This window comes from Dactylosporangium sp. NPDC048998 (assembly GCF_043197855.1).
GTDB lineage: Bacteria > Actinomycetota > Actinomycetes > Mycobacteriales > Micromonosporaceae > Dactylosporangium.
This window is the reverse complement of sequence record NZ_JBICTV010000015.1, coordinates 1-57,671: the sequence shown is the minus strand read 5'-3', so window position 1 is coordinate 57,671 and position 57,671 is coordinate 1. Positions and strand designations below refer to the sequence as shown.

50 protein-coding genes (1 of these 50 running past the window's edge) are annotated in these 57,671 nt (G+C 69.8%); 33 read left to right on the top strand and 17 right to left on the bottom strand.

Annotated features, from left to right (window positions below):
* The 6 genes in view from pglX to ACGFI8_RS29175 are tightly spaced (at most 39 nt apart) and all read left to right on the top strand, a layout consistent with a single transcriptional unit that may run on beyond the window.
* Positions 1 to 2,471: the 3' portion of a BREX-2 system adenine-specific DNA-methyltransferase PglX gene (pglX, locus tag ACGFI8_RS29200; RefSeq protein WP_392809725.1), read on the top strand. The gene continues 1,036 nt to the left of window position 1, outside the view; 2,471 of the gene's 3,507 nt are visible here — the last part of the coding sequence; its start codon lies beyond the left edge, outside the window; the stop codon is at positions 2,469 to 2,471.
* Positions 2,468 to 6,142 (top strand): phage resistance protein, encoded by a 3,675-nt coding sequence (locus ACGFI8_RS29195; protein WP_392809723.1) that lies wholly within the window; start codon positions 2,468 to 2,470, stop codon positions 6,140 to 6,142. Before pglX ends, ACGFI8_RS29195 begins: the two co-directional genes overlap by 4 nt.
* Positions 6,139 to 8,838, top strand: coding sequence for a BREX-2 system phosphatase PglZ (pglZ, locus tag ACGFI8_RS29190; RefSeq protein ID WP_392809721.1), 2,700 nt, complete (start codon positions 6,139 to 6,141; stop codon positions 8,836 to 8,838). Before ACGFI8_RS29195 ends, pglZ begins: the two co-directional genes overlap by 4 nt.
* Positions 8,835 to 10,136, top strand: coding sequence for a BREX system ATP-binding protein BrxD (gene brxD, locus ACGFI8_RS29185; protein WP_392809719.1), 1,302 nt, complete (start codon positions 8,835 to 8,837; stop codon positions 10,134 to 10,136). The genes pglZ and brxD overlap by 4 nt, the downstream gene beginning before the upstream one ends.
* A complete protein-coding gene (locus ACGFI8_RS29180) occupies positions 10,133 to 12,256 on the top strand; it encodes a DEAD/DEAH box helicase (RefSeq protein ID WP_392809717.1) in 2,124 nt (707 codons plus the stop codon). Before brxD ends, ACGFI8_RS29180 begins: the two co-directional genes overlap by 4 nt.
* Before the next feature lie 39 nt (positions 12,257 to 12,295).
* Positions 12,296 to 12,670, top strand: coding sequence for a hypothetical protein (locus ACGFI8_RS29175; RefSeq protein ID WP_392809715.1), 375 nt, complete (start codon positions 12,296 to 12,298; stop codon positions 12,668 to 12,670).
* Between the two features lie 174 nt (positions 12,671 to 12,844).
* Here ACGFI8_RS29175 and ACGFI8_RS29170 read toward each other — a convergent pair whose 3' ends face one another.
* Positions 12,845 to 13,276, bottom strand: a complete 432-nt coding sequence (locus ACGFI8_RS29170; RefSeq protein ID WP_392809713.1) for a winged helix-turn-helix domain-containing protein — start codon at positions 13,274 to 13,276, stop codon at positions 12,845 to 12,847.
* A gap of 1,669 nt (positions 13,277 to 14,945) precedes the next feature.
* On the opposite strand from ACGFI8_RS29170, the gene ACGFI8_RS29165 reads away from it, so the two are divergent.
* The 5 genes from ACGFI8_RS29165 to ACGFI8_RS29145 all read left to right on the top strand — a co-directional run bounded on the left by ACGFI8_RS29165 (position 14,946) and on the right by ACGFI8_RS29145 (position 19,849).
* Positions 14,946 to 15,293, top strand: a complete 348-nt coding sequence (locus ACGFI8_RS29165; RefSeq protein ID WP_392809711.1) for a hypothetical protein — start codon at positions 14,946 to 14,948, stop codon at positions 15,291 to 15,293.
* A gap of 71 nt (positions 15,294 to 15,364) precedes the next feature.
* A complete protein-coding gene (locus tag ACGFI8_RS29160) occupies positions 15,365 to 16,300 on the top strand; it encodes a phosphotransferase (RefSeq protein WP_392809709.1) in 936 nt (311 codons plus the stop codon).
* A 112-nt stretch (positions 16,301 to 16,412) separates the two neighbouring features.
* Complete coding sequence (locus ACGFI8_RS29155; RefSeq protein WP_392809934.1) at positions 16,413 to 17,132, top strand: MFS transporter; 720 nt, start codon at positions 16,413 to 16,415, stop codon at positions 17,130 to 17,132.
* Positions 17,133 to 17,311: 179 nt separating this feature from the next.
* On the top strand, positions 17,312 to 19,351 hold the full coding sequence (locus tag ACGFI8_RS29150) for an ATP-binding protein (protein WP_392809707.1): 2,040 nt from the start codon (positions 17,312 to 17,314) through the stop codon (positions 19,349 to 19,351).
* Positions 19,352 to 19,480: 129 nt separating this feature from the next.
* Positions 19,481 to 19,849 (top strand): hypothetical protein, encoded by a 369-nt coding sequence (locus tag ACGFI8_RS29145; RefSeq protein ID WP_392809706.1) that lies wholly within the window; start codon positions 19,481 to 19,483, stop codon positions 19,847 to 19,849.
* Positions 19,850 to 19,986: 137 nt separating this feature from the next.
* Here the strand turns inward: ACGFI8_RS29145 and ACGFI8_RS29140 are convergent, their stop codons facing one another.
* From ACGFI8_RS29140 to fxlM (ACGFI8_RS29090), 11 genes are all read right to left on the bottom strand, one after another.
* A complete protein-coding gene (locus tag ACGFI8_RS29140) occupies positions 19,987 to 20,526 on the bottom strand; it encodes a topology modulation protein (RefSeq protein WP_392809704.1) in 540 nt (179 codons plus the stop codon).
* 1 nt (position 20,527) lies between these two features.
* Entirely contained in the window at positions 20,528 to 21,052 is a 525-nt protein-coding gene (locus tag ACGFI8_RS29135; protein WP_392809703.1) for an NUDIX domain-containing protein, read from the bottom strand.
* The gene (locus ACGFI8_RS29130; RefSeq protein ID WP_392809702.1) at positions 21,039 to 21,884 is read right to left on the bottom strand and encodes an NUDIX domain-containing protein; all 846 of its coding nucleotides are present in this window, start codon (positions 21,882 to 21,884) and stop codon (positions 21,039 to 21,041) included. The genes ACGFI8_RS29135 and ACGFI8_RS29130 overlap by 14 nt, the downstream gene beginning before the upstream one ends.
* Entirely contained in the window at positions 21,881 to 22,825 is a 945-nt protein-coding gene (fxlM, locus tag ACGFI8_RS29125; RefSeq protein WP_392809700.1) for a methyltransferase, FxLD system, read from the bottom strand. Before fxlM (ACGFI8_RS29125) ends, ACGFI8_RS29130 begins: the two co-directional genes overlap by 4 nt.
* A gap of 280 nt (positions 22,826 to 23,105) precedes the next feature.
* Positions 23,106 to 23,507: a VOC family protein gene (locus tag ACGFI8_RS29120; protein ID WP_392809699.1), complete on the bottom strand. Its 402-nt coding sequence runs from the start codon at positions 23,505 to 23,507 to the stop codon at positions 23,106 to 23,108.
* A gap of 293 nt (positions 23,508 to 23,800) precedes the next feature.
* Positions 23,801 to 24,913 (bottom strand): hypothetical protein, encoded by a 1,113-nt coding sequence (locus ACGFI8_RS29115; RefSeq protein WP_392809697.1) that lies wholly within the window; start codon positions 24,911 to 24,913, stop codon positions 23,801 to 23,803.
* 2 nt (positions 24,914 to 24,915) lie between these two features.
* Entirely contained in the window at positions 24,916 to 25,872 is a 957-nt protein-coding gene (locus ACGFI8_RS29110; protein ID WP_392809695.1) for a thiopeptide-type bacteriocin biosynthesis protein, read from the bottom strand.
* Entirely contained in the window at positions 25,854 to 27,056 is a 1,203-nt protein-coding gene (locus tag ACGFI8_RS29105) for a lanthionine synthetase C family protein (RefSeq protein WP_392809693.1), read from the bottom strand. The genes ACGFI8_RS29110 and ACGFI8_RS29105 overlap by 19 nt, the downstream gene beginning before the upstream one ends.
* Positions 27,053 to 30,130: a lantibiotic dehydratase gene (locus ACGFI8_RS29100; RefSeq protein ID WP_392809691.1), complete on the bottom strand. Its 3,078-nt coding sequence runs from the start codon at positions 30,128 to 30,130 to the stop codon at positions 27,053 to 27,055. The genes ACGFI8_RS29105 and ACGFI8_RS29100 overlap by 4 nt, the downstream gene beginning before the upstream one ends.
* Before the next feature lie 132 nt (positions 30,131 to 30,262).
* Positions 30,263 to 30,547, bottom strand: coding sequence for an FxLD family lanthipeptide (fxlA, locus tag ACGFI8_RS29095; RefSeq protein WP_392809689.1), 285 nt, complete (start codon positions 30,545 to 30,547; stop codon positions 30,263 to 30,265).
* A gap of 59 nt (positions 30,548 to 30,606) precedes the next feature.
* Entirely contained in the window at positions 30,607 to 31,878 is a 1,272-nt protein-coding gene (fxlM, locus tag ACGFI8_RS29090; RefSeq protein ID WP_392809687.1) for a methyltransferase, FxLD system, read from the bottom strand.
* 489 nt (positions 31,879 to 32,367) lie between these two features.
* On the opposite strand from fxlM (ACGFI8_RS29090), the gene ACGFI8_RS29085 reads away from it, so the two are divergent.
* Positions 32,368 to 33,399: an NAD-dependent epimerase/dehydratase family protein gene (locus tag ACGFI8_RS29085; RefSeq protein WP_392809686.1), complete on the top strand. Its 1,032-nt coding sequence runs from the start codon at positions 32,368 to 32,370 to the stop codon at positions 33,397 to 33,399.
* Here the strand turns inward: ACGFI8_RS29085 and ACGFI8_RS29080 are convergent.
* The 5 genes from ACGFI8_RS29080 to ACGFI8_RS29060 form a co-directional block, all read right to left on the bottom strand.
* Complete coding sequence (locus ACGFI8_RS29080) at positions 33,396 to 34,739, bottom strand: XRE family transcriptional regulator (RefSeq protein ID WP_392809684.1); 1,344 nt, start codon at positions 34,737 to 34,739, stop codon at positions 33,396 to 33,398. The genes ACGFI8_RS29085 and ACGFI8_RS29080 overlap by 4 nt on opposite strands.
* A gap of 235 nt (positions 34,740 to 34,974) precedes the next feature.
* Positions 34,975 to 35,688: a creatininase family protein gene (locus ACGFI8_RS29075; protein WP_392809683.1), complete on the bottom strand. Its 714-nt coding sequence runs from the start codon at positions 35,686 to 35,688 to the stop codon at positions 34,975 to 34,977.
* A 4-nt stretch (positions 35,689 to 35,692) separates the two neighbouring features.
* Positions 35,693 to 36,868, bottom strand: coding sequence for a hypothetical protein (locus ACGFI8_RS29070; RefSeq protein ID WP_392809682.1), 1,176 nt, complete (start codon positions 36,866 to 36,868; stop codon positions 35,693 to 35,695).
* Positions 36,869 to 37,100: 232 nt separating this feature from the next.
* Entirely contained in the window at positions 37,101 to 37,298 is a 198-nt protein-coding gene (locus tag ACGFI8_RS29065) for a DUF397 domain-containing protein (RefSeq protein WP_392809681.1), read from the bottom strand.
* Positions 37,295 to 38,182, bottom strand: coding sequence for a helix-turn-helix domain-containing protein (locus ACGFI8_RS29060; RefSeq protein ID WP_392809679.1), 888 nt, complete (start codon positions 38,180 to 38,182; stop codon positions 37,295 to 37,297). The genes ACGFI8_RS29065 and ACGFI8_RS29060 overlap by 4 nt, the downstream gene beginning before the upstream one ends.
* 272 nt (positions 38,183 to 38,454) lie before the next feature.
* On the opposite strand from ACGFI8_RS29060, the gene ACGFI8_RS29055 reads away from it, so the two are divergent.
* From ACGFI8_RS29055 to ACGFI8_RS28955, 21 genes are all read left to right on the top strand, one after another.
* Positions 38,455 to 38,853: a hypothetical protein gene (locus ACGFI8_RS29055; protein WP_392809678.1), complete on the top strand. Its 399-nt coding sequence runs from the start codon at positions 38,455 to 38,457 to the stop codon at positions 38,851 to 38,853.
* A 242-nt stretch (positions 38,854 to 39,095) separates the two neighbouring features.
* Positions 39,096 to 40,436, top strand: a complete 1,341-nt coding sequence (locus ACGFI8_RS29050) for an APC family permease (protein ID WP_392809676.1) — start codon at positions 39,096 to 39,098, stop codon at positions 40,434 to 40,436.
* Positions 40,433 to 41,428: an acetamidase/formamidase family protein gene (locus ACGFI8_RS29045; protein WP_392809675.1), complete on the top strand. Its 996-nt coding sequence runs from the start codon at positions 40,433 to 40,435 to the stop codon at positions 41,426 to 41,428. Before ACGFI8_RS29050 ends, ACGFI8_RS29045 begins: the two co-directional genes overlap by 4 nt.
* Positions 41,429 to 41,434: 6 nt before the next feature.
* On the top strand, positions 41,435 to 42,145 hold the full coding sequence (locus tag ACGFI8_RS29040) for a GPP34 family phosphoprotein (protein WP_392809674.1): 711 nt from the start codon (positions 41,435 to 41,437) through the stop codon (positions 42,143 to 42,145).
* Between the two features lie 352 nt (positions 42,146 to 42,497).
* Positions 42,498 to 42,731, top strand: a complete 234-nt coding sequence (locus tag ACGFI8_RS29035) for a hypothetical protein (protein WP_392809672.1) — start codon at positions 42,498 to 42,500, stop codon at positions 42,729 to 42,731.
* A gap of 62 nt (positions 42,732 to 42,793) precedes the next feature.
* Positions 42,794 to 44,239 (top strand): APC family permease, encoded by a 1,446-nt coding sequence (locus tag ACGFI8_RS29030; protein WP_392809671.1) that lies wholly within the window; start codon positions 42,794 to 42,796, stop codon positions 44,237 to 44,239.
* A gap of 139 nt (positions 44,240 to 44,378) precedes the next feature.
* A complete protein-coding gene (locus ACGFI8_RS29025) occupies positions 44,379 to 45,254 on the top strand; it encodes a hypothetical protein (RefSeq protein ID WP_392809669.1) in 876 nt (291 codons plus the stop codon).
* Positions 45,251 to 46,531, top strand: coding sequence for a pyridoxal-dependent decarboxylase (locus tag ACGFI8_RS29020; protein WP_392809667.1), 1,281 nt, complete (start codon positions 45,251 to 45,253; stop codon positions 46,529 to 46,531). Before ACGFI8_RS29025 ends, ACGFI8_RS29020 begins: the two co-directional genes overlap by 4 nt.
* Positions 46,525 to 47,088, top strand: coding sequence for a hypothetical protein (locus ACGFI8_RS29015; RefSeq protein ID WP_392809666.1), 564 nt, complete (start codon positions 46,525 to 46,527; stop codon positions 47,086 to 47,088). Before ACGFI8_RS29020 ends, ACGFI8_RS29015 begins: the two co-directional genes overlap by 7 nt.
* Before the next feature lie 29 nt (positions 47,089 to 47,117).
* Positions 47,118 to 48,041 (top strand): hypothetical protein, encoded by a 924-nt coding sequence (locus ACGFI8_RS29010; protein WP_392809665.1) that lies wholly within the window; start codon positions 47,118 to 47,120, stop codon positions 48,039 to 48,041.
* Positions 48,038 to 48,784, top strand: a complete 747-nt coding sequence (locus ACGFI8_RS29005; protein ID WP_392809663.1) for a GNAT family N-acetyltransferase — start codon at positions 48,038 to 48,040, stop codon at positions 48,782 to 48,784. The genes ACGFI8_RS29010 and ACGFI8_RS29005 overlap by 4 nt, the downstream gene beginning before the upstream one ends.
* A gap of 415 nt (positions 48,785 to 49,199) precedes the next feature.
* The gene (locus ACGFI8_RS29000) at positions 49,200 to 50,015 is read left to right on the top strand and encodes a hypothetical protein (protein ID WP_392809661.1); all 816 of its coding nucleotides are present in this window, start codon (positions 49,200 to 49,202) and stop codon (positions 50,013 to 50,015) included.
* Positions 50,012 to 51,274, top strand: coding sequence for a fibronectin type III domain-containing protein (locus ACGFI8_RS28995; RefSeq protein ID WP_392809658.1), 1,263 nt, complete (start codon positions 50,012 to 50,014; stop codon positions 51,272 to 51,274). The genes ACGFI8_RS29000 and ACGFI8_RS28995 overlap by 4 nt, the downstream gene beginning before the upstream one ends.
* Positions 51,271 to 51,567 (top strand): hypothetical protein, encoded by a 297-nt coding sequence (locus tag ACGFI8_RS28990; RefSeq protein ID WP_392809657.1) that lies wholly within the window; start codon positions 51,271 to 51,273, stop codon positions 51,565 to 51,567. Before ACGFI8_RS28995 ends, ACGFI8_RS28990 begins: the two co-directional genes overlap by 4 nt.
* Positions 51,564 to 52,517 carry an aminoglycoside phosphotransferase family protein gene (locus ACGFI8_RS28985; protein ID WP_392809656.1) on the top strand — a complete coding sequence of 318 codons (954 nt, stop codon included), beginning with the start codon at positions 51,564 to 51,566 and terminating at the stop codon, positions 52,515 to 52,517. Before ACGFI8_RS28990 ends, ACGFI8_RS28985 begins: the two co-directional genes overlap by 4 nt.
* 254 nt (positions 52,518 to 52,771) lie before the next feature.
* A complete protein-coding gene (locus tag ACGFI8_RS28980; RefSeq protein ID WP_392809654.1) occupies positions 52,772 to 53,734 on the top strand; it encodes an SAM-dependent methyltransferase in 963 nt (320 codons plus the stop codon).
* A 67-nt stretch (positions 53,735 to 53,801) separates the two neighbouring features.
* Complete coding sequence (locus ACGFI8_RS28975; RefSeq protein ID WP_392809652.1) at positions 53,802 to 54,983, top strand: hypothetical protein; 1,182 nt, start codon at positions 53,802 to 53,804, stop codon at positions 54,981 to 54,983.
* Between the two features lie 17 nt (positions 54,984 to 55,000).
* Complete coding sequence (locus ACGFI8_RS28970) at positions 55,001 to 55,963, top strand: hypothetical protein (RefSeq protein WP_392809650.1); 963 nt, start codon at positions 55,001 to 55,003, stop codon at positions 55,961 to 55,963.
* 163 nt (positions 55,964 to 56,126) lie between these two features.
* Positions 56,127 to 56,519, top strand: a complete 393-nt coding sequence (locus ACGFI8_RS28965; protein ID WP_392809648.1) for a hypothetical protein — start codon at positions 56,127 to 56,129, stop codon at positions 56,517 to 56,519.
* 273 nt (positions 56,520 to 56,792) lie between these two features.
* Complete coding sequence (locus tag ACGFI8_RS28960; protein WP_392809646.1) at positions 56,793 to 57,269, top strand: GNAT family N-acetyltransferase; 477 nt, start codon at positions 56,793 to 56,795, stop codon at positions 57,267 to 57,269.
* 182 nt (positions 57,270 to 57,451) lie between these two features.
* Positions 57,452 to 57,671, top strand: a 220-nt coding sequence (locus ACGFI8_RS28955) for a hypothetical protein (RefSeq protein WP_392809645.1), incomplete at its 3' end; no start/stop codon positions are given.

The following is a 57,671-nucleotide window of genomic DNA, read 5'->3' as shown; positions in this document are numbered from 1 at the left end:
TGACTCCTGGGCAGTACACGGTCGTGGTCGGTAACCCGCCTTACATCACGGTCAAGGACAAGACTCTCAACGAGCGCTACCGCGGCATGTACTCGGCTTGCTCCGGTACATATGCGCTAACAGTCCCGTTCGCGCAGCGCTTTTTCGAACTGGCCAAACGGGGCGACGCCGACGGGGACGGCACCGGCTTCGTCGGACAGATCACGTCGAACTCGTTCATGAAGCGTGAGTTCGGCAAGAAGCTAATCAACGATTTCTTCGCCGCGCATGTGGATTTGGCAGAGGTGATCGACGCGTCCGGTGCATACATTCCTGGCCACGGCACGCCCACTATTATCCTCGTCGGCAGAAATCGCCTCGTAAGCCCGCGCTACAGTGGTCCTGTCCGCACCGTACTCGGAATTCGTGGTGAACCGGGACAGCTGCGTATCGCCGCGGATGGTGCAGTATGGAATGCAATTGTTCGACAGGTCGACGACGCTGACTCGGAGTCTGAATGGGTTAGCACAGCAGACCTGCCTCGGAGTCATTTTGCTCGGCATCCGTGGAGCCTCAGTGGTGGCGGCGCCGCCGATGTGATGCGACTTCTCACGTTTGATGATCGACGCATGCTGAAGGACGCGGTGCTGCTCATCGGGCGGACTGCACACACTGGTTCAGACGATGCCTACTTAGCAGCAATTGGCACATGGCGGCGCTATGGCGTGCTCCCTAGCTCTGTAATTCCACTCGTGACTGGTGAGACGGTCAGAGACTGGTCCATTTCAGTCGAAACCGAATCGCTTTTTCCATACGACAGCAAGCTCCAAGCGTCCCTTGACGACACGTCGATAGCGCGGATACTTTGGCTTTCCAAGTCGATCTTGTCTCGTAGGCGGGAGCTAGGTGGGACCCATGAAGAGGTCGGGCTTACTTGGTACGAATGGAGCCGATGGCATCCGGAAAGATTCGTCCAGCCGCTTGGCATTGCATGGGGAGAGGTTGCGACACATAACCATTTCGTGCTGGACCGGGGCGGTAAGGTCTTCAAGCAGACCTCTCCGGTAATCAAGCTGCCTCCAGATGCAAGCGAAGACGACCACCTGAGGCTGCTCGGCGTACTTAACAGTTCGGCCGCATCTTTCTGGCTCAAGCAGGTTAGCCATAACAAAGCAGGTAAAGACAACACAAGCGGAGGCGGAAACCGCTGGGCTCCGGAGCCATGGTATGAGTTCTACCAGTTCAATTCTACGAAGTTGCTGGCGTTCCCATTGCCTACCGAGCAGCCGTTGGTGTTGAGTCGTATGTTGGACGAGTTGGCACAGCAGCTTGCGGGGATCAGCCCGGGGGGTGTGGTCGCTTCTGGTGTGCCGACCCGGGACCGGTTGAAGGCTGGGCAGGTCGAGTGGGCGTCGGCGCGGCGACGGATGATCGCGATGCAGGAAGAACTGGACTGGCAGGTATACCAGGCGTACGGGTTGCTCGACGAGGACTTGGCGACGAACGACCCGCCCGAGCTGGCACTAGGCGAGCGGGCGTTCGAGATCGTCCTTGCCCGTAGTGGTGCAAAGACCGAGTGGTTCACACGGCATGGATCCACGCCGGTCACCGACCTGCCTGATCATTGGTCGTCTGAGTACCGGGCGCTGGTCGAGCGGCGGATCGCGGTCATCGAGTCGGACCGGAACATCGCCCTCATCGAGCGGCCCGAACACAAGCGCCGGTGGGCCAGCAAAGGCTGGGATGCCTTGCAGACCGAGGCGTTGCAGAACTGGCTGCTGGAACGGCTGGAAGCCCCGGAGCTGTGGGGAGGTGCGCCGAAGCCGCAGTCGGTCGCGCAGCTCGCTGACCGTGTTCGCCACGATGAAGAGTTCCGAGCGGTACTGGACCTGTGGGTGGGTTCCGACGCCCACGACCTCGTCAAGACGCTCGGCAGGCTCGTCGCTGACGAGCACATGCCGTTTCTGCCGGTCGATCGGTACAAGCCTGCTGGCCTGCGCAAGCGCGTCCAATGGGAGCGCACGTGGGCATTGCAGCGGCGTGAGGACGCCGGGGAGACGATCAAGGACATTCCGGTGCCGCCGAAGTATGCCTCCGCCGACTTTCTCAAAGGCTCCTACTGGGGTAACCGCGGGAAGCTTGATGTCCCCAAGGAGCGTTTCATCTCGTATCCCCGGGCTGCTCTCTCCGGTGATGCTGGGGAGCTGCTTGGTTGGGCGGGCTGGGATCACCTGCAGCAGGCACAGGCCCTTGCAGCGCTGTATCTCGATCGCAAGACGCAGGCCGCCTGGTCCGCGGAGCGGCTGCTGCCGATCCTTGCTGGTATCGCCGAGCTCGAGCCGTGGTTACATCAGTGGTACGCCGAGTCCCGCCCCGGCTATCCGGGCACGCCAGCGGAGTTCTTCTCCGGCCTGGTCGACACCGAGCTCAATGCGCTCGGCGCCGACCGGGCGACCCTTACGAAGCTGCGTGGCCTTGAGGAGTTGTCGTGACGTTGCTGCGAGACCTCATCGACATTCCGACGTCGGTCGGGGACGCGGACTTTGTGGTCCGAGCCTCGGAGGGTGCCGACCTGCGCCGGTACGTCGTGACGGACGATCTGCGGCGTAACTTCGACGAGGCGTTGTCGATGGTTGGGCATGCGATCACGTCGGGCCGGTCGCAGGCGAAGTTTCTGCATGGTTCGTTCGGTTCCGGCAAGTCGCATTTCATGGCGGTGCTGCGGGAGATCCTGCAGCACAATCCGGAGGCACGGGCGGTACGCGGGTTGGCCGAGCCGGTCGCCAAGGCGGACGAGGCGTGGCTGCGCGGCAAGAAGATCCTCAACTTGACCTTCCACATGCTCGACGCGCAGTCGGTGGAGCAGGCGGTGCTGGAGGGATATTTACGGCAGGTCACCGCGCTGCACCCGGAGGCGCCAGCGCCGGCGGTGCACCTCTCCGCCGCGTTGCTCGCCGACGCGGCGCGGCTGCGTGAGGATCTCGGCGACGAGCGGTTCTTCGCCCGGCTGGGTGGTTCGGGACTCACCCCGGGTACCGGCGGTGGCAGCCTGTCCGCGCAGGTCGCCCAGAAAGCGGGGTGGACTGCGAAGACTTATGGGGCCGCTGCCGCTCAGCCGCCGGGCACCGCGGAGCGGGACCAACTGGTCAGCGCGCTGACCGCGACGTTCTTCACGGGTGCGGTGCGCAGCGGCCGTTACCTGGACCTCGACACGGGTCTGGCGGTCATCACGCGGCACGCCAAGGATCTCGGGTACGACGGGATGGTCTTCTTCCTCGACGAGATGATTCTGTGGCTGTCGACGAAGATTGCGGATCACACGTTTGTGCAGACCGAGGGCGCGAAGCTCAACAAGCTCGTGGAGTCCTCCGACGCGGCCCGGCCGCTGCCGATCGCGTCGTTCGTGGCGCGGCAGCGCAACCTGGAGGAGTTCCTCGGTCCGCAGGTCGGCGGCACCGAGCGGGAGGCCCTCGCTCACGTCATGCGCAGCGTGCAGGGCCGGCTGGGCAGCGACATTGTGCTGGCCGACACCAACCTGCCGGAGATCACCGAGAAGCGGCTGCTGAAGCCGAAGGACGAGGCCGCGCGGCACACCATCGACCAGGCGTTCGCCGCGGTCCGCGGCAACCGGGATGTCTGGGACACGCTGCTGCTCGGCGCGCAGTACGGCGATGCCGGGATCGGTTCGGACGCCGCGGCGTTTCGCAGCCTGTACCCGTTCTCGCCGGCGCTGGTCGCCACGCTGGTCGCGCTGTCGCAGGCGTTGCAGCGGCAGCGCACCGCGCTCAAGGTGATGACCGAACTGCTGGCCGCCCGCCGGGACACGTTGCAGGTCAACGACCTCATCGGGGTGTCGGCGCTGTTCGACCCGCTTGTCCTGCACGGCGAACTGCCCGACCGGCCGCAGCTCAAGCAGCTGTTCCAGGCGGCCCGCGAAACGTATCTGCACAAACTGCGCCCGTTGATGCGCGCCGCGCACGGCATCGAGGAGGAGCAGACCGCCGGGCACGAACTGTTCCTGCTCGACGACCGGCTGATCAAGACGCTGATGCTGGGCGCGCTGGTGCAGGAGGTGCCGGCCCTGCACAACCTCACGGCGGCGAAGCTGCACGCGTTGAACTTCGGCTCGATCGCCTCGCCGATCCCCGGGTATGAGAACCAGATCGTTCTGGACCGGCTGCGGCGCCTCAACAACGACGCGGGCGAACTGCACCTCACCGAGGGCCCGGACCCGGTCGTGTCGATCAAGCTGTCGTCGGTCGACTACGACAAGCTCCTCGACCTGGTCCGGGAGAATGAGACCGCCAGTGGCGTGCTGCAGCAGATGGTCCGTGAGCTGGTCGGCGAGGAATTCGGCCTGGCCAGCGCCGAGGGGACGCTCGGCGAGCTGCAGCATCCTCGCGACTGGCGCGGCCGCCGGCACTATGTCCAGGTGCGGTTCGGCAACGTCCGCGACAAGGACACGCTGCCAGAGTCGGCGCTGATCGCCAGTGGCGAGACGTGGCGGCTGGTGATCGACTACCCGTTCGACCCGGGCCACCGGCGCAATGAGGACTTCGCCCGGATCGAGACGTTGCCGCGCGGGTCGCGGACCGTGTTCTGGATGCCGCTGTTCCTCACCGATGAGGTCATGGGCCGGGTACGGCAGCTGGCGAAGGTCAACTACCTGCTCGGCAACACCGGCAGCGGCGACCGGCTGCAGACCCTCGCCGCGGACTGGTCGCTCGCCGACCGGCAGCAGGGCAAGATCTACCTCCAGCAGCGCCAGCAGCAGCTCCGCGCGGCTCTGCTGAACACGTTGAAGCAGGCGTACGGTGCGGCGAAGCCCCAACCGTCCGATGTGGAGGACGACAGCATCGGCGTGCTGCACACCCTCGCGGACGGGCTGCACATCGGCGACCCGCGGGGCGGCACGCTCAAGGCCGCGTTCGAGAACCTGACGGGTGAGTTGCTCGCGTGGGCGTATCCGGGCCGGCCGGCGCTTCCGGACGATGAGAAGCCGGTCACCCGCAGCGAGTTGGGCAAGGTCCTCAAGTACGCGAAGCTGGCGTCCGCCGACCCGACCAAGGGGGCGGCGGTCGAGCAGCTCGACCGTAAGACGATCCAGCGGGTCTGCAACCAGCTGCGGCTCGGCGAGCTGATCGATCACCGGTACGTGCTGACGACGAGCACGTGCTGGTGGAGCCAGCATCTGCTGCAGGGGGCAGCCCAGCAGGGCTACAAGGACCACTTCCCGGTGCATGTCCTGCGGGACCTGCTCGACAAGCCGGACGCCCGGGGCTTCGACCGGGAGCTGCAGAATCTCATCATCGCCGTGTTTGCGCTCGATCAGCAGCTCGCCTGGTACCAGGGCAACGTCAAGGTGATGGTTGACGCCGTGCAGGTGAACATCGACCAGTACGAGCTGCGGCACCCGCCGATGCCTGGCGAGGACGACTGGACCAGGGCGGTCGAGCGTGGTGGCGCGCTCTTCGGCGAGCCGCTGCCGAAGTGGCGCAGCCCGGCAAACCTCGGCGAGCTGGCCGGCACGCTGCGCCGGGCCGCGCAGCAGCACACGAAGACCGCGGCGGACCTGGTGACCGAGCTGCACACCAGGGCGAGCGCGCTCGGCCTCGACGAGCACGCGACGGCGGGCCGGCTGGCCACCGCGCGCCGGGTCGCGAGGCTGCTGACCGGCCTGGCCGCCGAGCAGGACGACGTGGCGCTGGTCGAGTCGGTCGCCCACGCGGACGTCGGTGACATCGACGACCGGACCGCATCGGCGGCGTTCGTGCAGGCGAGGCCGGTGCTCGCCGAGTTGCGGTCCACGCAGTGGCAGTTGCTCGACGCGATCCGAACGGCGGCCGTAACGAACCCCGATACGCAGGCCGTCATCGACGACCTGCGCATCGCCGCGAACCACGAGCAGCTCGCGGCGGACCTCGTCCCAGCGCTGCGCACGGCGGCAGGCCGCTCGGCCGCCCTGCTCGCCAAGGTCTCCAAGCCGGTCGGACCGATCGTCGTCGATCCACTCCCGAACCCCGGCGGCAAGAACCCGGGCGGCACCCCGGCAGCCACTTCACGGATCGTCACCGGGACCGGTGAGCTGGCCGAGGTCGAACGGGAGATCCGCTCGGCCGTCGAGGGTGGCAGCCGGGTGCGGATCACGTGGGAGGTGCTGTGACGCCGGTGCAGCCGGCGGCGATCCGGCGCAAGGTCGAGGCCTGGCTCGCCGAGCCGGACGGCGTCCCCGCCATCGCGCTGCGCGTCACTCCGCAGTGGACGGCGGAACCGGTGCTGTCCGTCGACGGCACGGCGGTCCGGGTCGTCGCGTGTCCGACCCCGCTGGCGGCCCGCGCGGCGCTGCGGGACCGCGCCGAGGGCGAGTGGCTGGTGCTGCTCACCGAGCTGACCCCGGACGAGCTTGGCGACGGGGTGCTCGCGCACCTGAGCCTGCAGACTGTGCGCAGCGTGGACCCGTGGGACCTGGTCCGCCAGATGTTCGGTGGGGTCAACCTCGACGCGCGGCTGGTCCGGGACGGCCGCTGGGCCGCCGAGGCGCTGACCGACCACCGGCCGGCGGGCGGGTGGCCGGCACCGTCCGGCACCGTGCTCACCCGTGAACACGCGCTGCGGTCCTTGGCCGGTGAGCTGCTCGGTCTCGACCCGAAGCAGATCGACAGCGCCGGTCTGCTGCAGTGGAGCACGGATGCCCTGGCGGTGCAGCGGGTCGCCCATCTGCCCGTAGCGGTCGCCGATGGGCTTACGAGTTTCCTCGTTGAGATCGCCGGGCAGTCCGCGCGGCCGATCATGGCCGCGGTCCGTGCCGGGCACGGCGTCGACGCGATATCCCTGGGTCTGTTGACGGGTGCGCTGTGGGCGCCCGCGTTCGGCGCCACGGTCCCGGTCGAGGTCGCGGTGGCCCGGACGAGACTGGAGCCCCGGTTCGGCGGCGATCGGCTGAGCGACGCTTCCGCTGCGGCGTTCCGGGAGGCGGCCGAGGCGTGGCTGGACCGCGCGGTGGATGCCGGGCACCTGGATGAAGACGCGAAACCCATGCTGCGCCGGGCGGAGGCCATCGCCGCCGAGATCGATGCCATGCCGCTGCTGGCGGAGAGCGCGGTCCTGCCGACGGGCTTCACCCAGCGGATGCGCACCTTCGCCGACGCCCTGCGGCTTGCCGTGCCGGCCGGCGGACAGGCCGACCCGACCGCGGTCGTCAAGGCGCAGCAACTGCTGGCCCGGTCCGAGGAACACCGCGCCGCCGACCCAGCGGTCCTGGAGACGGCGCGGATGGCGGTACGACTCCTGCGATGGCTCGCCGAGCCGGACAATGGCGCCCCGTCGACCCTCGCCGAGGCGCTCCACCGCCACGTCCGCGAGGACGGCTGGGTCGACCGGGCCCGGCTCGACATCTTCGCCGGCGACGTCGACCCACAGCTCGCCGAGGCGTATCAACTGCTCCATCAGGCCGTTCAGGCCCGCCGGTCCCGGCACGACGACCAGTTCGCCGGCCAGCTCGCCCACGCGACCACGGCCGAGTCGGACCCAGGCACGATGCTGCGCGTCGAGGATGTGCTCGACCGGGTGGTGCAGCCGATCCTGGACCACGGGCAGCGGGTGCTGCTGCTGGTGATGGACGGGATGAGCGTCGCCGCAGCGACCGAGCTCGCCGAGTCGATCACGAGGTCCGGTTCGTGGCTGGAACTGACGCCGGGCGGGGGCGCCCGGACCGGCGTGCTCGCCGCGCTGCCGACCGTGACCGAGGTCAGCCGGTGCAGCCTGCTCAGCGGCCGGATCGCGGTCGGGCAGCAGGCGGAGGAACGCAAGGCGTTCGAGGCGCGGTACCCGTCCGGTGTCCTGCTCCACAAGGGCAACCTCCGCGCCGGTGCGGGTGCGGCGTTCGCACCGGACGTCGTCGCCGCACTGCAGTCGCCGGAGCGGACGCTGGTCGCGGCCGTCGTCAACACCATCGACGACGCCCTCGACCGCAGCGACCCCGGGACGATCATCTGGGGGCAGGAGACCATCCGCGCCGTCCGGGACCTGCTCGCCCTGGCCCAGGACCGCGTGGTCGTGGTCCTCTCCGACCACGGCCACGTCGTCGACCGGGGCCCGGAAGCGGTGCTACGGCCGAGTCCGAGCAGCGAGAACCGCTGGCGTCCCGCCACCACACCGGCGGGCGACGGCGAGAGGCTCTTCAAGGGCAGCCGGGTGGCGAAGGCTGGTGGCACAGTGGTCCTGCCGTGGCGGGAGGAGCTGCGGTACGGTCCCCGCAAGGCCGGCTATCACGGCGGCGCGGCACCCGCCGAAGCGGTGATACCGCTGCTGGTGTTCAGCGCCGGCAACGACCACGCCGTGCCCGGCTGGTCCGGCGCCCCGGTCGCCAGCCCTGAGTGGTGGCGGGAGTCGCTGCAGCAGTCCGGTTCCGCTGTCCAGACCCCTCGCCCGGTCAAACGCAACGGATCGCGCCGTGCCTCGCCAGCGCCGCAGTTCGAAGGCGCGTTGTTCGAGGTGGCCGAGCCGCCGGCTCAGTCACCTGCCGCACCGGCCGCACCTTCCCCCCAGTCTCCGGCGCTCGTCGACGCGCTGCTGGCCAGTGAGGTGTACGCGCAGCGCCGCGGCACCCGGGCACCGCTGCCCGACGAACGGGTCCGGTCGATGCTCACCGCCCTGCTCACGAACAACGACCGGGTGGCGCGCGACACGCTCGCGGCCCTCGCCGGCATCCCCGAGCATCGGACCGGCCCCACCATCACCGCACTGCAGAAGCTCCTGCAGGTGGAGGGGTACCCGGTGCTCGAGATCGACGCGGACGGCCGGACCGTCGTGCTCAACCGGGCGCTGCTGATCGAGCAGTTCCACCTGGAGCCGTCGTGACGCCAGACATCTCCGCCCGGCGACGTCGTGACGTCATCGACGCGCTGCGCCGTGGCGCGGTACCGATGAACGGTCTGGACGTCCTCGCGGTCGGCCTGGACAGGTTCACGGCCGCGACCGACGACGACCTCGACCGGGTCGTCGGTGGTGGCAGCGTCTTCAAAGCTGTCCGCGGGGAGTACGGGGCGGGCAAGACGTTCTTCACCCGCTGGCTCGCCGAACGTGCCAAACGGCGCGGTCTCGCCGCATCCGAGGTGCAAGTCTCCGAGACGGAGACGCCGCTGCACCGCATGGAGACCGTGTACCGGCGGCTGGTCGAGCGTCTCGGCACCGAACAGTTCGTGCCCAGCGCGATCCGGCCGATCCTCGACGGCTGGATCTTCACCCTGGAAGAAGATGTCCTCGGCGCCGGTGAGGTCACCGAAGACGACGCCGAAGCGCTCGACCGGGCCGTGGGCGCGTTGATGGAGCGCCGCCTGTCGGAGATCTCCCGCAGCGCACCCGGTTTCTCCGCCGCACTGCGCGCCTACCGGACCAGCGCGGCTACCGGCGACCACGCGACCGCGGAGGGGCTCGCCGCCTGGATCGGCGGGCAACCACACGTGGCCGCGGCGGTCCGGCGGGTCGCCGGGGTCAAAGGCGACCTCGACCACTTCCAGGCGCTCAACTTCCTGCAGGGCCTGCTCACTGTCCTGCGCGACAGCGGCCATCCCGGCCTTCTGCTGGTGCTCGACGAGGTCGAGACCCTGCAACGGGTCCGCTCCGACGCCCGGGACAAGGCCCTCAACGCCCTGCGGCAACTCGTCGACGAGGTCCACGCCGGACGCTTCCCCGGCCTGTACCTCGTCATCACCGGCACCCCCGCCTTCTTCGACGGGCCGCAGGGCGTGCAACGCCTGGCACCCCTCGCGCAGCGGCTAGCAACCGACTTCGGATCCGACGCACGATGGGACAACCCCCGCGCTGTGCAGGTCCGCCTGCCCGGATTCACCATCGACACGTTGACCGAGCTGGGCATCAAGGTCCGGGACCTGTACGGCAGCAGCCAGGTCTCAGCGCGGGTCGACGACGCGTACATCGGTGAACTGGCCCGTGCCGTCACCGGACGGCTCGGCGGACAAGTCGGTGTCGCACCACGCATCTACCTCAAGAAACTCATCGCCGACGTGTTCGACCGGGTCGACCAGTACCCTGACTTCGACCCTCGGCTGCACTACGGGCTCACGTTCCAAATGGGTGAGCTCACCGAAGTCGAGCACAACGCCGCCTTCGCGGACGACATCGACCTACCGCTGTGAGTACCGAAGCCGGTCTCGACCCGATCGTGGTCCACCACATCGTCAACACCCTGGGGTGGCGTGACCTCCGCCCCCTGCAGCGAGCGGCCGCAGAGCCGCTCCTCGCCGGGCACGACGCGCTCCTGCTGGCCCCGACCGCCGGCGGCAAGACCGAGGCGGCGATGTTCCCCATGCTGTCCCGGATGGCGACGGAGGACTGGTCCGGCACGTCGGTGCTCTACCTGTGCCCGCTCAAGGCGTTGCTCAACAACCTCCACCCGCGGCTGGAGCGCTACGCCTCGTGGCTCGGCCGGCGCGTCGCGCTGTGGCACGGCGACGTCGGCCCGAGCCAGCGCCGAAACGTGCTCTGGCAGCGGCCGGATGTCCTGCTCACCACGCCGGAGTCCCTCGAAGCCATGCTGGTCAGCGTCAACGTCGACCACCGCCAGTTCTTCGCCGGGCTACGCGCGGTCGTCGTGGACGAGGTACACGCCTTCGCCGGCGACGACCGCGGCTGGCACCTGCTCGCCGTCCTGGAACGGCTCACCACCATCGTGGGCCGGCCCCTGCAGAGGGTCGGCCTCTCGGCCACCGTCGGAAACCCGGACCAGCTCCTCCGGTGGCTCCAAGGATCGTCAGCCGGCCAACGGCAGGCAAATGTCGTGGCGCCGGACCTCACCTCGGCCGTCACGACGGAACAGGCTGCTGGGCCGCCTCCTGGCGAGATCGAACTGGACTACGTCGGCTCGATCGCCAACGCCGCAACCGTCGTCGCCGCGCTGCACGCCGGCGAGAAACGGCTGGTGTTCTGCGAGTCACGGCAGACCGTCGAGGAACTCGGCGCGCTGCTGCGGGGCAAGGGCGTGACGACATTCCTCTCGCACGCGTCGCTGTCGGTCGACGAACGACGCCGCGCCGAGCAGGCGTTCGCCGAGGCCCGCGACTGCGTCATCGTGTCGACCAGCACGCTCGAACTCGGCATCGACGTCGGCGATCTCGACCGGGTCATCCAGATCGAGAGCCCCGCCACGGTCGCGTCATTCCTCCAGCGGCTCGGGCGGACGGGACGACGCGCCGAAACCGTGCGTAACTGTCTCTTCCTGACCACCCGCGGCGAATCGTTGTTGTCCGCGGCGGCCCTGCTGCACCTCTGGGGACAGCACTGGGTGGAGCCGATCATCTCCCCGCCCGAGCCCCGCCACATCGTCGCCCAGCAGATCCTCGCCCTGTGCCTGCAAGAGGGCCGGATCGGCGACCAGACGTGGCCGCAGTGGTGGAACGGCCTGGACCCATTCCGAGCCGGCGGCGACGTCATCGTGCGGCACCTCGTCCAACACGGCTACCTCGAACGCGACGGTGGCATGCTCTTTATCGGCCCCGAAGCGGAGAAGCGTTTCGGGCGGCGTCACTTCATGGACCTGACCGCCGTCTTCACCGGCCCGCCCGAGTTCACCGTGCTGACCGGGCGCACCGAGCTGGGCCGGATCGACCCGAGCCTGCTGACCGAAGAGGTGCCTGGTGAACGACGGCTCCTGCTGAGCGGGCGCAGCTGGCGCGTCACCTACGTCGACTGGCGGCGCCGGCGGTGCTTCGTCGAACCGGCCGATGGAGGCGGGCGGGCCCGCTGGCTCAACCAGGGCTGGGCCGGACAAAGTTTCGAACTGACCCGCGCCACACGGGAAGTCCTGCTCGGAACCGACCCCCCGGTGAAACTGACCCGACGCGCGGTGGACCGTCTCGCCCAGGAACGTGACGAACGAAGCAGCCTGATCCACCCTGGCGGAAACACCATCGTCCGCGATGAGCAGGGCGATCTGCGGTGGTGGACCTGGGCCGGATTCCGGGCGAACGCCACACTCGCCGCCACCCTCAGCGAGGTCACCGACCCGATGCACCGCTTCGACGACTACCAGATCAGGCTCCGCGAAGACCTCACACCGGCAACATGGAAGGAGCTGACCGCGGACGCCGCGACACGGCTGTGTCTGCCTGAGCCGAGCGAGAAGGCGTTGCGAGGGCTGAAGTTCAGCGACGCGTTGCCGCCGCGACTGGCAACGGCGACGCTCGCGGCCCGGATCGCTGACCTGCGGGGAGCCGCCACGGTGATCGACGACAACGTCCGGTTTGTGTCCGTGGCGTAGCGGTCCTTCCGTATGCGTGACAAACAGCCGTGACCGGGGATGCGCACGTCGAGGCTGGCGGCGTGGGCGGGGTGGCGGGCGGACCTGCGCCGGCTGTGGGTCGCGTATGCGGTCGGCGAGTTCGGCAGCGCGGTCGGCGCCGGTGCCCTGCCGTTGCTGGCGGTGCTGGTCCCGCACGTGTCGGATCTGCGGGTTCCGTTGCTTGCGGCAGCCTCGGGCGTGGCCAGTGCGGTCGCGGCGGTGCCGCTGGCGCCGTGGATAGAGCATCGCCGGAAACGCCCGGTGATGATCGCCGCAGACCTCGTCCGGTTCGGTGCGCTGGGCAGCGTGCCCGTCGCCGCCGTGTTCGGGGTGCTGTCCTACTGGCAGCTCCGAGCTGGCCCTGTAGATCATCGACCGCATCGTGGTGGGTGAACAGAGAAGACCGGCATCCACGGGGGAAGATGCCGGTCTCGCGCAACAGAATAGCCACGTGGACCGCGCCCCGCCAGGGGCGGCCGTTCCGCAGTTGAGCAGGGAACGCCGTGCGCCGGCGGTGTGCGACGCACCTGGCAGCGGCTCGCCAGCGTGACCGGCCGCGTGGATTGATCAGCTAGCATCGCCGGCGGCTGCCGCCGGGGGCGCGATCAGCTCGACCTGGTCGGCAAGATGGCAGACGGTAGTGCCATCGGCCCCCGCCACGATGAGCACCGGCATCTCGGGCCGGCCGCCGAGCTTCGCCGATTCCGGCCGCATGGGCATCCACGCGGTCACCCGATCGCCCGGCGCCAGTGAGACGGTCGCCCGGTCGGGCGGCGCGCAGACCAGGGAGCGGTAGCCGCGACGCGTGGTAATGAGCAGCTCACGGCGGAGCACCCCGAGCGCGTCCCGGACGGCGTCCAGGCCGCAGCCGACGACGTGGCACAGGTCCTTCTCCGACGGCAGTTGGCTGCCCGGCGGGTACTCGCCGCGGAGGATCTTCGTGCGCAATAGATCGGCGGCGGCCACATAGCCGACCTGTTGGGACGGGGAGGAATCCATGACCCCCATGTTAGGGCCATGTGGCAATAATTTGGAGTAACCTGGGTCGGCCTTCGAGACGGTCGCCTGCTGATCGCCGGGAGCGCTGCATGCCGCCGCTCGAATCGCGGCCACCCGGCTTCAGCTGAAACTGGGTGTCCCGTGACAGGCATGTCGGCCCGGCTATGCGCCCCTGACTTGGGCGGGCTTTCTTCGATGGCAAACGATCAAGCGGCTGATTGTCATCGAAGTCGGCCCGCAATCTTGTTGGACGGGGACGGTGCCGATCATTCCGGCAGCGACGGCGGCACTGATCGGCTGGTCACGACGCGTGATGTTCAGGAATTGGGCCGACTCTGCTGGCACGGTCGCCAAACGGGCCGTATTGGCTGTCAACGGGCCGACCTGCGTGTCACGGGACACTGGTGTCCTATGCCAGCGAACCGTCCTCGGAGCGGGTGCCCTGACCTGGGGTGAGGAATCTTGAGTGGCGAACTGGTCTCGGGTCAAGGCCGCTGCTCGTCGGTAACCCAAGGGACTTCGCCAATGGATCTTGCTCAGGATCGGCTCGCGTGCCTGGGGTGGTCAGGACGGTCTGCCTGGCCAAACGCGTTGGGTAGGCCGCCGACCTGCACAACGAACATGCATCGAGCAACCCGTAGTGGCAGAAACCCAAGGTCGAGCAAGATTCAGTGGCAATGAGGAAGATCGTTTGTCACCGGACAACTGGGGTCCTCGGCCACCAACTTGGTGCGAATTCGGGGTGTCTTTGTCAGCGCTCAAGGAATTCCTCCAGCACGCCGTGATCTGCTCACGCAATTCCCCTGGTCGCCGCTCGCCATGGACCGTGGGTCGTCGCTCGCCATCCGCGGCCTCGGGCCGACGAGCGCAAGTGCAAAGAGCGGCACCGAGGAGCCGGCGGGGCAAGGTCACAGCGGACGCTCCAGCGCGCGAGTGGCGGCTCTGCCCGGGTCCCCGCTCGTCGTCCCCTGGAGGAATTCCGTGAGCCGATGCCAGAGGAACGCCGTGAGCGTCCACAGTCTTCTGCCAGCCGAGTTGAGGCACGGTCCCGGCTCTGGCCTGCGGTGCCTCAACCCGACTGGCAGACGCCGGGAGCTCGGCCTGCCAGTGAATCTGGGGCAAACCCTCGTTCTGCCCGGAGTGATGTCGCAGTTCAGGGGCCCGCTCTTCCGCCAGCCGCTTTGGTGCCTCAGATCCGATGGCAGTGCCTCGGCTCAACTGGCAGACGACATCGGGCGCCCTTCTGTCGAACGCACATCGGGCGACCTGTCCGTTCCAGTCGAACCCTGCGGAAGCCCGATGGGCTGACCAGCGGCTCGCAAAGTAGTTCTGACCGACGCGGCGGGGATCTGGTCAGACTTACCTTGCGGATTCTTGGCGCGGCTGGCCGGAGGCGCTGAGCTGACCAGTCGAGCGACCGGCGTGTCGGCAGAGACGCGCCGTCCATCCGCAAGGTAGGTCCGGACTCCGCAAGATCACTCGCAACCTAACTCTGACCTTCGCAGCCTTCCGTGAGACAGGACACGACCGCGCCCGCTCAGCGTGTCGGCTGTTTGCCTCGGCGTGTCGATCATGTGTTCGATTTTGGCTCGTGTCGGTGCTACCGGCGTCGCGTGTGACGGCCTACGGTGCGTTGGCCGGTCGACGGTCGGCGCTGTCGGATCGAGGGGTGACGATGTCGGGGACATTGCCAGGGCCGCGTCAACGGCGGATGGCCGGCTGCACGGTCGATGTGACGATCGGCGGCGAGCGGGGCGTGTTGAGCACGGGGCATGCGGCGGACGGCGCGCTGTGTCAGGTGGATTTTCGCGCCGGGGTGCATGGTTCGACGCTGGCCGGGCTCGCCGACGCCCTTGCCACGGCGATCACGTTGGGTCTGCAGCACGGGGCGCCCCCGGCGGCGTATGCGGATGCGTTGCGGCATCTTCCGCTGGACTGCCCTGCCGATGGTGACGACGTTGCCGGGCGCGTGCTGCTCGCCGTGTTCACCGGCACCGGCACCGGTGGCGACCGCTGATCTCGAGCCGGACTCGGCTGTCGTGCTGGCCGAGGTGGCGGCGGCGTTCGGCTTCGGCCGGGGTGCTTGACGTGCAGGCTCTCACCGCGGGCACGATGAACCGCAGCTGGCGGGTGACCGCGGCCGGTGGCGCCGCGGCGGTGAAGGAGGTCCTGGACGTCGACGCGGCCGCCACGCGCCGGCAGGCCGCCGCCTGTCAGGCTCTGGCCGGCCGTGGGCTGCCGGTCCCGACCCCGCTGTTGACCGCCGCCGGTGACCACCTGGTTGAGCGCGCCGACGCGGTGTACACGGCGGCGAGGTGGCTGACCGGCGAAAGCCGGGCCGGAGCCGAGCTGACCTTGGCCGAGGCGGCCGGACTTGGGACGCTGCTCGCCGACATCCACGACGCGCTCGGCGCGGTGCTGCCGCCGGTGCCGCCGGCGGTGGTGGAACCGGTGATCGAGGTTGCCGCCGCTGACGAGCAGGTGGCCCGGTACCTCGCCCTCGCGTCCCGGGCCGGTGGGGATGGGATGGACGCCTTCGTGGCGGCCGAGATGCCGCGGCGGCGTCTGCTGCGCGAGGTCGCGGGCCGGCGCCCGGCGGGCGGTGTGCTATGCGGGCCGGCGGGCTGGACGCATGGGGACTTCCAGCACGGCAATTTGCTGTGGCAGGCGGGGGCGGTGGCCGGTGTGCTGGACTGGGACCTGCTCCGGGTGCGCCCTGTGGCTGCGGAGCTGGTCCGCGCGGCCACGCTGATCTTCGCGGCCAAGCCTGGGTCTGGCCTTGACCTACCGCGGGTGGGCGCGTTCGTCCGCGGGTACCGGCCCCGGCGTGTGCTGGCGGATGCGGCGATCGTGGACGCCGCGGACCGGCTGTGGTGGGAGCGGGTCTGCGAGACCTGGCACCTGCGGCGTCGCTACGAGCGCGGGGATACCGCGTGCGATGGGTTCTTCCGTTCCGCGTCTGGGTTGCTGTGGTGGTGGACCCCGCGCCGCGAGGAGTTCCTAGCGGCGCTGCTGTGCCCATGATCCGCCGCTGGGAGCCGGCATGACGGGGCGGAGGATCGGGCGGCTCAACGACCCGACTGCCGTCCAGTCGACGGATACTGCGGACGGTGGATGGCGCCGGGACTGGCGGTGACTGTGGAGCGCGTACGCGGTGAGCGAGGCCGGGTCCGCGGTCGGGGCCGGGGCGCTGCCGCTGCTCGCGGTGCTCGTTCTGGACGCGTCGGCGCTGCAGGTGTCGGTGCTGGCCGCGGTGTCCGGGGTGGTGGCGGCGATCGCCGTGGTGCCGCTCGCGCCGTGGGTCGAGCGGCACCGCAAACGGCCGGTGATGGTGGCAGCGGATCTGCTGCGGGGGGTGGCGCTGGGCAGCGTCCCGGTCGCCGCCGTCGCCGGACTGCTCACCTACGGGCAGCTGCTAATGGTGGCGGCGGTGCAGACCGCGGGGTCGCTCGTGTTCGCCGCGGCCGGCGGCGCGCACCTCAGACAGCTCTTGCCGGCCGGGTGGCGGGCGACGGCGGCGAGCCGGTTCGAGACAACCTTCTGGACGGCGTCGTTCGCCGGGGCACCGCTCAGCGGGCTGCTGCTGACGCTGCTGGGCACGACCGCGACCATCGGCGTCGACGCGATGAGCTTTCTGGCCTCGGCCGTCGACATCCGCCGCCTGCGCAGCCCCGAGCCCCTGCCAGCAGCCCGAGCCGCCGCCACCTCACGCGGTGGTGTGCGCGGCTGGGTGCGCGAGGCCGGCGTCGGCTGGCGCTACATCGCCCGTCACGCCGCGTTGCGCGGCTTGTTCGCCAATGCGATGGTTCTCTCGCCGCCTGCGCTGTTGCTGCCGGCGACGGCCTCCGCACCGTGATGAGTAATCGAGATCGAGGTATGCGATGCTGCGGCCTGAGCCCGTGATGTGCCGCTCCACCTGGTTGCAGCAGTGTGGCAGAGCTCCGACGTTCTCTGATGCGGAGGACGGCGTAGCACCGAATGCAGGCCGCGGGGCGCCGATAGAGTTGTGGCGTCCACGCATCGAAAGGGGGCATGATGGCGCTCACCACGTCTCTGGCGGGTCGGGTTCGGAACACGAGTCTCCCGAAGAGTCACTCCCTGCTGCCGTTGCTAGAAGCCATTGTGAACGGCCTCCAAGCGATCGATGTGCGCTTCGGCTCGAACGTCGGGCAGGGACGCCTTCGGGTCACGATCGAACGGAGCGGACAGGACGAGCTCGACTTTGGACCCTCAGGTCCTGGCCGTCTGGCGCTGAAGCCGATCGTCGGCTTCGCGGTCGAGGACAACGGCGTGGGCTTCACGCCAGACAACATGGGCTCATTCGAGATGCTGGACAGCGACTACAAGGCCGAAATGGGTTGTCGCGGGGTGGGCCGTCTCCTGTGGCTCAAGGCGTTCGACAGGATCTCGATCCGGAGCGCGTACAACGATGAGGACGGCGACCTTCGCACACGACAGTTCAGGTTCTCGGTAGACCGCGAGGTCGAGCACATCGAGCAACCGACCGGCTTCAGCGACACGGGGACGGCTGTGCATCTGGATGGTTTCAAGAGTGAATTCCAGCGGCACGCGCCGAAGACCGTCGAAGCCATCGCACGCGAGGTGTTCGAGCACTGCATCTGGTACTTCCTCCGACCTGGCGGAGCTCCAGAAGTTGTGGTCGTCGATGACGAGGTCGTCTCTCTTAATAGGCTGATGGAGGACTTCGTTTTCTCCGGATTGCCGACGACGACCGTCGCCGTCAAAGGCAAAAAGTTCGACATGGTCAACCTCTGCCTCAAGTCCGCGACACGCAATCCCACACCCCGGCTGCACTGGTGTGCTGCGAGCCGCGTCGTTACCGAGGAAAATCTCACCGGTAAGATCCCTGGACTTTATGGTCGCCTGAAGGACGAGGATTCGGCCGAGTTCACGTATGTCTGCTATCTATCGTCTGACTATCTTGACGCACACGTCCGTGCCGACCGCACCGCCTTCGACATTGACGAACGCGTGGTTGGCGCGACTCTGGACGACGACATTTCACTCGAAGACATCCGGTCGGCCGTGTTGCAAGAAGTGGAACGGCTCCTTTCCGAACCGCTGGCGGCAGCGCGCGATGAGGGCAAGGCGCGCGTCAATGATTTCGTCAGCAAACGCGCACCGCGGTACCGTCCCGTACTATCCCGGCTTGAGTCGCTCGGAATTACCGTTGATCCGTCCGTCAAAGACCAGGATCTTGAACTTCTACTGCATCGCAACCTACAGAGGCTGGAATCCGAGGCCATCGCCGAGGGTCAGGCGGTTTTCGCGGAGGCTGGCTCCACTCCACTGGAGGAATACCAGGAACGACTAAACCGGTACCTTGACGTCGTAAAGGATATCAATCAGTCTGACCTGGCGGCATACGTTTCCCGACGTCGAGTGATTCTCGACATCCTGTTCAAGATCATCAGAGCGAACGAGCAGGGTAGATACTCCAGAGAGGATGCTATCCACTCGTTAATAATGCCGATGCGCAAGGATTCAGGCGAAATCGGAACCGACGCATCGAATCTGTGGATTATTGATGAGAGGCTCGCGTTCCACGACTACCTTGCTTCCGACAAGACGCTCAAGAGCATGCCGATTACCGGGTCCGATTCGACGAGAGAGCCGGACATACTTTCAACCCGACTCATTGACACACCCGTGTTGACGGCGGAGGGTGAGGCCCTGCCGTTGCCATCGATCGTCGTGGTCGAGATCAAGAGGCCGATGCGGAACGACGCATCGGAGGACAGGGATCCGATCCTCCAGTCGCTCGACTACGTGAAGCGGGTACGCAATGGCGGCGTATTGACGGCGTCGGGACGGCGAATTCCGGCGTCCCAGGATTCGCCAGCGTTCTGTTACATCCTGGCTGACCTTACCGATACGCTGGTTAGTAGGTGTGAATACGCTAATCTTCGACGTACCCATGACGGCCTTGGATACTTCGGGTTCAATGAGCCTGCGAAAGCATACATTGAGGTTATTTCCTTCGATAGGCTCATTAACTCCGCCACAGAGCGCAACCGTGCATTCTTCGATAAGCTCGGACTGCCGTCGAGTTAGTACGCCGTGGAGGATTTAGTTGGTTCGGTGAGGGCCTGCTGGGCCGTTCACGCCGACAGACCGTACGAGCTGTTGATTGATTGACAACAATGGCCCGGGTAGAGACCGATGACCTTTGGCGGCGGGATTATGGCCGCATCGCCGCTGACCACCGTGTTGATGCTGCGGGAGCTGCAGTTCGCGCCGTGGCAGTACGGGCTCGCGCTCGGCCTGCCCTCCGCCGGTGGGATCGCCGGATCGCTGCTGGTGCCGTGGCTGCTGCGCCGCGGCTCGCTGCCCGGGATGCTGCTGGCGACCGGGGCGGCGCGGGCGGTGCGGATGGGCCTGATCCCTCTCGCTCCGCCCGGCACTGTCGGTCTGGTCGTGATCGTCGTGGCGGACACGCTGCTGCTCGGCTGCGCCGGCGCGTTCAACCCGCTGTTCGCCACCTACCGGATGCAGGCCACCGAGGACGCCTACATGACCCGGGTCGCCGCCCACAACAGGCGCAGGTCGTGACGCCAACCGGCACGGTTCGGCACCGGCTTCACCGCGGCGTCGATTGCGGCTTCAGCTCCGCCGGGAACCGGTCGCGTCGCCGCACGTCCATCCGGCCGGGGTGCCGACCGTTCCCGGTGGGCCGTCCGGTGCCGTGCTCAACCGCCACCTTGAGCCGCCCCGGTTTCCGTGGGCGGTCCGCCGAGGCGGGCGATGAGGCGGCTGACCTGACGGCGGCTGGTGGCCTCGATCAGCACAGCGTGGTTGCCGTGCTCGGCGATGCAGCCCCGCACGGCGGGGGCGTGCCGGCGGCGGAACCTGAGCACATACCGCAGGAACGCGACCGTGATCCGGTCGTGGACACCGTCGGGGTGCCGGCCGCCGTGGTAGCGCAGCCGGCGCCGGACGATGCCCCACAAGCAGACCAGCGGCGGCAGATCCAGGATAATGATCTTGTCCGCGGCGGCGAACCGGACCGGCATACTCGCCGTCGAGTTCCCGTCGATGATCCACCGCCCCGTCGCCACGACAGCGTGCTGCGCGGCGACGAACGCGGCCTCCGGCACGACCGTCCAGTCCTGGCGGTAGCGCAGGGCATCCAGATGGGTGACGGGGAGCCCGAGTAGGGCACCGAGCTGGTTGGCCAGGACGGTCTTGCCAGCGCCGCCCGCGCCGACGGTCGCGGCGATCCGTCGCACCTCATCCAACCCTGTCAGCAGCTGCGGCAGTGCCCGGACGGTGGGGCCAGTCCATTGCCGCGTACCGGTGGCCTGACCGGAACAGCTCGACGCCGATCTCGGTGTACCGCAGCAACGGTGCGGGCAGCGCGTGCAGCGGTGCCCACCGCAGCTGCGCGCACTCGGCCGGTTCGGTGATGACCGGCTCGCCGTGCACGGCCGGGTCGGCCTCGAGGTGGAAGAACACCCCGATCCGCGGCACCCCGTCTGGCGGATGCCAGTGCGTCATCGCCACGACCCGCAGCTGCTGGGGCGGCAACCGCAGCCCGGTCTCCTCGAACGCCTCTCGCGCCATCCCCACTTCGAGGGGCTCGCCCGGCTCCAGCTTGCCGCTGGGGGTGTCCCACTGGCCGGCGGCGAACCCTCCCTGCCGCAGCCCGACCAGCAGCTCGGATCCACGTGTGTAGAGCAGCAGCAGGTCGACCGGCACCGTGTACGGCGCTTGCCCACCGGACGGGATGGTGGGACGCGGGCTACCCGCCGACATGTGCAGCTCCCTCGGCGGCCGTGTTCCGAAGCCGGCCGAATTTGCCGAGGAATCGGCCCAGGTGCGGGTCGGTGCGTTCCGCAGGCCAGGCGATGACCTCCGCGCGGGGGTACCAGCCCCAGCCTGCGAACTCGCCCGAATCGGGCGTGATCGGCTGGTCGGAGGCCAACAGCAGCGGAAACCACAGGGTTGCATCTGTGTGAGAGCGGTGGCCGACGGTCTGCGTGACGGTGACGAACAGCGGCCGCTCAGTCGGCCACAGCGGATGCGGGCGAGCGACTGCCCCGAGCTCTTCATCGGCTTCCCGCATCACGGTTCCCCACGGTCGTTCGGCGGGTTCGACGTGCCCGCCCGGCGGGAGCAGCCGTCGGGCTTTGCGGTGGTTGACGAGGAACACGCGATCGGTGTGCTCGTCGTAGGGCAGGAAATAGGTGACGAGGTGTTTTCCTGGCACGTCCGGCGGCACCCGCCGGTACAGTTCGGCGCCGGTGTCGATCCAGGCGAGGACGTCGTCGCGGTCGGCGGCTTCTCGTTCGTCGACCGGGATCAGCCCGGCGACGAGATCCCGCAGTGCCTGGCGATCGCCACTGGCTGTCGTCATGTGTCGGCTCCATCCGGGATGCCGGGCTGAGCTACCGGTCCGGAAGCGCCAAGCTGGAAGACGGGACGGTTTCTGGCCCGGACCCTTGCAGTCCGTGATCACCTGCATCCCGTCGACGGTGTAGTCGCCGGGGAGGTTGCGGAAGCCGAGCCGCCGCCAGGTCGCGATCGCCGTGGTGTTGCCCGGGGCGTAGGTGAGCCACAGTCGGCGAATGATCAGCAACGTCGTCATGGGCTGCCACCAGGCCAGGTGATCACGATCTGGGTGTGGCGGCGGGCCACGACCAGCCGGAGCTGCTCGGTGGCAGGCAGCGCAGCGCCAGCGGGGTACACGGTGACGGCTGGGCGGATTCCGGCGCGGTGCAGCCGGTCCCAGGCGGCGACCAGGTCGATCAGGTCGCGGGTCAGCGCGGTGGCGTCGGGGCCGAAGCCGTGCGCGCCGCATTGCCAGGTCGCGTCGTGGTGCCGGCGGATGGTCAGGTAGGCGAAGCTGCCGTGGGTGAGCAGGGTGGGGCAGAAAAACCGGTCCTGCGGGTCGAGCAGTCCGGCGGTGCGTTCGCGGTCGATGTTGAGCACGCCATAGGGGCGGGGCTGGCTGGCCAGCCACAGGTGCAGCGCTTCGAACGAGGCGTCCGTCGGCAGGGTGACCGGCGACCACACCCCGCGGCGCGGCCCGTCGAGGGCCGCTCGGAGGGCAATGAGGTCGACCTCGGTCGTCGGGTCGTCCAGGACGAGGACGGCGTCCTCGCCGCGCAGCGCCAGCCGACGGGTCGGGTCCCGTCCGTCGCCTTGCATCGGCACGAATCCGCACTGCAGGGACGCGGTCGCGACCAGGTGGTCGCCGTCGCGTTCGAGGGTGAGGCAGCGGGTGTTGGCCCGCATCCGTACCGGCGCGACCAGCACCCCGCCGGGGGCGAGTTGTTCGGTCCAGGCGGGTGGGATGTCGCTGGCCTCGACTGTGACGAGTACCGCGTCGTACGGGCCGCCGGCGGGGTAGCCGTACTCACCGTCGGCGTGGACCACGCGGACCTGCTGGTATCCGGCTGCGGCGAGCGTGGCCCGGGCGTGGACGACGACTTGCGGGTCGATGTCGACGCTCACCACGCTCCCGTCGGGGCCGACGAGCTCGGCGATCAACGCGGCGTTGTAACCGCCGGACCCGATCTCCAGCACACGGGATCCGGGCCGGATCCTGGCGGTTTCCAGCATGTGCGCCTGCAGCCAGGTGCCGAGATCGAACTGGTCGTCTTGCCGTCCGGACCGCGTTTGGTGACCACGATGTTGTTGGCGTACGCGGCGGCCAGGTCTGTGCCGTCGGGGACGAACACCTCCCGCGGCACCCGCCGCACTGCGGCCTCGACCGAGGGCGTGGTGACGAAGCCGGCCGCTGTCAACGCGTCGGCGAGGCGTGCGCGGAGGTCGGCGGCGGACACCGTCGACTGTGCAAGATCGGTCATGCTGTACCTGCTGGGATGTGGACGATCTCGAGCCGGGAGCCGTCTGGGTCCTCGACGAAGACGGCGTAGTAGCCGTCCGTGTAGTCGTAGAACCGCGGCTCGTGCACGACCGTCCCGCCGACGTCGACCACCGTGCGGAACACTGCGTCGACCAGTCCGGGCTCGTCGACTTCGAGGGCGATGTGCTGCAGGCCGGGCCGGCCATGCCGGTGTGGTGCGGCATCGGCGCCTTCAACGATGTAGATCAGCACGTCCGGGCCGTCACCGACGTAGACGAGGGGGCTGCTGAGACCGCCGTGGCGTTGATAGCCAAGCGCAGCAAGCACAGCGTCGTAGAACCCGCTGCTGCGGCCGAGATCCGCGGCGGTCAACGCAAGGTGATGCACCCTGATCTGCACAGACGCTCCTGTAAAGGCTGAGCGGGCACGAACGGTATGAGCCCACAACCCGCGGGCCACTCCAGCTCGGGCGGATCACGGATCAACGATGTGCCGTTGCCGTTGCATCGGTCCGGATGCCGTGTTGTGACGGATTCCAGTTGCGCTCGTGTCGGTGGCGTCGGTTACGAAGGTTGTCCTTCGGCGTGGTTCCGGATGTGGTGGCCGGGTGTACCGGAAGGTGGAACGTTGGGGCGTGAGCACGAGGTATAGCAGTTCGGGGCATTGCCGTGGGCGGGTTCGTGGACAAGGCGTCATGCGATCGATGCCGTGAGCGCGTGCTCCGCCGTGGAGACTGCCGTGGAAAGAGCGGTGTGCGCTGGTTCGGGTATGGCCCTGGCATTGAGGCCAGCGTCGGTGACGACTCGGGTCAGGGCCTCGTGCTGCGATTGGTCGATCCGCAGGTTCGTGTGGTGGTTGAGGACGTCTCGGGCCGCATAGCCGTCGGGTGTCTCAAGGGCCTCGGTGATCAATTGGTGCAGGATGTCCTGGGCAGTGGGCTCGTGGTACGCGCTGATCAGGGTGGCGGCGGTGAGGCCCAGGCGCGTTCGGTAGACGATGTATCCGGGTGCGGATTCGTTGCTGTGGAACTGCTCGGCGATGGCGGTGACGTGCTGTGCGGTGAGCGCGCGCTCGGCGCACATCGCGGCGAGGCATGCGTAGACCTGGTGTTCCCAGGGTTGGGTAACGGTGCTGCCTTCAAGGGCGGCGTGTGCAGCGTCGGGATTGTCGTGGAGCAGGTGAGCGATGACGGTCGCCTGTCGTCCTTCCATGAGGTGCAGTCCGACGCCGTTGAGCGCGTTGGCGTGTTTGACGGCGTCGTCCCAGCGTCCGGCGAGGGCGAGGATGCGGATGCCTTCGCTGAGGTGTTGCAGCCAGGTCCATTGGCGCAGTTGCCGCATTTCGTTGGGGTTGCCGTGCAGGTTGGCCAGCGGCAGGGTGTGTCCGTCGAGGATGAGGTCGGTGCCGGTGGCGACGGCTTGGAACATCGCGTGCAGCAGGTCGAGGGTGGGCTGGCCGTGGTGGGCGCGGATCTGCAGGCGGGCGAGGTTGAGGACGGGCTCGAGCAGGTAGCCGGCCTGGAGTGCGGTGAGGGTGTCGAGTCGGCGGTAGACGTTGATGTGCTGCCAGCACCATCGGCGGGCGAGGTCGGGGAGGCCGCAGTCGCTGGCGATGAGTGCGGCTTTGTTCAGGGCGTGTGCTGCTTCGGCCATGCCGTTCCCGGCCTGCTGGGCTGCCGCTTCGGCGGTGTCGACGACTTCGGTGACCCGGTCGGTGAGGGCGGGGCAGGCAGGGCGGGGCCGGCCGAGGAGCGGGAATCTGCGGGCGGCGGCGTGGACGGTCGGTGGGATCGCGACTGGGTTCATGGTCAGCTCCGGGGCAGGAACGCTTCGCGGGCGGCGCGGGTGAGGATGCCCTGGGTGGCGGCGGACAGCCCGAGCCGGTTCCAGTGGAAGATCACGATGTGGCTGGTGATGGCTCGCAGGCCGCGGTGGAGGGTGCCGGCTGCCGCGGCGGTGGCGAGGTTGTGTCCGGTGGTGGTGTAGGCGGTGTGCCAGGGCGCGGCGAAGTGGGCCGGCCCGCCGGGCCCGAACAGGGCGTTGTCCGGGTCGGATGCGACGGCGAGCAGTCCGCGTACGTGGCCGATGAGGGTCGGGAGGCGGTGGTCGTCGGTGTCGGGGGCGGGACGCAGTTGGGCGACGCGGTCGAAGACGTCGCCGCGTTCGAACCAGTCCAGGCCGGCGGCGTGCAGCAGGGCACCGAGGAGCAGGAGAGAGATTTCGCGGCGGCCCAGCGGTGGCTGGGGTTGGCGCAGGTAGTGCAGCACGCCGTGGCTGTCGGCGCAGAACAGGTCATGGACGAGCCGGATGCCGTCGAGTCCGCCGAACGCGGCGGTTTCCGGTTCATAGAGGCTGGGCCACCAGCGGGTGGCTGCACCGGTAGTGGTGAGGCTGTCGAGGACCTGGTGGACGGCGGCCAGGTCCGGGTTGGCGATGCGCAGGCGCCAGCAGGGATGTTTGCGCAGGAACCACCAGCCGCTTGTCGCGCCGGTGTCGAGGAGCCGGTCGAGTTGCGGTCCAAGCTGGGTGGCCGCGACGCGTTCGGCGGTGTCCCACTCGGAGAACTCGATGCGGACCTGATACCAGCGCGGGTCGCCGCGCTGCTGCAGCGCAGTGCAGCCTGCTTCGTGGTAGGTGTCGGCGGCGTCGGCGAGGTCGGCTGGGTCGATCCCGGCGTCGGCTGCAGCGGTTCCCAGCGGGGCGCCGGCGAGCACCTGCAGCACTGCGCTGGTCAACGGGTCCGCGGTCAGATGATCAGCAGGCATGCGTCCCATCCCGTCATGGTGGTGTCGTGCCGGGCCGTCGCGGCGGCCAGCTGGATGCCGGCGCGGCCGGTCAACAGCCCGGCTTCCGGAGCTGACTGCTGGGCTTCGGCGGCGGTCTGGATCGCGGCAGCTAGCATCGGAAGCTGTTCGTCGAGGGCTGGGTTGCGACCTTCGCCGGCGGCCCGGTACGTGGTTTGGTAGAGGCCGGCGAGGCCGTGGCACAGCCCGGGATCGGTGATCTCGTCGAGGCGTCGGGCGGTGAGGCAGCTGGCGAGGGTGTGTTCGGCTTCGGCGCGGCGGGTTTGCTCGTTGGTGGCGATGGCGGCGAGTTGCAGGGCGCGGGCGATGCCGGGGGTGCCGTAGCACCAGGACGGTCGGCCTGGTTCGCGCTGCTGGGGTCGCCCGGTGCGCAGGTCGTCGAGGGTGAGCCATTGCGGCCACCACACAGTGCCGTCGGTGTCGTGTTGGCGCCAGCGGTCGAACCAATCGGTGACCCGGTCGATGGCTTCGGTGTGGTGGTCCACGACGTGGCCGTGGCGCATGGCGAGGGCGAGGAGTGCGAGGATGCCGGCGGCGCCGTGGGCCATCCCGAGGTTGGCGTGGCCGCCCGGTGTCGGCAGGATCGGATCTGGGTCGTGGCCCGCCCACCATCCGGGCAGCGACAGCCCGTTGTGCACCAGCGGCGCGGTGTTTTCGGTGAGCCGCGTGAGGTAGCGCAGCAGGTCGGCGAAGGTATCACTGCCGGGCGTGCGGTGCAGGAGCAGGGCGCCGATGCCGGTGAGACCGTAGAGCAGGTCGTACTCGCCGAGCGTGGCGGTATTCCCGCGGTGGATGCGGGCGAAGGCGGCGGTGAGGCGCCGCCGGGCGAGCCGCAGGACGTGCTGGTCGAGGGTGGCCGCGGCGGTCTGGTAGCGCTCCTCCGTTTCGGCGGCCCGGTGCAGCAGGAACGCGATGGCTGGGGCGCCGTAGTAGAGGCCGGTGTGCAGGCCGCCGTCGACCGGGCCGGTGGCCGCGGCTCGGATGCGTGCGTGTGCTTCGGCCCAGGGCCCGGCACCGGTGGCGGCATGTTCGAGGTGGAGCAGGGCGATCCCGGCAGTTCCGGTGGCCAGGGACTGGCGGGCTGCGTCAGGGCCGTCGAGCACCGCCGGGCCGGCGTTCGTGTCGGTGTTCGCGGCGCTGTTCACGATTGGCTGGTGAGGGCTAGGGCGCGCAGTGCGCCGGCGCGGGCGAGCCGGTTGGTGGTGTGCTCGAAGGTGGGGTCGACGCCGAGCGCCCGGATGTGGTGATCGCGCAGTAGGGTCGGCAGGAGCCCGGCCGGGTCGCGTTGCACGGCGACGGCATCCCGGTACTGGCGCAGCGCGATGTCGCGGGTCTGCCAGGCACGCAGGACCGCCTCCTCGACGGCTGGCAACGGCGCGACGGTGCTTGGCTGGAGCGAGAGGTCGGCCAGGCGGAGGGTCTGTTCGCGCAGGGCGCGGTCGAGGGGTCCGGTCTGCTGGGGAAGGCACTGCAGGAGAGTCTGCCAGCCCGACGCCTTGTCGGGGGCGAACGCGGCGGCGAGGCGGGCCATGGACGCGGCCGCGAGCGCCTGGGCCGGGATGTCGAGGCTGGCGGCGGCGGTGATCTGGGCGATGACGCAGCCGGTGTCGTCGGTGAACACGTCCTCGGCGGCGGTGAGCGCCGCTGCGTGGCCGTAGCGGCCGGGATGGTCCTGGTAGGGCACCAGCGACAGGTGACCGGGCAGGCCGCGGGCGGCCAACCCGGCCGCGAACGCGGCGAGGCTGGCGGCGACCGGCGCATAGTGATCGGCGGCGGTCAGCCGTAGCACGACGACGAGATGCTGGTCGGCGTCGAGACGGACCAGGTCGCGCTGCCGCCGGATCCACCACCGCTGCACCATGTCGCCCAGCGATGCGATGTACGCCGGGAGGTGCTGGATGATGTCGTCGAACCGCGCCGGGTTGCCGGCCAGCCGTGCCTGCACCACCATGCCGTCACCGGGCAGGTGCAGCGTGCCGGGTGGTGTGAGGTGCGGCAACGGCCGCGCCGGCGGTGATGCCGCGGTCATCGGAATCAGCAGCTCCGCCGGCCGGCCGATCCAGCCGCACTCCTCGGGCTGGGCGTCTTCGTGCAGTTCGACCCGCGCGGCCTGCGCCAGCCGCGTGCGTAGCAGTGTCCGGTCGAGCCGGTGTTCGAGGTTGAGCGGCTGGCGCAGCTCGCCGTGGCAGAGCACGACGCGGGCCGGAACCCGCCACCGGTGCCGCCACGCTTCCAGGACCGCGTCCCAGCCGTCACCGGGGCGGCCTGGAAAATCGGCGGCGGAGAGCAGCCACCTGGCGGGGGCGAGGATGGTGCGGCCGTAGCGAATGCGCGGCAGGTACGGCATGACGCGGGCGGCGCCGACGTCGAAGGGGCCGAACACGGCGGTGCGGGCGTCGGCGACCTCGGCCAGGAACCGTGCGAGGGGTGGGCTCTGCACGACGGTGTCGAGCGCGTGCGGGATGGACGGGATCACCCGCCGGCCGGTGGAGACCTGGACCAGGTACATCTGGTCGGCGTCGGCGGTGACGGCAAGGTCGTCGAGGCTGATCGGGGTGCCGGTGGGGTGCTCGGCGAGCGCGACCACCTCGGGCAGGAACTGGCCGACGCGGGTGACGTTCTCGTTGTGCGGGCGACGCGGCGGGAACGACAGCTGCACCGCCACCGCACCGTCGTGCGGGGACGGCGGGATGCACGCTGTAGCCAGCCGGGTCTGTTCCTCGCCGTCGAAGAGGTGGACGAACCGGCCCGCCATGCTGGTCGGCGCGCCGGGAGCGGCGGTGAACCGGAGCCGGAAGTCGCCGCGGTCGAGCGCCTCAGGCGAGGCGGCATGGACGGCGACGCCGAGCTCGATCCGGGCCGGTGGGACGACATCTGCCGGCTCGCCCACGGTGAGTGCGTCGATGTCGGCGTCGGTCAGGACGATTTCGGCACGGCCGTCGAGCGCGGCCCGCTGGATCAGGGCCAGCAGGACGGCGTCGCGTTCGGTGATGCCACGCCAGGTCGGGTGGGCGCGGGGCGCGCCGAGATAGCCGGTGGGGTAGCCGAGGCCCGAGTCAGCGACCAGGTCCCGGACCGGGACGATCGCGCCTTGGCCGTAGCGGGCCCGGAATCTGGAGCGGTAGTCCTGCCAGGCCGTTGACCCGAACGGTTTCGTCGAGACCCGCAGCAGCACGTCCGCGGCACGGACAGCCTCGGTCAGCACCTGCTCGGGCAGGCGGATCTGGGCTTCGAGGCGGGTGTCCACGGCCAGCACATGCCGGCTGCCAGGAACCACGTCACGCATCCGGCGGTCGATAGCCCCTCGGAGCGCGGCCACCTGCACCGGATCGTCGAACTGGTTGTGCCGATCGAGTTCCTCCCGCACCGTCTGTAGCTTGTGCAGGAGCGCGGCAACGTCGTCGTGCCGCTGGCCGTCGGCGGCGAGCACCGTCTCGATGAGGTGGGTCAGGCCGTCGGGGGCGGTCATGGACGGGCGAAGGCTGCTGATGAGCGCGCCTTGGGCCAACAGGCTGTCCAGGACGGCGTGAAGCTGTTCTGGCTGGGCCGCCGGGAAGCTGGCCGCCAGTGTTTGAGCGAGGTCGTCATACCGGACGGGTGTGGCGGCAAGGGTCAGCGCCGTTTGCACTGGCGGGGTGTAGCGGACCGACGCCTCCCGCAGCGGGACCGCCTTGCCGGAACCGAGGTCGGCCCGGCGGGCCGTGATGAACCGACCGTTGCGCACGATGCCGGTGTTGTCGGCGACCACGAGGAGCCGGCGGCGCACGTGCGGGTGCTGCTCCAAGCGGCCGATCACCGCGGCGAGCCACTCGCTGTCGGCCTGGGCGTGCACGCGGTGCTGCCGTCCGATCGTCGCCCGGCCCGCGCCGATGGCGGCGACGGTGACGCCGGCGAACGCCCCGAACGGGGTGGCCCGCCGCTGCCAGCGCAGCAGATACCCGGCAAGGGACAGGACGGCTCGTCGGACGTCTTTGGCCGAGGTCAGGCCAGGGCGTTCGGCGATGCGGTCCAGCTGGGCGGCGAAGGCGGGGCTGGCCAGACCGAGCGCGTCGCGGACGTCGGCACGCGCCCACGTCTTCACCAGCCAGCCCAAGCCCTCGTGCAACATCGTGGCGTCGTCGGAAAGGTCGAGCTGGGACGGGATGTCGAGGTCACCGGGGTCCGTCGTGGCACGGACCACGACCACACCGCAATGCCGGAAGACGGACTGCACTGGCACGCGCGAACACCTCCTCGAACCCGCGGGGAACCCTGCCGCCGGCACCGGGCTGGGTGCCGGCGGCAGGATCTGCACGAACTCCGGACTGCGGGACTCAAGCCAGCTGGCATCGGGCTCGGTCCTCGGGCTGGGCTAGAGCGGGTCGCTGGCCTTGGTCGTGCAGGCGCTGGTGCTGCAGCTTTGGCCGCAGCCGTCGCTCGTGCTGCACATCATGATCACCAGTGGGGTGGTGGACTCCACGACCCGCATGTCGAGCGCGAAGTCGCTGTCATCGTCCGGGGCTGCGAACGCCGCCGGGCTTGAGGCCACCGGGGCCGTCGGCGGTACCAGCCGCAGCGCCGGCTTTCCGGCGCTGCCGTCCTCACCGACGGGGGTGGGTTCGGTGACGGTCACGCGGTCGTGCAGCAGCAGGGTCATCGGTCGTCACGCTCCTCGCGTTGGTCGAACCAGGGGTTGGTGCGCCCGGCCAGGGGCGGCTAGCTCGCCGCCGGCCAGGAGATCGTGAGCAGGCCATGGGTCTTGTCCAGCACTGCGACGTTGGCCGACATCCCGCCCGACCCAACGCCGGGGCTGGTGCCGGCCGGCCAGTACGCAAACGTCGGCGCCGGTCCGCGCCGGGCGTGCTGATCCCACGCCTGGATCTGCTCCGCCATCGCCGCGGCGGCGTCCTTGCCGTGCGGCCCGTAGGCGCGGGCACCGAGCTCCGAGCGGGCGTCATCGCCGGTACGGCGGAAGGCGAAGTAGGCGAACGAGTCGCCGCGCACCACCCCGAACGGAAACCAGCCGCGCTCGGCCGCTAGCTCGGTACCCTCGTCCGCCTTCAGCAGGCAGAAACCGGGCAGGAACCCGGCAAACCACAAGTACAGGTCGGCGAACGACTCGCTGCCGGCCACCGTGACACCCGACCAGACCTCGGTCCGTTCGGTGCCCAGCACCCCAGTGAGCAGGTGCACGTCCTCCGGTGTGCCGGCGTCGAACCGTAGGCTGACGACATGCCCGTCCCGGTCGGGCAACTGGAAGATCCGTTCCGGGCGGGCGCTGTCACCTTGCATCGGCACGAACCCCGCGACCTCGGTCGACGTGCTGGCCAGATGGTCGCCGTCGCGGCGGAACGCGATCGTGCGGGTCACGCCGTTCATGCGCAGCGGTATGACGATTACCCCGTCCGGGGCCAGGTGTGACAGCAGCGCCGGCGGAATGTCCCATGCCCCGACCGTGACGATGATCCGGTCGACCACGCCCTCACCTGGCACGCCGTGGGCGGCGTCGGCCTGCAGGACACGCACCCTGCCGGCGTACCCGGTCGCCGCCAGCAGCGCCGTGGCCCGATCCGTGATGTCCTCGTCGATGTCCACGCTGACCACCGCACCGCCGGTGCCGACCACCTCGGCCAGCAGCGCCGCGTTGTAGCCGCCCGAGCCGACCTCCAGCACCCGCATCCCCGGCCCGACCTCAGCCTGCTCAATCATCCGGGCCTGGATGTACGTGGCACTCACCGACGACAGATGCGCCCCGTGCTCATCCGTCTTGGTGACCACCGACCGGTCGACGTGGTAGACGTCCTCCAGCGGCGTGCCAGCCGGCACAAAGGCGTGCCGCGGCACGGTCCGGAACGCCGCCTCCACGGCCGGAGAAATGATCATTCCGTCGGCAACCAGCCGATCCACCAGCGCTGTACGGAGTTCCTCCGCACGGCCAGTGCGATCGTCCGTGTCAGTCGTATCCGTCAACTCGACGCTCCGTCTCATGTCTGCGGTTTCGGCATCGTCATAACGACATTGGCGCAGCGGGCGGCTCTAATCCAAGGCCATCACTCCGTGCATCCAGGATTCCGCAGCACGTAGTTGATGGGAATGCCGACCTACGGTCCGACCTTGAGTTCCGACCTTTGGTCCGACCGGCTATTGACCTGCGAGGACAACGGTCGCCAAACCAGGTGTAGGCGCACCCAGGCGGTGGTGCCGGCAGAATGTGGTATCCCGGTGGTGGGCTGACCGCGCAGCCCGCGTGTTGGTGGGGGCGGGTGCGTTTCGGCCTGCGCGACGAGGCACACGGCTCCACGCGCGCAGTGGCGTCAGCGATCGTCTATGGGCGTGTAACTGTGGCCATGGCCGCCACGACGTCAGCCCAGTTGAACACATGGGCAGCGCCGGCCGGGGCGATCGAGCTGAACCTTGCGGGACACATGGTCAGGGACGGACGTAGTACTGCGTTGCGGCGTCGGTAATGATGGAGGGATGCGGCTGCTCATCCTCGGTGGTACCTGGTTTCTCGGTCGAGCGCTCGGTGAACTGGCGCTTGAGGCGGGATGGTCTGTCACGACGTTCAATCGTGGCGTCTCGGCCGCCGACCTGCCGGGGGTGGAGGCGATACGCGGTGATCGCGAACAGTTCGACGATCTGAGCCGGCTTGCCGAGCATGGGCCGTGGGACGCTGTCGTCGACACCATCGGGTTCGTGCCACGCGAGGTCCTGGCTGCAGCGACTGCCCTGGCGCCGGCCGTGCGCAACTACGTGTTCCTGTCCTCGGTCAATGTCTACACTGGCTGGCCCAGCGAGCCGCTGAATGACACCTCGCCGGTATTCGAATGCCCGCCCGATGCCGACGTTGACTTCGGTGCAGAACTCGGTTATGCCGGGCAATACGGTGCGTTGAAGGCCGGCTGCGAGAGGGCCGTCATCGAGACGTTGGGCACCGACCGGGCAGCCATCCTGCGACCCGGGGTCATCCTTGGTCCCAACGAGTACGTCGGCCGCCTGACGTGGTGGCTGGCCCGCGCCGCTCGCGGTGGAGAACTCTTGGCGCCGGGCCCGCTGGACCGGCCGATTCAGCCCATCGACGTGCGCGACGTGGCCTCTTTCGCCCTGCGCTGCGCATCCGACGGCGTCGTGGGCTCGTTCAACCTCGGCGCCCCCATCGGGCGTGCGACCTTCGCGGACCTGATCGATGCCTGTGTCGCCGCGACCGGGGCCGACAGCCGACCGGTATGGGTAGACCCGGAGTGGCTGGTGGAGCGGGGGGTCCAACAGTGGACCGAGCTGCCGCTCTGGCGAACACATGAGGGAGTGTGGAAGGTCGACAGCTCGCGTGCCGAACACGCTGGGCTGCGATGCCGCCCGCTGACGCAAACTGTGGCCGACACCTGGGCGTGGATGACCGACGGCGGTACGGCGATCACCGGTAGCGGTGAGGCAGCCCGCGCCGCTGATCATGGTCTTGCGGCAGATCGGGAGCGTGAACTGCTGCAGGAGTGGAACAGGCGGGTCTAGGCCGGCGGAAGCTCGGGGGTGGATTTGGCGGTCGCGGCGAACACCGCTGCCGCCTCGGCTACTTCGCGCGCCGCACGCACGGAACGCCAGCGGCCTGCAGACAAGAGGTCTTGCACGCGGCGAACACGCCCGAGCAACCCGACCCGTCGCCAATCCGGCGGCATCGTCCACAGCGACACAAGCGTCTCACGTGCGGCGTTCACGTCGCCGGTCAGGAACAGACAGGTGGCCAGGTCCACGCGGGCTTCGGCCTCAACAGTGGACCATGGCTCAAGCGCCGCCCCGGACAGGGCGTCGAGTGCCTGCCGAGCGGACGTGGTGGCCTCATCGGCCTGCCCGACCTGCAGCCATGCTGTGCTTGCGCTTCGTGCCTGCTGCGGCAAGGCATAGCCGAACTCACCACCGATGAGATCATGCAACTCGTCGCAACCCTCGGCGCTGCGGGCGGCGTCGGCGGAGTTGAGGGCCCGCCGCACCTCGTCGACCGATCCCCGATGTGACCAGGCACGGGCCAAGATGCTGAACGCCCGCACCCGCGCGACACCTGCTGGCGCCTGCTCGACTGCCAGGCTGGCGAAGTGAACTGCCTCCATGGGCTGCCCGGTCCAATAGGCAGCCGTGGCCTGGAGTCCCAGGGCGTACGCCCGGACACCGGCGTGATCGATGACCTCGCCATACTGTTCTGCGGCCTGCGCGTACTGCCGTGCGGTTGCCCAGAGTCCGAGATCGATACTGGCGCTGGCGAGGAGTGCCATTGCCTGGGCTACGGTGAAGTACAGGTCATTCAACTGTGCGGGCCGCCGCGTTCGGGACAGCAGTTCCACGGCAAGGTTGCGTACCCGAAACGTCTCGTTCACTGCTTCAGCGGGCGTCAGGGCATCGAAACGGCGCGCAACGCCGCGCACATCGTTGCGCAGTTGGTCGATCACCCCGTCCGGCACCGCCCACGTCCCTGTTTCTCTGGCATGTTCGCTGCACTCACGTGCCGCCAACATGATCGCCTGCTCGACTCCAACGTACCCGGCAGTAGCTGTCCGGCCAACCGGCACAAGACCGGCTGTTGACGGGTACACCACCGCCACGCTGCCCGACCGACCTTCGTAAGGACGTCGCTGGACAGCGTCGGTTCGTCGTGGACTGTAGAGGCCGATCGAGGCGTCGGTGGGGGAGCCGAGGACGTGGCGGAGGGCGGTGCGGCGTTCGTCGCTGGGCCAGCGGTGTTCGCCGCGTTCGAGTTTGCCGATCCAGCGGAAGTCGACGTAGTGGGCGGTGAGATCCCGGCCGGGGTAGAGCTGGTCGAGTGCGGCATTGACGGCGTCGGCGAGCTCGGGCCGGGACATGAGTTGACCTGCCCGCCACGGGGAATCCAGTCGGAGGCGCGCGTCGCTGAGCAGGGTGTTTGGCGTGATCACCGCGTCGGGATGGCGAGGCATCGAACCCCCCTCCCTCTACAGCTGGCCGACCAGGCTGGGACGCACCTGCCAGCCCGCCGGGCAGGGGTGCTGTACGGCGACGTCAGCGTATCGCCTGCAGCCGTGCTGCGTGTACCTGCCGCTACCGTATCGACCCGGTCGGTTACGGCTCGCCGAGCGCCGCGAGATGTGTTCCGAACGACTCCGCGAGGCTAGCCAGCAGCCTGTTGCCCTTCTCCGCCGTGCCTGCTGATGGTCTGCCGATGACGCCGGTTTGGGTGTAGGCACGCATCCCGTGGACCAGCAGCATGGATCGCTCGTCGGCGGTGTGATCGGCGTTGGCGTACCCGGGGCCAACCGCGTTCGGCTGCACGTGCAGGAGGAGGGAGACTTCCAGTTCGCCGGCGTGCATGTCGTGATGAGCATCGGTTTCGAGGCCTGCTGCGGCTCGGGCGGTGTCCCACTCGGCCTTTGTCGGGAACAGGGTCATGGAGCTGGGTGCCGTGGCGTTGGCGGTCTGCACGATGTTGCTGAGCACGTAGTTTCCACCGTGTCCGTTGACAACGGCCAGCCGGGTGACGCCGCTGGCGGCGAGGGACACGCGGATGTCCTCGACGATGGCGGAGAGCGTTTGGTGGCTGATGCTGACGGTGCCAGGCCAGCCAGCGTGCTCATGCGAGCAGGACATCGTGATCGGCGGCAGGAGCAGGATGTTGTACCGCTCAGCGATAGCCGCGGCGATTGCCGAGGCAACGATCGTGTCCGTGGACAGCGGCAGGAACGAGCCGTGCTGCTCGAAGCTGCCGACGGGCAGCACCGCCACGCGTGGGGCACGGTCGGCGACGTCTGTGCTCGTGGTCGTCGGGATCACATCCACCTGACTATCTTGCCACCGGGGCGGTCATCGCCTGACGGTGCGCGTTGATGAACGTTTCGACGGCGGTGAGGTTTCGGTGCCTTCGGAGCAGGACTGCGAGCGGTTGCAGGGCGCGCACGGTGCGGTACGAGCCGGCCGTGGCGCCGAGTTGCAGAGCTGCCATGCCATGGCATGCGGCGCGTTCGGGGTCGTCGAACTGGTAGCACTCGCCGAGGTGCGCATGCCACATGCCGGCGTCGATCGAGGCCGAGCTGCTGTCAGTCAGGAGTTCCTCGAGGATCGCCACAGCTGAGCTGGGGTCGCCCAGCAGTTGCCGGCAGCGGGCGTCGACGGCGGTGACGTAGCGCAGGTCGCAGTGGCTTGCGAATTGGTCTACGGGGTCGATGCCGGCCTGGCGTAGACCGTGTCGCGCGGCGGTGATCACCGTGTGGGTGTCGTTGTCACCGGAGGCGGCGAGTGCTTCTGCGGTGCGGGTCAGGCACAGCACCTGGGTGCGTGCGGGGACCGGGCCGTGTGTGAGTGAGCGGCGGGCCAGCGTTATCGCGGTGCGCACGTCGCCGTTGTCGAGCGCGTGCTGGCTGTGCCGCATGAGCGCATACGCTCCGAGCGCTTGGTCGCCGGCTGCGGCAGCATGTCGTTGTGATCGCGCCAGCCACTCTGCACCGTCCGGCTCGCCGGCGTTGTCAGCGAGCCAGCTCATGAACTCCGACCAGCGTCCATCGACGGCTGCGAGGTCGGGGCGGGTGTCGTCGCGTTGCAAATCGTCAAGGACGCTGAGGTGGTTGCGGACACGGCGGACGAGTTCGGCAGATACACCCCGACGAGCCTGCGTCGTCAGCTGGTCAAGGGTTAGTAGCCACGCCTCGGCGGTGTCCGGCGTGTCGGTGTCGAGTTGGTTCGCTGGTTCGCCACTTGCCGCAGCGCGTGGGAGTTCCGGCCGTCGTGGTGGTGCGACCCGATCACCTGAGCGCCGCGTGCTGAACAGGCCGAGTTCGGCGTCGCTGCGGACGTGCAGCACGTGCCGCAGCGCAGCGCGCCGCTCGCGGCTGGGCCACCGGTGTTCACCCCGTTCGAGTTTGCCAATCCAGCGGGAGTCGACGTAGTGGGCGGTCAGGTTCTGGCCCGGATAGAGCTGGTCGAGGGCGGCATTGACGGTGTCGGCCAGTTCCGGGCGAGACATGGTCCGATCGGGCCAGCGCGGCGAGGTGAGGCGCCTGCGGGCGTCGGTGAGGTGCGGGTTTGGTGCGACGAGCGTGTCGGGATGGCGCGGCACGATGCACCTCCGTTTCTGAACATGCCGATGTCGCGTGCGGCGTTGCCGCTGCCGATCGACCAGGCCGTGAGCATTGGTCCTGGGCGGGGGTAGGTCGACCGGCTGGCCAGTCGACCCGGGGTCTCGGCAGTCGGTGTGATCAGAGGTCGAACCTGCCAGCGCGGATGTCGCTGGTGAACGCGCCCCAGGTTTCTGGGTTGAACTCCAGCACGGGTCCGGCGGTGTCCTTGGAGTCGCGGACACCGACCGTGCCGTCGACGGCGCGGGAGACCTCGACGCAGTTGCCGTCGTCGCTGCGGGTTGATTTGCGCCAGTTGGTGTATGTCCGGGTGGTCATGCTGCTGCTCCTTCAACGGGGGACAGCTCCTGCGCGGCGGCGCGGAGCAGGCGGATGCTCGGTTCGGGTGCCAGCGCGGCGGCCTTGAGACGCCGGTGCAGGCTCAAGTACGGGTCGATCTCGTGTGGGTCAGTGTGGATGAGGTCCTTGGTGAGCGTGTCCACCGCGACCGCTATGGAACCGGGCGCGCCCCGGTAGCGGTAGATCGAGTAGGCCGACCGCGGTGCGCTATGGCCCCGGATGGACGCGTCAATCGGCAGCACGCGGACGACCACGGATGCATACGTCGTGCAGACGGCGACGATGTGCCGTAGCTGGTCGGCGACGATCTGAGGTTCGGCGGCGCAGCGTCGGATCGCGAACTCGTCGAGCACCACGTCGTACTGCGGCCCGTCGACGGCGAGCAGCAACCGCTGCCGGTATGCGCGGGCGGCGACCGCGGCGGCGGGATCGAACACATCGGTGTGACCGGCGGCGGTGCTGCGAATGCGGGCCTCGGCGAACGCGGCGGTCTGTAGCAATCCTGGGGGCAGTGCGAGGGCGTACTCCGCGATGCTCTTGGTGCCGCTTTCCAGGTCGGCGTAGGTGGCCTGCCGGAAGCCCATCCGTTCGGCCTCGGGTACCCACCACCCGCGGGCCCAGCCGTCCGCCGCTGCGTCCATGATCGCTGCGCGTCGGTTGGCGCCGACGGCCAGGTAGTCGCAGATGGCGCTGACCATGTCGATGTCCGGCCCGAGGCGGCCGTTGTCGAGGGCGCTGAGTTGCTGTCGCGGAAACCCGACGGCGCGGGCGAGCGGCTCACTCGCGATGCCGTGCTCGTCGCGCAGGCGGCGGATCTCGCGTCCCAGCCATTGCCGGCGGACGTACGGACTGGGGCGAGTCACCGGCAGCCTCCAACGGGTCCACTCGAACCCGGTCGGCGTCTTCCGCTCCGGCCGGGTGGGCTCAATGTAACCCCTCCAACCGCAAAAGTGATCTTGAAGTGGGTGTAGCCGCAGGAAGATTTAGCAGCTCAGTGGTCGGTCGGACCAAAGGTCGGTACGCAAGGTCGGACCGGTAGTCGGTATTCCCAGCCGTCCGCACGTCCGTGATCGTTGACTTGCAACGAGTTACCCGTCGATGGTTCGGGTTCACGCGATGGTCGAAGGAGGGCGACGTGAGGCAGGAGGTTCTGTTGAGGCCGGCGCCTCGCAGCGTGCTCAGGGTACCGGCAGCGCGGATTTCGACCGATGTCGATCACATTGCAAACATAGGGACTGGGACGTCTGCCTTCAGCCTGGCGTCGCTGCTGGTCTGCGGCAGCTGTGATCAACCGTTGCAGCCGTCGTGGAACAGCCGGGACGAACGCGTCTACCTATTCCTGTGCGGCTGCCAGCGGACCGTCATCGACGCAGCGGCAGCTGAGCGGTTGGTACGGGATCGGGTCGAGGCGGCCTCGGTCGTGTTGGTGGAGGACGTGCCCGCAGACCGACTCGGACCGGTCTTCGGCCAACTTTTCGCAGAGGTGCGAGTCGCGGCCTCCATCGACGACCTGGCGTTCGTCTGGCGGATTTGAGGCTTCTGGCCGCCGTCGCTGCGTGGGCTGACGGCGGCGGCCAGAACCAGCACAACGTGATCAGCAACTAAGCATCGGCGCGTCAGGCGGTGACGCGCGGATGCGTCATGCCCGCTGGCCGACTGGCTGGTGCGGCTGCCAGTCGGCGATTGGGAGGTATCCACGTGAGCGTGACACAGCACATACCGGTTCCCGCAGACGGGACACCATTGGCCGGTCGGTATCGGCCGGAGTTGCGGCGGATGCTGGGGTTTCGGGATCTGGTGTTCTACGGATTGCTGTTCATGGTGCCGATCGCGCCGATGGGGATCTTCGGCGGGGTGTTCCAGAGCTCCGGTGGGATGGTCGCCCTCGCGTATGTGATCGGCATGGTGGCGATGGTGTTCACCGCCGCCTCGTACGCGCAGATGGTGAAGGCGTTCCCGCTGGCCGGCAGCGTCTACAACTACGCCGGGCGGGGTATCGCGCCGCCGGTCGGGTTTCTGGCCGGTTGGGCGGTGCTGCTGGACTACCTGCTGGTGCCGAGCCTGCTGTATCTGATCGCGGCGGTGGCGATGCATGCGACGGTGCCGGCGGTGCCGGTGTGGGCGTGGCTGGTCGGGTACGTGGTGGTCAACACGGCGGTGAACCTGCTGGGCATCCGCACCACCGCCCGGTTCACCAGCGTCATGCTCATCGGTCAGCTGATCGTCCTGGCGATCTTCATGGCGGTTGCCGTGGCCGCGCTGCTGCACGGCCGCGGTCGCGGGTTCTCCTGGGAGCCGCTGTTCAACGCGCACACGTTCACCTGGCCCCTCGTCTTCGGTGCGGTGTCGGTCGCGGTGCTGAGCTTCCTGGGTTTCGACGGCATCAGCATGCTGGCCGAGGAGAACCGGGGCGGCCCAGGCCAGATCGGCCGGGCAATGGCCGCCGCCCTGGGCCTGGCGGGACTGGTGTTCATCGCGCAGACCTGGGTGGCGGCGCTGCTGGTGCCCGACCCGGCTGGGCTGATTACCAACGGGGACCCGGACGGTGTGGCGTTCTACGACGCCGCTCGCGCCGCCGGCGGCGGGTGGCTTGCCACGCTCTGCGCGGTCGCGACCGCGATCGCGTGGGGCATCGCCAACTCCCTGGTGGCGCAGGTGGCCACGTCCCGGCTGCTGTACGCGATGGCCCGGGACCGGCAGCTGCCCGGCTTCCTCAAGACGGTCTCACGCCGCTCCGGGGTGCCGGCCAACGCGATCGTGCTCACCGCGTTCCTGTCGATTGCGATCGGCCTGTACATGGCATGGCGCTCCGACGGCATCACCCTGCTCTCCAGCCTGATCAACTTCGGGGCGCTGACGGCGTTCATGGTGCTGCACCTGGCCGTGGTCTGGCACTACGTCGTCCGCAAGCGCAGCCGGAACCTGTTCGTGCACCTGCTCGTCCCGGCGGTCGGGTTCGCGATCCTCGGCTACGTGGCGGTCAACGCCAACGTCGCCGCCCAGCGCCTCGCCCTGGTCTGGGTAGGCGTCGGCGTAGTGGTGCTGATCGGCCTGTACGCGGCCGGCCGTCGCCCGCAGCTGTCCGGCCTCGACGTGCAGGTAGGAGCGCAGTCGTGACCGGCGTCGTGGACTTCGAGCCGAGCGCGCCGTCGCTCTACACGTTCGGCGGCGCCGAGCCGGTCGCCGTGGTCAAGCCGGGCCAGATCCTGCGGACCAGCACCGAGGACTGCTTCGGCGGCGCGGTGCGCACCGTCGACGATCTGCCGTCGCGGGTGTGTCAGCGGTTCAACCCGGTCACCGGCCCGTTCTACGTCGAAGGGGCTGAGCCCGGCGACACCCTCGCGTTGCATTTCGCGGCGATCACCCCGGCCCGGGATTGGGGGATGTCGGCGACGTTTCCGCACTTCGGCGCGCTGACCAGCACCCACGCGACGGCGACGCTGCAGCCGCCGCTGGAGGAGCTGGTGTGGCAGTACGACATCAACCTGCAGGTCGGCACCGTCCGCTACGCCGCCCGCCGATCCGACTTCGCGGTCGAGCTCCCGCTGGATCCGATGCTCGGCACCGTCGGTGTCGCCCCGGCTGGCGGCGAGGTCCGGGCCAGCATCGTGCCGGACGCGCATGGCGGGAACCTCGACACGCCGGAGCTACGTGCCGGCACGACCCTGTATCTGGGGGTGAACGTGGCGGGGGCGCTGTTTGCGCTCGGTGACGGCCACGCCCGCCAGGGCCAGGGTGAAGTGTGCGGGGTCGGGGTGGAGTGCGCGATGCGGGTCACCGTCGCCGTCGACCTGGTCAAAGGCGTGGCGACGCCGTGGCCGCGGATCGAGACCGACCACCAGCTCATCTCCATCGGCGCGGCTCGCCCGCTCGAAGACGCGTTTCGGATCAGCCAGCGCGACCTCATCACGTGGGTGGTCGAGCTGACCGGTCTTGACGTGCTGGATGCCTATCAGCTGGTGTCGCAGGCGGGACGCGCCGCGCCGGGCAACGTGTGCGACCCGCTGTACACGATGCACGCCGCGATCGACACGAACGTCCTGCGCGGTGCGACCGCCTACGGCGACAGCCATCGGCGGCTGCGCGGGCTGGCCGAGACGCTGTGGTGACCGGCGATGACCAATCCGATCGGGGAGCGGCCAGCGCCGCCCCTGCGGCAGCCGCTGCGGGTCGAGCTGTTCTTCCTCACCCACTCTGAGACGGGCGAGCGGCTGGCCAGCCCCGCCGCGGTGGGCGTCGCGCTGGCCGGCGCGGTGCTGCTCGACGAGCTGCTGCGGCCGGTCACACGGGTCCACGTCGCGGACCGCCGGATGATCGTCACCAACCCGGGCTTGTCCGGCGACCCGGTCGCGGACTGGGCGGTCAGCCTGCTCGCCAGCTCCAGCGGCATGTCGGCATTGACGTCGCAGCGGCGGTGGATGGACGTGCGCGACATCATCCGCGCGCTCGCCGCGGACGCTTACGAGCGCACCGCCGCCGGGATGTATGCGGGGGGCCTGATCGTGCAGGCCTCGCGTCGGCGGATCGCGCGTGGGCGGCGGCGGTATCCGCCGACCGACCCGAACGTCATTCCTCGTATCCGCGGCCGGGTGAACAGCACATTGAGTGGCCACACCGTGCCCGACGTGCAGACCGATGCGCTCGGCGGGCTGATCCGGGCCCTCGACCTGGTCTGCGAGCTGTACCTGGACGGTGCGCTGTTCGACGTGCCCGCGGCGCTGCGACGGATGGTCGAGCGGGTCGGTGCCGACCAGCCGGCCGCCGGGCACGTGCTGGCCGAGACCTACAGCCTGATCGGTGAGGCGGCGGTTGCGGTGTACCGATGAGCGTTTCCTGGCGGTGTGCGCGTCCCGGACTCGGTGCCGGTCCGGGGCGGTCGGGCGGCGGCCCGTAACCCTTGACCGCCGAGGGTGGCCGCTGCCCATCCGGGGTGGTCCCGGCCGTAGGCCTCCCAGGGCCGGGCCACCCCACCACCCACTCACTCACGTTGCTGACCTTGTTCCGGCCGACCTATCTGCGGAGTTCGACACCATGACAACGACCACGACCACCACGAGGCGGCCAGCGCGGCTGCGCGCACGGCTTGCCCGTCTGCTGTCCCGATGTCGGGGACGGTCTACGCCCGCCGAGGTCGGGTACGCGGTCCGCTGCGACTGGCCGGCAGCGACCCAGGGTGGCGTGTGTCACGACGTCAGCAGGTTCACGACGAGCCAGCGGCGGGCGCTGCGACGCGCCGCTGCCACGCAACGATTCTGGCGCCCCGGGCCGCTGCGCCCGCTCGCCGTGACTGTCGTGCCGATCAGCCGCGCCGAGTTCACCACACACCCGCAGGCGTGCACCTCACTCGCCTGCCCGACCACAGCCGTGTTGTACGGCCTGACCGCCGGCGAGTCAGCGGGAGTCCCGGCGTGAGCGCGGCTACCTGGACTGGGCAGCCGCCCGGCCCAGTGCCAGGCTCAGGGAAGCCGGGCCTGGTGCGTGGCCTGGTGTCGCCGTTCGCGGTGTGGCAGTTCCAGGTCGGTGCGTCCTCGCCGCTGACGTTCGTGGTCGGTGGTGTGGTCACCACCTACGCGGTGACCGGGGTCGTCGGGGTCCCGCTGACGTTCCCGATCATCGGCGTCTGCCTGGGACTGCTGTCGGTGGGCTATCTGGCGATGTCCTACCGGCAGCGGCATGCCGGCGCGGCGTACGCGGCGATGGCGGTCGGCCTCAGTCCGCGGTGGGGCGTCGCCGGCGGGTTCATCGCCCTGGTGTCGTACCCGGCGCTGCAGATCGCCCTGCTCGGGCTGTTCGGCGTGAACATGGCCGACCTCACCGGCCGCGGGTCGTGGCAGGTGTGGGCCTGGGCGGCCTGGCTGCTGCTCGCCGCCTTCGGAACCCTGCGCTACACCCTGGGCCAGTACACGGTCGCCGGGATCACCATCGTCGAACTGGCGGTGATCACGATGATGGCGATCGCGGCGTTCGCGCACCCGCACGACGGGCACATCACCGTAACCCCGCTCACCCTGAGCGCGTTGTGGTCCGACCAGGGCCAGATCGGTGGCACGTTCGCCTTCGGGGTTGCCGCGTTCCTGGGCTTCGAGTCCGGGCCGGCGTTCTCGGAGGAGATCAAGGACGAGCGGTCCGTGGTCGCGGCCAGCGTCCTGACGCTGGTGTTCCTGACCGGCTTCCTGACCGTGGTGGCGTGGTCGCTAGCAGTGTGGACCGGCGCCGACCGGATCGTCGCGGAGGCGACCAGCGCACTGCCCTTCGACATCATCACCCGGTACTGGGGCGCGACGGCCGGAACGGTGATGGGGGTGCTGCTCATCAGCAGCGTCTACATCTCGATGCTCAGCTTCCACAACACCACGAACCGGTACGTCTACGCGATGGCGAGGGAGCGGGTGCTGCCCGGGTTCCTGGAGCGGGTCGGGCGCACCGGGGGCCGGTTCGAGGGCACCCCGTGGCCGGCGTCGCTGGCGCAAAGCGGCCTGGTCGCGGTGGTGCTGGCCGGGTTCCAACTGGCCGGCGCGGATCCGATGGAGGACATGTTCGTCTGGCTGTCCTCCGGGGCGGCGTTCGCGATCCTGACCATGCTGGTGCTGGTGTCGATCGCCGCGGTGCTGTGGTTCCGCAGCGGCCAGGGCGGCGCGGCATCGGTGTGGATCCGCACCGTCCTGCCGATCGTCGGCGCGGTCGCCGGGGCGGTCCTCGCAGCGGTCATCGCCTTCAACCAGTCGCTGCTGCTGCAACTGAAGCCGGGCTCACGATGGCAGCTGCTGATCCCGGCCTGCGTCGCGGCCGTCGTGGTCGCCGGGCTGCTGTACGGGGCATGGATCAAGACCGCTTACCCCGGCCGGTACGCCGGGATCGGCCGGGGACAGCCGAATCCGCTCACGGAGATCGACATCCAGCTGGGAGCGGTCCGTGGCTGAGGCACACCGCTACCAAGGTCCGGCGGGCGGGCACCGCGACGGCCCCGGATACCGCGGCCATCTGCGAGTAGTTTCCGCCGCGCCGACGCAGGCCGCTGCGCATACTCACACCGACAGGGACGCGAGGGGACGAACCGACGTGCCCGGTCAGTCCGCGCACCTGGTGCCGCCGACGCCCGGCCTGCCGCCGGCCGAGGACGGGACCGCAGAGCAGGTCCATTTCGCGCCGCCGCCGGAGTTCCTGCAGTATCCGGAACCGTTGGCGGCGCCGGCCGAGGATCTGTTCCCGCAGGTCCCGGTCTGGCCCGACGGACTGCTGCCGCACCGTGATGCGGTGATCGCGTTGCGGGCCGACATTGTCGAGCGGGTCAGGTCATTTGGCCGGTGGCATGCGTTGGAGGCGTTCAGCCGGCGGTTCCGCGGCCGGCCGATCGGCCCGTACGCGGTGGCGCTGCTGTTCTGGACCGCGCCCGATGCGCAGGGCCGGCAACTGCGCATCGACCGCCGCTACTACCCGAAGGTGCGGCTGACCAGCAATCCCGTCGACGTGCTCCAGCAGCTCGTCAGCCAGGTGCACGCCGGCTGGGCAACGCCCGGGTTCAACCTGCGCCGGACCCTGGTCAGCGACCCGGATCCGGACTGGACCGCGGCGCAACTGGGCACGGCAAAGTTCTTCGGGGTAGCCCTGTCGTCCCTGGACGACCCGCCCGGATCCGGGTCGTGGGCGAGAACCTCGCCGACCGTCGATCACGCCGAGGACCTGCCCATCATGTCCATGATCCAATGCATCGACGGCGGCCGGATGGTGGTGCGGCAGCTCGGCGCCGAAGGCCGCCGCGCGGTCCAGCGCAGCTCCAGCGTGGCGCTGCACACCGTTGCGGGGTTCGCGCCGTTCGCGTGGAAATACTCGCCCGACCTGAACCGGATCCCGGTCGAGCACCCGGACGCGCACGTCTGGCACCAGCTGCGGGAGCTGGCCCGGATGATCTACTGGGGCTGGGGGCAGCTGTCGTGAGCACCCGCAGCGCCAGCACGGTTGCCGATGCCGGCGGGGCCCGTGACGTCGTCGCGGCGCAGCGGCGCCTGCGCGCCATCCGGCGGCGCTTGGACGACGCCGTCCGTAACGACCTCGGGTATCCCAACGCCACCGATGTGGATCTCAAGAGGCTGGCCGAGTTCGTGCAGCGGCCGATGAACAACGTCGGCTGGCCCGGCCGGGCCAGCCGCGGGTTCCGCAGTCACACCCTCGAGGAGGAGTTCGAGGTTGTGCAGCGGGTGGCCGACCTGCTGCGGGCCCCCGCCGACGACCGCACCGGCCTGGTCACCACGGGCAGCACGGCCGCGATCCGTCACGCGCTGCTGCACGCGCGGGACCGCTACCGCAAGGTTGTTGTGTTCGCGTCGACTGCGGCGCACACCTGTGTGCGGAAGGTCGCCCGCCATCAGCTGCGGATGCCGTTCGTTGCGGTGCCGGCATCCCCTGGCGGGGAGATTGACTACACCGAGCTTGCCGCCGCGGTCGGCCGCCGTCGGCCCGGCGTGGTGCCGGTGGTGGTGGCGACGATCGGCACGACCATGTTCGAGGCGGTCGACGACGTGCGGCAGGTCCACCTGGCACTCGACGCCGCCGGGGTGTCCCGGGAGGCCCGGCATGTGCACGCCGACGCGGCCCTGGCCGGGCTGGCGTTGGCCGGGTTGCCGCCGGTGGCGCGGCCGGGGTTCGACTTCGGTGACGGCGCCGACAGCGTCAACATTTCCGGCCACAAGTTCCTCGGGGTGCCCGAACCGTGCGGCATCCTGGTCATCCGCCGCTCCGCATGCGCGGACGCGGACGAGACCGTCACCTACACCGGCGCGGTCGACCTGACCATGGACGGTTCCCGGTCCGGGCACACCCCGCTGATGTTGTGGTGGGCGCTGCAACAGTTCAGCCCGGACGTGCTGCACCGCCGGGCCGAGGTATCCCGTGCCAACGCCCGCACCGCGGTGGACTGGCTCACCGCAGCCGGGATCCCGGCCGGCCGGCACGAACACGCGTTCACCGTCGTCCTGCCCCGCCCGCCGGAGCCGTTCCTCGACACCTGGCCCCTGGCCGTCGACGGCGACTGGGCGCACATCATCTGCATGCCCGGCAAGAGCCTCGACGATGTGCACCGCTTCGTGGGCGACTACGTCGCGGTGATGCGGCCACCGCAGCTGGCGGCCCGGCCGGTCCCGATCCCACCCACCCGGCATCCGACGCCGAAACCGTCGCCGGATCTGGCCGAACTGAAGGACCCGATCGCGTGCTAACCCTCGCTACACCGCTGCGGGTGCTCGACCCGCTGCAGCGCCACCGCGACCGCCCCGCCGACGCCGTCGGTCACGTCCTCTACGCGGTGCGCGCCGGGCGGCTCATCGAGGCCGAGACGCCGCACGGCCCGGACCGGTGGACCTGCCGCATCGTCGACTGCACCGGCGACCCGCAGTGCCGGACGGTCCTTACCGGCGCGGACCTGGCCACCGCCCTCGACCTGGCCGACCTCACGGGCACTGGCCACCCCGACCCGGCCACCCACCTCGTGGCCTACCGCGCCGCCTGGCGCAGCCAGGCATGGCACCGCTGCGGCAGCCGGGCCGGAGCCGTCGCCGACCTCCTCACCGGCGACGTCGGCCGGGACCTGACCGTCGACCTGGACTCGCCCCACACCAGGGTCCGCGCACAGCAGGTTCACATGCTGCCCGTCGGCTTCAAGCAGGTCCTTGTCCGCCTTACCACCGCTGGTCTGCTCCACCCTGTCGACGACGGCGGTGGCCACCAGCGCGCCGTGCTCACCCTGCCACCACGACCGGCCCTCGTCCTCGCCTGACCACCGTCAACCGCTGCCTGGAGGCGTCCATGTTCACCGCCGCACCCGCCGCGATCGTCCAGGAGGTGCCCGGCCTGCCCGCCATGGCGCGGGTGCTGGTGCTGCCGGACGAGGCGCCAGCGGCGAGCCGGTTCATGCTCGGGCTCGCCGGGCGGGCCGTCGACGCGGCCCGACGGGCCGGGCGGAACCAGGTCGTCGTGGCGGTCTGCGACGCCTGCGAATGCTGCGACACCTACGGCCACGCGGTCAACATGCAGGCCGCGAGCGCCGGGATGGACCTCACCGTGTTCCTGGCCGCTGGCGGCACGATCAGCCGCCCTCGCCCGGCCGCGGCCGCCGCGTCCACCGTGGCCGGCCGGCCGGGCCCGAACGGCCACATCATCGACGGCAGCTACGCCGACGCGGTCGCGGTCAGCAAACGCCACGCCGCCCAGATCGGCGCGGCCGATGCGAACGTGCCCGGCCCGCACGGCAACCACGGGATGTGGGCCCTCGCCGTCCACCTCGTCGACCTGCTCGGCTGCCTGCCGGAACCGCCGACGGCGATCTGGACGCCGCTGGACGAGCTGGTGCCCGCCCTCGACGCGGCGCTGCTGCTCATGGGCTGGCCTGCCACCCTGACCGCCGTCACCCGGCAACCGCCACCGGGGGTGCGCCTGCTCCGCCCGGCGGCGGCCTGGCCGGACTCCCCGCTCTACCAGCAGCTCGGCTCCCGCGACGGCGCCAACTGGATCATCGAGGCTGGCGACGACCAGGCCGAGCACGCCCGACGGCTCCTGGCCGACGCCGGCATCACCACGACCGCCACCGCGGCGCTCGGCCTCGCCGGCCTGCTCAACACCACCGACCGCCGTGCGCCGGGCCGGGCACCGGCAGGCGAGGCCGAGGCGGGGCAGCAGCTCGTGCTGGTCGCGCCGAGCTCGGCCGCCGACGTCACCGGGCCGCGCCAATGAGCCTATGGTCCGGCGGCACGATCCGCACCGCAGGGCTGCAGGACGCCACGGCCGTCGGCGACGTGCTGGCCGCCGCCCTCACCGACACCGCGCTCGGCGCGCTGCTGCCGGTCAACCGCACTGGGCGTCGACGCGTCCTGCGACAGGTGTGCACGGCTCTGGCCGCCGCGGCTGTCGTCAACGGCGGCACCGTGCACGTGCGCAGCGACGTTGCCGGCGCGGCGATCTGGCTCCCCGCCGACACCCCCACCAGCGCCGCGGCACAGCCAACCGACCGGACCGGCAGCACCTCGGCCATCGCCGACGTGCTCGACATCGCGGTCATGGACCTCGACACGGTGCCGGCCGCAGCGGACGGAGTCCCGGCCGCGGGCGCCGCGCTCAACCACACCACGCAAACCGTGCTGGACACGCTCGCCGCCCTGCTGCGCCCCACCGTGCTCCCTCGTCGCGGCGGCACCGCGGGCGCATGGTTCCTCGTCGCATTGGGCGTCGACCCGGACGCCCGCCGCGAGGGTGTCGCCCGGCAACTGCTCACCGATCAGCACGACGCCCTCGACCGGCACCGTGCACCCGCCGTCGCCGTGGCGATCGACCCCGCCGGGCAACAGCTCTACGCAACCGCCGGCTACCGGCCGCATCACGTCGACCCCGTCGCGGATGGCCTGGCCGTGCAGTGGCTCGTGCGCTCGCCGGGCCCCATCGAACTGGTCACGCCGCGCCCCTCCTGGCGGACCGGATGAGCGCATCGGCACGGCGTTCGACGCCCCTGCTGGTCGGTGACCAGCCAGCTACCGTCACCGGTGGCCGTCCTGTGCCTCTGTCATCACCGAGCGGCAATGCCGCTGCCCGAGCGTGCCGCCGCCGGTCGCTGCGTCCGGCTGGCCTTGCCGGGCCCGTGACCGCTGCTTCCCACGCCTGTTCCCGGTCGCTCCGCCCGGCAGCGGTGTTGTGCACCAGTAACGCCGTCCGGCGAGTCGCCGCTCCAGCCGTGCCGCAGCCTGGCTGGCATCTTCACGCAGGCGCTGGGGCAGTTCGCGGCCCCGATGTGATGCCGCCGGCATCATCGCCAGCCGGGCCGGTGCAACGGTGCCCGGGCGTGCCCCTGCAGCCTCCGGCGCCGCATGTGCCGGGCTGCCGCAACGCCGGAGGCAGCCGATGACGGCGGCGGAGCCGATCGAGTGGGACGGCGTCCTCGACCTGGCCTACACCCTGGCCAACGCCGGCGAATACACGGGCGCCGCCGCGGTGCTGGGCGCTTCGCTGAGCGTGCTCGACCCGGCCACGACCAGGCCCGATGAGAACGTGATCGCTGCCGCCGTGCTGTTTGTCCGTGTGGTCGATCCGACTATGGACCTGGTGCCTGATGAAGTCGCTTGGGCCCGCTACGCCCACCAGGCGGCGCACACCTTGCACGGACCCGACGGCCTCACCACGATAGAGGCTACCGAGGCTCTCGCGCTGGCCCTGGCCAGTCACGACCGGTTCGCCGAGGCGGAACAGCTGCGCCGCGACCTCATCCGGTTGCACCTCGATCGCGGCGACATCGACGCCCACCTGCTGGCCCGGATGGACCTCGCGCAACAGTGGCACGACGCCGGACGCTGCGGCGACGCCATCCGCGAGGCGACGGCCGCGTGGCAGCAGTGGATCATGCACCACGAGCCCACGGACGGCCACTCGTTCGCGATCGCCATGCACCTGTTCTGGATGCTGCTGGCGTGCAACCGGGTGGACGAGGCGCAGGCGATCGCCGTCGCCGCTGACCTGCAGGCCCCTGAGCCCGGCGACGCCACCTACGACGTGCTCTGTGCGCTGCTGGCCAGCCTGGTGGCGGGGATGCAGTACCACGAACCCGTCTGCGCCCGCCTGCTCGACCGTACCGCCGGTCTCCGAACGGCACGTGATACGGCCGTCACGCGCAGGCTCGTGCGGGACCAGCGCGGCGAGGCCGGTGAGCCATGGCCGCGATGACCGAGCAGCGCGCCTCAGCCCGCCACCGGGCGGCATTGACCAGCCACGACCTGCGGGCCGCGGCCCGCTGGTTCGTCAACGCCGACTACGACCGCGCCCTCGTCGAGCTCGACGCACTCCGCCGAGCAGTCTGCGACGTCACCCCCATCGACCGCGACATCGCCGATGCAGCCGCCCGGTATCTCGGGCTGACACTGCTGCACCTCGGCCAGATCGACCAGGCCGTCGAACTGCTGGCCGATCAGGCCGCCGACCTCATGGCCCGGCGCGGCGAGACGGACCAGCAGACCGCGCTGACCCTGGTCGCGCTCGGCGACGCACTGCGCCGCCACGCCACCACCCGCACGCTCGGCCAAGCGGCAGGCTGCTACCAGCAGGTCACCGGCCTGCCGCACGACGACGCTGACCTGTGGTGGGCGCGGCGGTTCGCCGCCGCTGGGCTGGCCCTGCTCGACGCCGAACACGGCCGCTACGCGCAAGCCCTGGCGGGTCTCGCCGCGACCGTGTCCGACCTGGTCGAGTCCGGTGGCCTGGCCCGCCACGACGTGCTGCACCTCGTCGACGAGGTCACCGCCCTGCAGGTGCGCCTCGGCGCCACCACGCACGCATACAGGCTGCTGGACGAGGCCCTGCCCGCGGCGACGACCGTGCTGAGCGGCCGCCACCCGCTCACCCGCCGGCTGCAGCTGCGCCGCACCCCTTCGGTCACCAGCGCTGCCGCAACGTCCAGGAGCACGCCGACCGTAGCCGGCGTCGCGCGACGGCGACTCACCCGCTGGTATCACGCCTGGATCGCCGCGTCGCTCGTGGTCGGCTTCCCGTTGGTCGGCAGCGTCAGCGCGGCCGTGACCTACGCGATGGCACGACCCGGCCCCGAGAGCGAGCATCAGGCAGTCGCAGCGGCCACCCGCCCGGCGGCGGCTGCAACGGCCTCCTCCTTTGCGGCCGTGCCCCGGCCCGCGCCCGGCAATGTCCGCATCGCTGCGGTGACCAGCAGCTCTCTCACCGTGACGTGGACCGACCCGAGCGGCGGTACCCGGCCCACCGCCATCTCCCTGTCCCACAGCGACAGCCCATTCGCGCCGGTCGCCGTCGTCCAGGCCGCCGCGACCAGCCGCCACCTCACCGGCCTGCAACCGAGCACCCGCTACTGCGTCGTTGTCGCGACGGTCTACGCCCCCTCGGTCCTGGCTGCGGCGGCACCGGCCTGCGCCACCACACCGGCAACAACCGCCCCGCATCCACAGGAGCAGCGATGACCTCCATCAACCCCAGCACCACCAAGCGCGCGGCCTCACTGCCCGACAACGACGGGGACCGCTGGCTCAACCGGATCCGGGCCGACGCCAGCGTGATGCCGGCGGCATCACCGTCCACCTGGACCGGACTGCTGCTCAACCGCCCGCCGACGTACCTGCCGGCGCTGGACGCAGCGTGCGGCGGCATCAACTGCTCGTTGGCGGCGATCCGCGACGGCGCCGGATACCGACACGTCGGCACGCTGACCCGCTGCCTCCGGGCGGCCGTGACCAGCCCGGAGATCGCCTCATGACCCGGCTCGTGTCCCACGCTGCCACGGCGACGATCGACCCGCTCGACGAGGCGATCCTCGGGCAGCTGCTCGGCGCCAGCGCCGTCGAGCTACGAGTCGCACCGCAGGCAACGCTCGGGCAGGCTGATGAGCGCAGCGTCACCCACCGCTTCCAGCTCCACGACGGCCGCAGCGTGATCTTCAAGCGCACCCGCACCACCGTGGACGGCAGCCTGGAAGGTCCGCTGCTGCAAGCGCTGCGTGCGACCGGCCTGCCGGTCCCGGCGGTGATCGCAGAAACGGCGGCCGGCGGGTGGCACGGCCTGCTCATGCACGACCTCGGCCCGGACGACCCCAGCCGCCGGCCGCCGACGCTCGCCGAGGCCGCCACGCTCGCCGCGCAGGTCCACGCCTTCAGCCCGAACGTCCCGCTGCGCACCATCGACAGCTCGGATCTCGCCGAGGTGCCGCACCGCGCGTTACACGACCTCGACCAGCTCACCGACCACGGTCAGCCCGCCGCCGGCCAGATCCAGCAGCGACTGCTGAGGCTAGCCGACCTGGCGCATCGGCGCGCCGCCTGCGCCGATGCGCAGCCCGTGGGCCTCTGCCACGGCCAGCTCCACCCGAGCAGGCTCCTCCGCGCGACCGGCGGCCGGGTCATCGTCGGCTGGTCCGGGGCCTACATCGGTCCCGTCCTGCTCGACCTCGCAGCACTGTGCGCCGACTGGCCGACGAGCCCCGGACAGACGCTGCGATCCTCCTGGACCCACCTGCGCGCCAGCTACGGCAACGCCGGCCACGACCGCTGCGGCGACCTTCCCTCCGACCGGTGGGCCATGGGCTGGCATCAGCTGCGCCGAGCAGCCGCCACCCTGGCCGACGCGGCCGCCAACGGTCACACACTGCCCCTGCCGGCCACAGCGGTGGTCATCGCGCAGCTCCAGGACGCGCTGGAGGACCTCTCGTGACACCGCCGCCGAGCCCGCCACGGCCGCGCACTGCGGTCCACGGTCAGCCCAGCGTCCCGCCCGGCCGCGCAACCCCCAACACCCGGCCTGCCCAACCCATCGACGATGGAGTCACTGCCCATGTTCACCCCGCTGGCAACACCGATAGCCCCGGATGCCGCGAGCCCGGCCAACGCCGCCGTCGCAACGACCTGCAGCCGAGGTCAGCGCAGCCACCGCACCGCCGTCCACGCCTCTCTGGGCGGGATGCCGTCATGCCCAGCGTGACCCCACCGGCCGACGGTCCCGCGGCGGCGGCCTACCAGATCGACACCACAGTTGCACATCCTGCGCGCCGCTACAACTACTGGCTGAGCGGGAAGGACAACTTCGCCGCCGACCGCGAGTCCGCCGACGCCATCGCCAAAGTGTTCCCCCACGTGCGGATCGCCGCCATCGAGAACCGCCGGTTTCTGCACCGGGCGGTCGCCTACCTCGCCCGGCACGCCGGCATCCGGCAATTTCTCGACATCGGTGTCGGGCTCCCACTCGAACCCAACACCCACGAGATCGCGCAGGACATCGCGCCTGACTGCCGGGTCGTCTACGTCGACAACGATCCGCTCGTCATGGCCCACGCCCGGGCACTGCTCACCAGCCACCCGGAGGGCGCCACGGCCTACGTCGAGGCCGATCTGCGTGACCCGGCAGCGATCCTGGACGACCCCGGCGTGCACCACACCCTCGACCTGTCCCAGCCGGTCGGGCTGTTGTTGGTCGCCGTCCTGCACTTTCTCGCGGACGACGAGGCAACCCACGCGGTCTCCGAACTCCTCGCCGCGCTCGCACCAGGCAGCTACGTCGTGCTCAGCCACGGCACCACGGACTATGCGAGCGACGACACCGCGGCCCGGATCCCATCTCTGCAGAAGAAGAACGAGATCCGCTTCCGGCCACGGTCCCGCGAGCAGGTCGCCGGCTTCGTCGCCGGGCTGCACGCCGTCGACCCCGACCCAGCAGCACCGGGCACGGTCGCGCACCTCGTGCCGATCGACCGGGCCGGGTCGCAGCTCGTGTCGGTCGCGCAATGGCGGCCCGACCCGGGCGAGCCGAACCTGCCGCGGGACGAGGATGTCGCCTGCTACGGCGTCGTGGCTGGCGTACCCGACGGCGCGACGCCAGGAGACGGGGTGATGCCGGCGGCATCACCGGCCGCACCGGCGGAGCCCGAGCTATGAGCGGCGGTCAGGGCGGCGCTGACGCTGCCCTCCTGCGCCAGGCCCAAACCGCCGCAGAGCTGCTGCCATGACCGGCCAAGCCCTTACTCGGCCCATCGACGGCAGCCCGATCAACCCTGTCCCACGGGAAGGCGGCTGGCTGGGCACCGGTCACGGTGTCCTCGCCCGGGTGGCCGGCACCGTGCACACACCGACGCAGGCGGCCGCGTCCGTGGCGTATCTGTCGACCGACCTCGTGCACACTGCGCTGTCGGCCGTACCCAGCAGCCTGCCTATTGACCTGGCCAGCGACACCCTGCCGCTGGTACCGCCGCCCGTGCTGCGCCAGGGGGCAACACGGTTCTACGACGTCCACCAAGTCCTGCCGCCGCCCCACGGCCGGTCCGTGCCCGAGCTGCTGAGGCGGTTGCCGCGGTTGCCGCACGTGGCCGGCCTGCACCCGCTGCCCTGGACGCCGTACGTTGCCGTAGACCTCACCCGCGAGGTCACGTACCTCGACCCGAGGCACGCCTTCAACCGCGCAGTCACCAGGGGCGGCTGGCTGCACGACCAACTCACCGCACTCGCCCACGCGCTCGGCGACCCCGGCAACGTGCGCGGCATGCTCGGCCTGAGCGGCACCGCCGCGCTCGACCCGAGTCGCCTGCACACCCCACAAGGCACCCCCATGCGCCTCGACCTGGTGCTCTTCCTGGCGCTCGCACCGAGCGGCCTGGACATCGCCGCAGCCCTACGGTCCATCGGCGCCGAGCTGCCCGCAGACCTCGCCGACGATGACCCCCGCCTGATCCGCTACCGGGCGCACCGGCGTAGGTCGTCGCCGACCGACGCGGCCAGCGACGAGCGGTTCCGCGCCCGACGTAGCGACGTCGCCTGGCTGGGCAACGTCCAGCTCGACCTCACCCGTAGCGGTCCCCGGCAACGGAACACCGAACTGCCATACGCAACGCCGCCGCTGTACCAAACCACACGCGGGCTCACCATCCTCAACGTCACCGACAGCTGCCCGATCACGCTCCAGGTCACCGGCGCCCGGCCGTGCACCCGCGTCGTGGTCACCGCCCGCGGATTCCAAACCGTCTTCCGGTCCGGCGACCGGATCACGGTGGTCGGCGCCATGCACGGCGACCCCACCGACCCGGACCGGCCCAGGTTCCTGTCGGTCGACGACCACGCCGGCCACCGCATCACCCTCACCGCCGCAAGCCGGCGACGACCAGCCAGGACCACGCGCAACCAGCCCAGCTAAGCGACCAGGAGAAACCGATGGACCACCCCCACAACGACCAGGTAACCCGCGACGCCACGGCCCCCGGTGAACAAGCTGACACGAGCACGCCGCCGCGCCGACGCCGATCGCTGGCCATCGCCGCCAGCGCGGCGGCCGTCCTCACGCTGCTCGCCGCCGTCGCGGCCGGCCGGCCCGGCAGCCAGGCCGCGACACAGCCCAATACCCCGAACCGCGGCGCGACGCCCACCGCGGTATCCGGGCGGAACTGGCCATCGGCCGCCAGCACAGACCCGAAAGCCATGCTCGAGCGGTTCGCCGACGACCTGACCAACGCCCCAGCGGACCCTGCCCGAGCCCGATTCGAGTACATCGACGTGCGCACATGGGACTCGTTCGCCGCGCCGCCCGCCGCCGCGCCGTCCGGCCCGCCGCCGCCGCGGCGCATACAGCTGTGGACCACTGGTAAGGGCGCCAGCCGCGCGGTAGAACTCGATGAGTCCCATGGCTGCCAACTAGTGTCCGACCAGACTGGCGATGACCTCGGCCTGTTCGACGGGCCGCTGTCCAGCGACCCGGACGCGGTCCGCCGGCAGGTCTTGCACGAGCCGTTGCCGTCCGGCGTCGTTCCTGACGTCTTCGGGCAAGTCGCAGGGATCTACAGCGCCCGGTTCTTGCCGTTGGCCACCCGCCAAGGCGTCCTGCGGATGCTCGCCCGCCTACCCGGTGTCGGCGTTCAACCGCAGATCACCGACCGTGCCGGACGTAGCGGGTTCGCGGTCACCTGGATCTATGCGCCGCCGATGCCGTTCACCGTCGCCAAGACGCTGATCTTCGACCCGGGAACGGGGCAACTGCTGGCCAGTCACAGCCAAGCGCACCGGCGGACCGACGCGACAACCCCACCGGACCAAGGCGACCACTACGCGATCTACGTATTGATCCTGACCAGCACGTACGCCCCGGACACGCACACGCCCGAGCTCGGATGCCCTCGATGAATATCAAGATTGACGAGCAGGTGCAGGGCAATCTGCGCGAGGAGGCGTGGACGCTGTACTCGGACGTGTTCGCGGAGCTCAACGCGGTGGCCGTGCAGCGCCATCTCATGTAACGCAACGAGTTCGACGACGTGATGGGCGATCCGCGGATCCAGAAGTACCTGTGTGCCTGGACGACGACGGGACGATCGGCGGGCTGTCGATCTACACCAACGATCTGGACGCGGTGCCGCTCATCGCGCCGCCGTACTTCGCCCGGCGCTGGCCGCAGCACTACGCCGAGCGGCGGATCTGGTACTGCGGCTTCGTGGCCACCAGTCCGACGCCCGGGCGGCCACCGCGTTCGGCGAGCTCGTCACCGCGATGTACCTCACCGCGGCGACGCAGAACGGTCTCATCGCGCTGGACTTCTGCAGCCGCACCGACGAGGTGCGGCACATGGCCCCACGTCGTGCGGCTGATGCTGCACCGCCTCTCCGGTGACGTGAAGGCGCAGCGCATCGACGAACAGCAGTACTGGCTGTACGAATTCCCGCCAACCGCCGCCGGTACGTAAGCGACAACACCAGTACACGGCAGCAACCTCCTGCCGTGGAACCAGACACCGCCGCAACGCGGTCCGGACTTCGTTTCAACCAGGGCCGCCCGCCAGCACAGACCCTTCGACCCTTGACAGGAGCACCGACACGATGACCGCCGCCCGGCCGGACTTCGGCATCCACACCCGCCGATCGACGCGATCGGCGCTGTCACTGGCACCCTCGCCGAGGGCTATCTTGACGGGGATCTGGCATCGTGGCTGGTCCCTGACCGGGCTACCCGCCGGTCGGTGTACGCCGACTACTGCGGCATCTTCGCCGAGTTCTTCCTCCAGCACGGCCAGGTCGACGCCACCGGGGACCTGGACGCCGTCGCGCTGTGGTGGCCGGTCGGCCGGCTCCTGGAGATGGATATCCCGGACTACGCCGAGCGTCTCGCCCACGTCACAGGTAACGCCGTGGGCCGGTTCGTGACCCTCGACATGACGGCCCGCGCGCACGACCCCACCTACCGGCCGCACCACTACCTCGCGTCCCTGGCGGTCCGACCGGACCGGCAGGGCCAGGGGATGGGCAGCGCACTGCTGCGCCACCGCCATACCCAACTCGACACCGACGCCACACCGGCCTACCTGGAGGCGACCGGACCGCGCAGCCGGACGCTGCTCCAGCGCCACGGCTACACGGCCTGGGGCCCGATCCGAATACCGGACGGTCCCGCGCTACATCCGATGTGGCGACCCAGGACCTACTCCCACCTGCGGTAAGCCGCCATCGGCGCCGGCACATCGATGCCATGCCCGCCGCGACCGCCGGCCGCTGTATCGCACTGTCCCGGTGATGCCGCCGGCATCACCCCAACCACGGCGCCACGCCTGGAGAGGAAACCCAGCTTGACCACGCAGCACAACGCGACCCGAGCACCCTGCCGCCGCTCGTTCCGCGCGAGGTGCTGTTTGGCAACCCCGCCAGGCTCAGCCCGGCGATCTCACCGGACGGCCGGCAGCTGGCATGGATCGCGCCCGACGAGGACGTGCTCAACGTGTGGGTCCGGGATCTGGACGGGGCACCGGGCCGCCTTGCGTCCCTGCTGTGGACCAGGTATCGCCGCGAGTATCTCTACGCGCTGGAGGAGCACCTCGGCGGGCTGCGCGACGACGGCTACGAAC

Bases quoted from the DNA above. Each gene is read 5' to 3' on its own strand.
- ACGFI8_RS29175 (WP_392809715.1), top strand. From the start codon at position 12,296: ATGCGCACGTCGAGGCTGGCGGCGTGGGCGGGGTGGCGGGCGGACCTG.
- ACGFI8_RS29170 (WP_392809713.1), bottom strand. From the start codon at position 13,276: ATGGATTCCTCCCCGTCCCAACAGGTCGGCTATGTGGCCGCCGCCGAT.
- ACGFI8_RS29150 (WP_392809707.1), top strand. From the start codon at position 17,312: ATGGCGCTCACCACGTCTCTGGCGGGTCGGGTTCGGAACACGAGTCTC.
- ACGFI8_RS29145 (WP_392809706.1), top strand. From the start codon at position 19,481: ATGGCCGCATCGCCGCTGACCACCGTGTTGATGCTGCGGGAGCTGCAG.
- ACGFI8_RS29135 (WP_392809703.1), bottom strand. From the start codon at position 21,052: ATGTCGGCGGGTAGCCCGCGTCCCACCATCCCGTCCGGTGGGCAAGCG.
- ACGFI8_RS29130 (WP_392809702.1), bottom strand. From the start codon at position 21,884: ATGACGACGTTGCTGATCATTCGCCGACTGTGGCTCACCTACGCCCCG.
- ACGFI8_RS29115 (WP_392809697.1), bottom strand. From the start codon at position 24,913: ATGAACCCAGTCGCGATCCCACCGACCGTCCACGCCGCCGCCCGCAGA.
- ACGFI8_RS29110 (WP_392809695.1), bottom strand. From the start codon at position 25,872: ATGCCTGCTGATCATCTGACCGCGGACCCGTTGACCAGCGCAGTGCTG.
- fxlA (WP_392809689.1), bottom strand. From the start codon at position 30,547: ATGACCCTGCTGCTGCACGACCGCGTGACCGTCACCGAACCCACCCCC.
- fxlM (WP_392809687.1), bottom strand. From the start codon at position 31,878: ATGAGACGGAGCGTCGAGTTGACGGATACGACTGACACGGACGATCGC.
- ACGFI8_RS29085 (WP_392809686.1), top strand. From the start codon at position 32,368: ATGCGGCTGCTCATCCTCGGTGGTACCTGGTTTCTCGGTCGAGCGCTC.
- ACGFI8_RS29080 (WP_392809684.1), bottom strand. From the start codon at position 34,739: ATGTCCCGGCCCGAGCTCGCCGACGCCGTCAATGCCGCACTCGACCAG.
- ACGFI8_RS29070 (WP_392809682.1), bottom strand. From the start codon at position 36,868: ATGTCTCGCCCGGAACTGGCCGACACCGTCAATGCCGCCCTCGACCAG.
- ACGFI8_RS29065 (WP_392809681.1), bottom strand. From the start codon at position 37,298: ATGACCACCCGGACATACACCAACTGGCGCAAATCAACCCGCAGCGAC.
- ACGFI8_RS29050 (WP_392809676.1), top strand. From the start codon at position 39,096: ATGCTGGGGTTTCGGGATCTGGTGTTCTACGGATTGCTGTTCATGGTG.
- ACGFI8_RS29040 (WP_392809674.1), top strand. From the start codon at position 41,435: ATGACCAATCCGATCGGGGAGCGGCCAGCGCCGCCCCTGCGGCAGCCG.
- ACGFI8_RS29010 (WP_392809665.1), top strand. From the start codon at position 47,118: ATGTTCACCGCCGCACCCGCCGCGATCGTCCAGGAGGTGCCCGGCCTG.
- ACGFI8_RS29005 (WP_392809663.1), top strand. From the start codon at position 48,038: ATGAGCCTATGGTCCGGCGGCACGATCCGCACCGCAGGGCTGCAGGAC.
- ACGFI8_RS29000 (WP_392809661.1), top strand. From the start codon at position 49,200: ATGACGGCGGCGGAGCCGATCGAGTGGGACGGCGTCCTCGACCTGGCC.
- ACGFI8_RS28995 (WP_392809658.1), top strand. From the start codon at position 50,012: ATGACCGAGCAGCGCGCCTCAGCCCGCCACCGGGCGGCATTGACCAGC.
- ACGFI8_RS28990 (WP_392809657.1), top strand. From the start codon at position 51,271: ATGACCTCCATCAACCCCAGCACCACCAAGCGCGCGGCCTCACTGCCC.
- ACGFI8_RS28985 (WP_392809656.1), top strand. From the start codon at position 51,564: ATGACCCGGCTCGTGTCCCACGCTGCCACGGCGACGATCGACCCGCTC.
- ACGFI8_RS28980 (WP_392809654.1), top strand. From the start codon at position 52,772: ATGCCCAGCGTGACCCCACCGGCCGACGGTCCCGCGGCGGCGGCCTAC.
- ACGFI8_RS28975 (WP_392809652.1), top strand. From the start codon at position 53,802: ATGACCGGCCAAGCCCTTACTCGGCCCATCGACGGCAGCCCGATCAAC.
- ACGFI8_RS28970 (WP_392809650.1), top strand. From the start codon at position 55,001: ATGGACCACCCCCACAACGACCAGGTAACCCGCGACGCCACGGCCCCC.